Annotated in this window: 48 protein-coding genes and 1 tRNA gene (1 of these 49 only partly in view); 33 read left to right on the top strand and 16 right to left on the bottom strand. The window is 68.3% G+C overall.

The genetic code is table 11. From position 1 onward, the window contains the following. Positions 1-826: the 3' end of an SLC13 family permease gene (locus tag CEF10_RS14505; RefSeq protein ID WP_101068897.1), read on the top strand. Its footprint begins 953 nt before the window's first position; the window shows 826 of its 1,779 coding nt (coding positions 954-1,779); its start codon lies off the left edge, out of view; it ends in the stop codon at positions 824-826. 114 nt (positions 827-940) lie between these two features. Here the strand turns inward: CEF10_RS14505 and CEF10_RS14500 are convergent, their stop codons facing one another. Further along, a complete protein-coding gene (locus CEF10_RS14500; RefSeq protein ID WP_101068896.1) occupies positions 941-2,722 on the bottom strand; it encodes an SLC13 family permease in 1,782 nt (593 codons plus the stop codon). 147 nt (positions 2,723-2,869) lie between these two features. Between CEF10_RS14500 and CEF10_RS14495 the strand changes: the two genes are divergently transcribed. Then, the gene (locus tag CEF10_RS14495; protein ID WP_101068895.1) at positions 2,870-3,610 is read left to right on the top strand and encodes a YebC/PmpR family DNA-binding transcriptional regulator; all 741 of its coding nucleotides are present in this window, start codon (positions 2,870-2,872) and stop codon (positions 3,608-3,610) included. Between the two features lie 161 nt (positions 3,611-3,771). Here CEF10_RS14495 and CEF10_RS14490 read toward each other — a convergent pair whose 3' ends face one another. Further along, complete coding sequence (locus CEF10_RS14490) at positions 3,772-4,581, bottom strand: DeoR/GlpR family DNA-binding transcription regulator (RefSeq protein ID WP_101068894.1); 810 nt, start codon at positions 4,579-4,581, stop codon at positions 3,772-3,774. A 196-nt stretch (positions 4,582-4,777) separates the two neighbouring features. Here CEF10_RS14490 and glpD point away from each other — a divergent pair, with 196 nt between their 5' ends. From glpD to gap, 10 genes are all read left to right on the top strand, one after another. After that, entirely contained in the window at positions 4,778-6,430 is a 1,653-nt protein-coding gene (gene glpD, locus CEF10_RS14485) for a glycerol-3-phosphate dehydrogenase (RefSeq protein WP_101068893.1), read from the top strand. Positions 6,431-6,447: 17 nt separating this feature from the next. Continuing rightward, positions 6,448-7,536: an ABC transporter ATP-binding protein gene (locus CEF10_RS14480; RefSeq protein WP_101068892.1), complete on the top strand. Its 1,089-nt coding sequence runs from the start codon at positions 6,448-6,450 to the stop codon at positions 7,534-7,536. A 12-nt stretch (positions 7,537-7,548) separates the two neighbouring features. Beyond that, positions 7,549-8,628, top strand: a complete 1,080-nt coding sequence (locus tag CEF10_RS14475) for an ABC transporter ATP-binding protein (protein WP_101068891.1) — start codon at positions 7,549-7,551, stop codon at positions 8,626-8,628. Positions 8,629-8,653: 25 nt separating this feature from the next. Next, the gene (locus tag CEF10_RS14470; protein ID WP_101068890.1) at positions 8,654-9,529 is read left to right on the top strand and encodes a carbohydrate ABC transporter permease; all 876 of its coding nucleotides are present in this window, start codon (positions 8,654-8,656) and stop codon (positions 9,527-9,529) included. After that, positions 9,526-10,377 (top strand): carbohydrate ABC transporter permease, encoded by an 852-nt coding sequence (locus tag CEF10_RS14465; RefSeq protein ID WP_101068889.1) that lies wholly within the window; start codon positions 9,526-9,528, stop codon positions 10,375-10,377. Before CEF10_RS14470 ends, CEF10_RS14465 begins: the two co-directional genes overlap by 4 nt. An 11-nt stretch (positions 10,378-10,388) precedes the next feature. Then, positions 10,389-10,796, top strand: a complete 408-nt coding sequence (locus tag CEF10_RS14460) for a DUF2160 domain-containing protein (RefSeq protein ID WP_101068888.1) — start codon at positions 10,389-10,391, stop codon at positions 10,794-10,796. A gap of 77 nt (positions 10,797-10,873) precedes the next feature. Further along, complete coding sequence (locus tag CEF10_RS14455) at positions 10,874-12,583, top strand: ABC transporter substrate-binding protein (protein WP_101068887.1); 1,710 nt, start codon at positions 10,874-10,876, stop codon at positions 12,581-12,583. A 100-nt stretch (positions 12,584-12,683) separates the two neighbouring features. Further along, entirely contained in the window at positions 12,684-14,183 is a 1,500-nt protein-coding gene (gene glpK / locus CEF10_RS14450; RefSeq protein WP_101068886.1) for a glycerol kinase GlpK, read from the top strand. A gap of 19 nt (positions 14,184-14,202) precedes the next feature. Next, positions 14,203-15,348 (top strand): iron-containing alcohol dehydrogenase, encoded by a 1,146-nt coding sequence (locus tag CEF10_RS14445; RefSeq protein ID WP_408638485.1) that lies wholly within the window; start codon positions 14,203-14,205, stop codon positions 15,346-15,348. Positions 15,349-15,457: 109 nt separating this feature from the next. Beyond that, on the top strand, positions 15,458-16,465 hold the full coding sequence (gene gap / locus CEF10_RS14440; protein WP_101068884.1) for a type I glyceraldehyde-3-phosphate dehydrogenase: 1,008 nt from the start codon (positions 15,458-15,460) through the stop codon (positions 16,463-16,465). A 4-nt stretch (positions 16,466-16,469) separates the two neighbouring features. Here the strand turns inward: gap and CEF10_RS14435 are convergent, their stop codons facing one another. Beyond that, positions 16,470-17,234, bottom strand: coding sequence for a BKACE family enzyme (locus tag CEF10_RS14435; RefSeq protein ID WP_232796524.1), 765 nt, complete (start codon positions 17,232-17,234; stop codon positions 16,470-16,472). Further along, complete coding sequence (locus tag CEF10_RS14430; RefSeq protein ID WP_101068882.1) at positions 17,231-18,556, bottom strand: aspartate aminotransferase family protein; 1,326 nt, start codon at positions 18,554-18,556, stop codon at positions 17,231-17,233. The genes CEF10_RS14435 and CEF10_RS14430 overlap by 4 nt, the downstream gene beginning before the upstream one ends. 103 nt (positions 18,557-18,659) lie before the next feature. On the opposite strand from CEF10_RS14430, the gene CEF10_RS14425 reads away from it, so the two are divergent. The 4 genes from CEF10_RS14425 to CEF10_RS14410 all read left to right on the top strand — a co-directional run bounded on the left by CEF10_RS14425 (position 18,660) and on the right by CEF10_RS14410 (position 23,688). Further along, positions 18,660-19,523 carry a MurR/RpiR family transcriptional regulator gene (locus tag CEF10_RS14425; RefSeq protein ID WP_232796523.1) on the top strand — a complete coding sequence of 288 codons (864 nt, stop codon included), beginning with the start codon at positions 18,660-18,662 and terminating at the stop codon, positions 19,521-19,523. Positions 19,524-19,557: 34 nt separating this feature from the next. Next, positions 19,558-20,526: a TAXI family TRAP transporter solute-binding subunit gene (locus tag CEF10_RS14420; protein WP_101068901.1), complete on the top strand. Its 969-nt coding sequence runs from the start codon at positions 19,558-19,560 to the stop codon at positions 20,524-20,526. Positions 20,527-20,638: 112 nt separating this feature from the next. Then, complete coding sequence (locus CEF10_RS14415) at positions 20,639-23,254, top strand: TRAP transporter permease (RefSeq protein WP_101068881.1); 2,616 nt, start codon at positions 20,639-20,641, stop codon at positions 23,252-23,254. Next, complete coding sequence (locus CEF10_RS14410; protein WP_101068880.1) at positions 23,251-23,688, top strand: universal stress protein; 438 nt, start codon at positions 23,251-23,253, stop codon at positions 23,686-23,688. The genes CEF10_RS14415 and CEF10_RS14410 overlap by 4 nt, the downstream gene beginning before the upstream one ends. A 57-nt stretch (positions 23,689-23,745) precedes the next feature. On the opposite strand, the gene dnaE is transcribed toward CEF10_RS14410, so the two are convergent. Continuing rightward, complete coding sequence (gene dnaE / locus CEF10_RS14405) at positions 23,746-27,255, bottom strand: DNA polymerase III subunit alpha (protein WP_101068879.1); 3,510 nt, start codon at positions 27,253-27,255, stop codon at positions 23,746-23,748. 229 nt (positions 27,256-27,484) lie between these two features. On the opposite strand from dnaE, the gene CEF10_RS14400 reads away from it, so the two are divergent. The 11 genes from CEF10_RS14400 to CEF10_RS14350 all read left to right on the top strand — a co-directional run bounded on the left by CEF10_RS14400 (position 27,485) and on the right by CEF10_RS14350 (position 38,099). After that, positions 27,485-29,002 carry an ABC transporter ATP-binding protein gene (locus tag CEF10_RS14400; RefSeq protein ID WP_101068900.1) on the top strand — a complete coding sequence of 506 codons (1,518 nt, stop codon included), beginning with the start codon at positions 27,485-27,487 and terminating at the stop codon, positions 29,000-29,002. A gap of 135 nt (positions 29,003-29,137) precedes the next feature. Beyond that, on the top strand, positions 29,138-30,220 hold the full coding sequence (locus CEF10_RS14395) for an ABC transporter permease (RefSeq protein ID WP_101068878.1): 1,083 nt from the start codon (positions 29,138-29,140) through the stop codon (positions 30,218-30,220). After that, complete coding sequence (locus CEF10_RS14390; RefSeq protein WP_101068877.1) at positions 30,220-31,140, top strand: ABC transporter permease; 921 nt, start codon at positions 30,220-30,222, stop codon at positions 31,138-31,140. Before CEF10_RS14395 ends, CEF10_RS14390 begins: the two co-directional genes overlap by 1 nt. A gap of 31 nt (positions 31,141-31,171) precedes the next feature. Beyond that, positions 31,172-32,248, top strand: coding sequence for a BMP family ABC transporter substrate-binding protein (locus CEF10_RS14385; protein ID WP_101068876.1), 1,077 nt, complete (start codon positions 31,172-31,174; stop codon positions 32,246-32,248). Between the two features lie 823 nt (positions 32,249-33,071). Continuing rightward, positions 33,072-33,365: a hypothetical protein gene (locus tag CEF10_RS14380; RefSeq protein ID WP_101068875.1), complete on the top strand. Its 294-nt coding sequence runs from the start codon at positions 33,072-33,074 to the stop codon at positions 33,363-33,365. A 182-nt stretch (positions 33,366-33,547) separates the two neighbouring features. Then, a complete protein-coding gene (locus tag CEF10_RS14375) occupies positions 33,548-34,483 on the top strand; it encodes an aldo/keto reductase (protein ID WP_101068874.1) in 936 nt (311 codons plus the stop codon). After that, positions 34,480-35,556 carry an NAD(P)/FAD-dependent oxidoreductase gene (locus CEF10_RS14370; RefSeq protein WP_101068873.1) on the top strand — a complete coding sequence of 359 codons (1,077 nt, stop codon included), beginning with the start codon at positions 34,480-34,482 and terminating at the stop codon, positions 35,554-35,556. Before CEF10_RS14375 ends, CEF10_RS14370 begins: the two co-directional genes overlap by 4 nt. Then, entirely contained in the window at positions 35,556-36,215 is a 660-nt protein-coding gene (locus CEF10_RS14365) for a DUF938 domain-containing protein (protein WP_101068872.1), read from the top strand. Before CEF10_RS14370 ends, CEF10_RS14365 begins: the two co-directional genes overlap by 1 nt. A 75-nt stretch (positions 36,216-36,290) precedes the next feature. Next, positions 36,291-36,632: a carboxymuconolactone decarboxylase family protein gene (locus CEF10_RS14360; protein ID WP_101068871.1), complete on the top strand. Its 342-nt coding sequence runs from the start codon at positions 36,291-36,293 to the stop codon at positions 36,630-36,632. 102 nt (positions 36,633-36,734) lie between these two features. Further along, the gene (locus CEF10_RS14355) at positions 36,735-37,154 is read left to right on the top strand and encodes a c-type cytochrome (RefSeq protein WP_101068870.1); all 420 of its coding nucleotides are present in this window, start codon (positions 36,735-36,737) and stop codon (positions 37,152-37,154) included. Positions 37,155-37,217: 63 nt separating this feature from the next. After that, on the top strand, positions 37,218-38,099 hold the full coding sequence (locus tag CEF10_RS14350) for an SH3 domain-containing protein (protein ID WP_101068869.1): 882 nt from the start codon (positions 37,218-37,220) through the stop codon (positions 38,097-38,099). 8 nt (positions 38,100-38,107) lie between these two features. Here the strand turns inward: CEF10_RS14350 and ggt are convergent, their stop codons facing one another. The 3 genes from ggt to CEF10_RS14335 all read right to left on the bottom strand — a co-directional run bounded on the left by ggt (position 38,108) and on the right by CEF10_RS14335 (position 41,435). Continuing rightward, positions 38,108-39,889, bottom strand: coding sequence for a gamma-glutamyltransferase (gene ggt / locus CEF10_RS14345; RefSeq protein WP_101068868.1), 1,782 nt, complete (start codon positions 39,887-39,889; stop codon positions 38,108-38,110). Positions 39,890-39,926: 37 nt separating this feature from the next. Next, positions 39,927-40,355, bottom strand: a complete 429-nt coding sequence (locus CEF10_RS14340) for a hypothetical protein (protein ID WP_232796522.1) — start codon at positions 40,353-40,355, stop codon at positions 39,927-39,929. 93 nt (positions 40,356-40,448) lie between these two features. Then, a complete protein-coding gene (locus CEF10_RS14335) occupies positions 40,449-41,435 on the bottom strand; it encodes a 2-hydroxyacid dehydrogenase (RefSeq protein WP_101068866.1) in 987 nt (328 codons plus the stop codon). 110 nt (positions 41,436-41,545) lie between these two features. Here CEF10_RS14335 and CEF10_RS14330 point away from each other — a divergent pair, with 110 nt between their 5' ends. Next, on the top strand, positions 41,546-42,052 hold the full coding sequence (locus CEF10_RS14330; RefSeq protein ID WP_101068865.1) for an SH3 domain-containing protein: 507 nt from the start codon (positions 41,546-41,548) through the stop codon (positions 42,050-42,052). A gap of 91 nt (positions 42,053-42,143) precedes the next feature. Next, positions 42,144-42,218: transfer RNA gene (locus tag CEF10_RS14325), tRNA-Gln, on the top strand. A 212-nt stretch (positions 42,219-42,430) separates the two neighbouring features. Here the strand turns inward: CEF10_RS14325 and CEF10_RS14320 are convergent. From CEF10_RS14320 to CEF10_RS14310, 3 genes are all read right to left on the bottom strand, one after another. Continuing rightward, complete coding sequence (locus tag CEF10_RS14320; protein ID WP_101068864.1) at positions 42,431-43,288, bottom strand: universal stress protein; 858 nt, start codon at positions 43,286-43,288, stop codon at positions 42,431-42,433. Between the two features lie 15 nt (positions 43,289-43,303). Beyond that, positions 43,304-44,794 (bottom strand): SulP family inorganic anion transporter, encoded by a 1,491-nt coding sequence (locus tag CEF10_RS14315; RefSeq protein WP_101068863.1) that lies wholly within the window; start codon positions 44,792-44,794, stop codon positions 43,304-43,306. A gap of 223 nt (positions 44,795-45,017) precedes the next feature. Beyond that, positions 45,018-46,997 (bottom strand): tetratricopeptide repeat protein, encoded by a 1,980-nt coding sequence (locus tag CEF10_RS14310; protein ID WP_101068862.1) that lies wholly within the window; start codon positions 46,995-46,997, stop codon positions 45,018-45,020. 155 nt (positions 46,998-47,152) lie between these two features. On the opposite strand from CEF10_RS14310, the gene hisS reads away from it, so the two are divergent. The 3 genes from hisS to hisG are packed head-to-tail and all read left to right on the top strand — an operon-like array spanning position 47,153 to position 50,420. Then, on the top strand, positions 47,153-48,643 hold the full coding sequence (hisS, locus tag CEF10_RS14305) for a histidine--tRNA ligase (RefSeq protein ID WP_101068861.1): 1,491 nt from the start codon (positions 47,153-47,155) through the stop codon (positions 48,641-48,643). Beyond that, positions 48,640-49,728, top strand: a complete 1,089-nt coding sequence (locus CEF10_RS14300; protein ID WP_101068860.1) for an ATP phosphoribosyltransferase regulatory subunit — start codon at positions 48,640-48,642, stop codon at positions 49,726-49,728. Before hisS ends, CEF10_RS14300 begins: the two co-directional genes overlap by 4 nt. Further along, positions 49,725-50,420, top strand: coding sequence for an ATP phosphoribosyltransferase (gene hisG / locus CEF10_RS14295; RefSeq protein ID WP_101068859.1), 696 nt, complete (start codon positions 49,725-49,727; stop codon positions 50,418-50,420). Before CEF10_RS14300 ends, hisG begins: the two co-directional genes overlap by 4 nt. A 62-nt stretch (positions 50,421-50,482) precedes the next feature. Here the strand turns inward: hisG and CEF10_RS14290 are convergent, their stop codons facing one another. Both CEF10_RS14290 and CEF10_RS14285 read right to left on the bottom strand, forming a co-directional pair. Then, positions 50,483-51,073 (bottom strand): outer membrane protein, encoded by a 591-nt coding sequence (locus CEF10_RS14290; RefSeq protein WP_101068858.1) that lies wholly within the window; start codon positions 51,071-51,073, stop codon positions 50,483-50,485. Between the two features lie 259 nt (positions 51,074-51,332). Next, positions 51,333-51,761, bottom strand: coding sequence for a DUF1489 family protein (locus tag CEF10_RS14285; RefSeq protein WP_101068857.1), 429 nt, complete (start codon positions 51,759-51,761; stop codon positions 51,333-51,335). A gap of 91 nt (positions 51,762-51,852) precedes the next feature. Here CEF10_RS14285 and CEF10_RS14280 point away from each other — a divergent pair, with 91 nt between their 5' ends. Further along, complete coding sequence (locus tag CEF10_RS14280; RefSeq protein WP_101068856.1) at positions 51,853-54,129, top strand: adenosylcobalamin-dependent ribonucleoside-diphosphate reductase; 2,277 nt, start codon at positions 51,853-51,855, stop codon at positions 54,127-54,129. A gap of 405 nt (positions 54,130-54,534) precedes the next feature. On the opposite strand, the gene CEF10_RS14275 is transcribed toward CEF10_RS14280, so the two are convergent. The 3 genes from CEF10_RS14275 to CEF10_RS14265 all read right to left on the bottom strand — a co-directional run bounded on the left by CEF10_RS14275 (position 54,535) and on the right by CEF10_RS14265 (position 56,008). After that, positions 54,535-54,897 carry a hypothetical protein gene (locus CEF10_RS14275; RefSeq protein WP_101068855.1) on the bottom strand — a complete coding sequence of 121 codons (363 nt, stop codon included), beginning with the start codon at positions 54,895-54,897 and terminating at the stop codon, positions 54,535-54,537. A gap of 25 nt (positions 54,898-54,922) precedes the next feature. After that, entirely contained in the window at positions 54,923-55,273 is a 351-nt protein-coding gene (locus CEF10_RS14270) for a hypothetical protein (RefSeq protein ID WP_101068854.1), read from the bottom strand. A 321-nt stretch (positions 55,274-55,594) separates the two neighbouring features. Further along, a complete protein-coding gene (locus tag CEF10_RS14265) occupies positions 55,595-56,008 on the bottom strand; it encodes a hypothetical protein (RefSeq protein WP_101068853.1) in 414 nt (137 codons plus the stop codon). Between the last annotated feature and the right edge of the window lie 1,259 nt (positions 56,009-57,267).

The raw sequence follows: 57,267 nt of genomic DNA, 5'->3' as shown, positions 1-57,267 counted from the left end.
CCCCGGCTGCCGGATGGTGGGGCGCTCGCTCGGGGCTTTGCGGCTGCGGCGGCGCTACGGCGTCTATCCGCTGGCCGTCCACAGGCGCAACCAGAACATCGGCCGGCAGCTCGACGACCTGGTGGTCAAGGTGGGCGACACGCTGCTGCTGGAGGGGGCGCCGGAGGACATCAAGCGCCTGGCCCGCGAGATGGAGCTGGTGGACGTCTCCCATCCCTCGGCGCGCGCCTTCCGCCGGGGGCACGCGCCGCTTGCCATCGCCGCGCTGGGGGGCATCGTGACCCTGGCCGCGCTGGGGGTGGCGCCCATCCTGGCGCTTGCCGTGATCGCGGTGGCCGTGGTGCTGCTGTCGCGCTGCATCGACGCCGACGAGGCGTTTTCCTTCATCGAGGGGCGGTTGCTGGCGCTGATCTTCGCCATGCTGGCCGTGGGCGCGGCACTGGAAGCTTCCGGTGCCGTCGACCTGATCGTCGGCGCCGTCGCGCCGTTGCTTTCCGTCTTGCCCGGTGCCCTTGTCGTCTGGGCGGTCTACCTGCTGACCAGCGTGCTGACCGAGCTGGTCAGCAACAACGCGGTCGCCGTGGTGGTCACGCCCATTGCCATCGGGCTGGCCGATGCGATGGGAATCGATGCGCGGCCGCTGGTGGTGGCGGTGATGGTGGCCGCCAGCGCCAGCTTCGCGACGCCCATCGGCTACCAGACCAACACGCTGGTCTACGGCCCGGGTGGCTACAAGTTCACCGATTTCATGCGGGTGGGCATCCCGCTCAACCTGACGGTGGGGATGCTGGCCAGCGCACTCATCCCGTTCATCTGGCCGCTCTGAGCGGCCGGGGTCATGGCCGGGGCGGGGGGCGCTGCCCCCTCGGCCTTCGGCCTCACCCCCGGAGTATTTCGGGCAAGATGAAGGCGCGGGCGACACGGTGGCGGGAAGGTCCGGTCACAGCGGCCAGGCCACGAGGATCGCGGGCACCGAGACGGCCACGACGAGCACCTCCAGCGGCAGCCCCATGCGCCAGTAGTCCCCGAAGCGGTAGCCGCCGGGTCCGAGGATCAGCGTGTTGTTCTTGTGTCCGATCGGCGTGAGGAAGGCCGAGGAGGCGGCGACCGCCACGGCCATCAGGAACGGGTCGGGCGAGACCTGCAGCGTGCGGGCCATCTCGATGGCCACCGGCGCGGCAACGATGCTGGTGGCGGTGTTGTTGAGCACGTCCGACAGCGTCATCGTGACCGCCATCAGCAGCGCGAGCACCGCCCAGACCGGCAGGTTGCCCGCCAGCGCCGTCAGCTGCGTCGCCAGAAGCTGCGTGCCGCCGCTGTCCTCGAGGGCGGTGCCCAGCGGGATGAGCGAGCCCAGCAGCACGACCACCGGCCACTCGATCTTCTCGTAGAGGTCGCCCGCGGGCACGATCCCCGCAAGGACATAGGCGACCACCACGCAACCCAGACCGACGGGCAGGGCGACCAGCCCGGCGGTCGCCGCGCCGACGGCCGCGGCGAAAAGGCCGATGGCCAGCCAGGCCTTGTCCTGCCTGGTGATGACCAGTCCGCGTTCGGCCAGCGGCAGGCATCCCAGCCAGTCGGCGACCTGCTCGGTCGCGTCGGCAGGGGTCATAAGCAGCAGGATGTCACCCGGCTGGACCGTGGCACGGCGCAGGTGTTCGGTGATCCGCCGGCCCTGGCGCGAGATGCCGACGATGACGCTGCGCTGGCGCCAGTGCAGGCCGACCGCCTGCGCCGACTTGCCGGCGATGCGCGCGTCGCGGGGCACGACGACCTCGGTCAGGGCGAGCCCGCCGGCCTCCTGCTCGACGACCTCCTTGCGGTCCGCGTCGGTGTAGGTGAAGCCGTGCATCGAGCGGAACTCCTCCAGCGCGTCGGGCCGGGCCTCCAGCACGAGGATGTCATCGGCCTCGATCCGGGCCGTCTTCGAGCTGCCGTAACGCCGCTGCCCGCGCCGCACCAGCCCGAGGATGGTGACATCCGACGACGCCGCGTCGGGATACAGGTCGCCGAGCTGCCGGCCGATTGCCGTGTTGTCCCCGGGCACCGAAAGCTCCGCGATGAAGGCCGAGGTTTCGCGCAGGCGTTCGGGCGCGTCGCGCTCGGTCGCGTGTTTCGGGAGCAGGCGCCAGCCCACCAGGGTGACGAAGGCCACGCCGGCGAGCGCGGCGACGCCGCCGACGGGGGCATAGTCGAACATCTCGAACGAGGCGCCCAGTTCCTCTTCCCTGATGGAGGCGATGATGATGTTGGGTGGCGTGCCGATCAGCGTGAACATGCCGCCCAGGATGGTGGCGAACGACAGCGGCATGAGCGTCAGGGCCGGCGACCGGCCGGCCTTGCGGGCCGTGTGCACGTCCACCGGCATCAGCAGCGCCAGCGCGGCGACGTTGTTGATGAACCCCGACAGGACCGCGCCAACGCCGCCCATCATGGCGATGTGGCCCTGGAGACTGCGCCCGCTGCGGATGGTGACGCGGGTCAGCATCTGGACGGCCCCGGCGCGGACCAGCCCGGCCGACACCACCAGGACCAGCGCCACGATGATCGTTGCGTGATGGCCGAAACCGGCGAAGGCCTCCTCGGCGGGAACGACGCCCAGCAGCACGCCCAGCAGCAACGCCGAGAAGGCCACGAGGTCATAGCGGATGCGCCCCCAGATCAGCGCCGCGAAAAGCACGGTGAACAGGGCGAACAGGATCATCTGGTCGGTGGTCATCGGCAACCTCGCCTTTCGATGCGCGCGACGCGCATGTGATGCGAAATCCCGAGGCATGGCAACCGGCTTGCAGCTTGCCCCGGCCGTGCCCTATATCAGGCGCGACACGAGGAACACCCCCGCCGCGAGGGCAAACGGAGGCACGACATGGCCGGCCATTCCAAATGGGCAAACATCCAGCACCGCAAGGGGCGGCAGGACGCCGCGCGCTCCAAGCTCTTCTCCAAGCTGTCCAAGGAGATCACGGTCGCCGCCAAGCTCGGCGACCCGGACCCGGACAAGAACCCGCGGCTGCGCATGGCCATCAAGGAGGCGAAGAAGGAGTCGGTCCCGAAGGACGTGATCGAGCGCGCCGTCAAGAAGAGCCAGGCGGGCGACAGCGAGGACTACGAGGAGATCCGGTACGAGGGGTACGGGCCCGGCGGGGTCGCGGTGATCGTCGAGGCCATGACCGACAACCGCAACCGCACGGCGTCCACCGTGCGTTCCACCTTTTCCAAGAACGGCGGCAACATGGGCGAGACGGGCAGCGTCGGCTTCATGTTCGAACGCAAGGGCGAGGTCGTCTATCCCGCCGACGTGGGTGATTCCGAGACGGTGATGATGGCCGCGATCGAGGCAGGCGCCGAGGACGTGGAATCGGGTGAGGACGGCCATTTCATCTGGTGCGCCGATACCGACCTGAACGACGTGTCCACAGCGCTGGAAAAGGAGCTGGGCGAATCCGACTCCACCCGGCTGGTCTGGAAACCCACCACGACAACCGAGCTCGACCTCGAGGGCATGCAGAAGCTGATGAAGCTGGTCGAGGCGCTGGAGGACGACGACGACGTGCAGCGCGTCACCACCAACTTCGAGGCCTCCGACGAGGTCATGGCGCAGCTTTGAGTTAAAAAGTCCACGTTTTCAACGGGAAGCCGGATCACTCTCAACGTCTGCCGCAAGTTTCGGGGACGTATGATCGTGCGCGGTGCCTAGTGGACAGCAATTGCACGATCATGCCTTGGAGGCCGTCATTTTCCACTGGCATGACCCGCCGGCTTTCAGATTCAGGCGGTGGTCGCCGTTTCCCCACCGAGGCCGGCCGCGTTGCCATCCGATGCCGCGATGCAGACTTCCGTACCCCATGACCGGCAGCGTTGCGCCAGGGCCTCGGGCAGGGGAAGGTCGGTGAAAAGCCGGTTTACATCCCGCAGCGAGGCGATCCGAACGGGCGCGCCGCGCGTGAACTTGGAGTGATCGGCCACGAGGCAGGTTTCCCGCGCCCGCTGCAGGATCGTCTGGTTGACCGCGACCTCCTGGATATCGAAATCCAGCAGGTCGCCGTCGACGTCCAGCGCCGAGCAGCCGATCACCGCGTGGTCGAACTTGAAGTTCTCCAGCGTGCGGATCGTCAGGTTTCCGACCAGCCCGTTGTCGGCGCGTCGCAGGTTGCCGCCGGCGACGACGATCTCGCAGTCGGGGTTGGCCAGCATGATCTTGGCCACGTTCATGTTGTTGGTCACCACCATCAGGTTGCGGTGGCCCAGGAGCGCCCGCGCGACCGCCTCGGTGCTGGTGCCGATGTCGAGAAAGATCGAGGCATTGTCCGGGATCGCTGCTGCGCAGGCGCGGGCGATCGCGGCCTTGCTGTCCTCGTTGAGGTGGCGGCGTTCCTCGTAGAGGATGTTGGAAACCCCCGACGGCAGGATCGCGCCGCCATGAACGCGCTCCAGCTTGCCGGCGTTGGCCAGCTCGGTCAGATCGCGCCGGATCGTCTGGACCGTCACGTTGAAGCGCTCGGCGAGATCCTCGACCGTGACCTTGCCCTCCTGGCGCGCGATCTCGAGGATGTCGGGTTTGCGGAAACTCTGGGACACCTGTGCGTTTCCTTTCGGTGTGCCGACCTTTCGGGCTCTCGGTTTTCGTTTGTAACACCGGATTTTTCGCCGCGCGAGAATTTTGGTCGAAATCCGGCGATGTGCCGCCATGAAACGGGTGTGGTCGGGTGATCGATGCGGTTTCGGCGCTGAAAAGAGCAAAAACGAAAATTCGTTATTGACTGTAATGCCGCGAATGTGGTTCGTTTTACGCCGAAGCCAGAGGGAGGGGGACGTGCCGTCAGGAGGAGACAGCAGCCCGGTCGATCTGTTCGTGATCGGCGGCGGGATCAACGGTTGCGGTATCGCACGCGATGCAGCCGGCCGTGGCCTGACCGTCGAGCTGGCAGAGCGGTCGGACCTTGCGGCTGCGACCTCCTCGGCCTCGACCAAGCTGTTCCACGGCGGGCTGCGGTATCTCGAATACTTCGAGTTCCGCCTCGTGCGTGAGGCACTGATCGAGCGCGAGACCCTGCTGCGGGCCATGCCGCACATCAGCTGGCCGATGCGTTTCGTGCTGCCCTATCACCGCGACATGCGGTTCGAGGCGGACACGCCCACCTCGAAGCTGCTCAACACCGTCATGCCCTGGATGAAGGGGCGGCGCCCGGCGTGGCTGATCCGGCTGGGGCTGTTCATGTATGACCACCTGGGCGGCCGCCGGATCCTGCCGGGGACGCGCAGCCTCGACCTGCGCGCCGACCCCGCCGGCGCACCGCTGAAGGACCGGTTCGAGAAAGCGTTCGAGTATTCCGACTGCTGGATCGAGGATTCGCGGCTGGTGGTGCTGAATGCCCGCGATGCCGCCGAACGAGGCGCACGCATCCGCACCCGGACCGAGGTGACCTCGGCCCACGTCGAGGGCGGGTTGTGGCACGTCGAGACACGTGACCGCGAAACCGGCGAGACGCGGATGACCCCTGCGCGGATGCTGGTCAACGCCGGCGGCCCCTGGGTCGAGAACGTGATCCGCCACACCCTGCGCATCAACTCGGCCGAAGGTGTCCGCCTCGTCCGCGGCAGCCACATCGTCACGCGCCGGCTGTTCGATCACGACAAGTGCTATTTCTTCCAGGGCACGGACGGGCGGATCATCTTCGCCATCCCCTATGAAACGGATTTCACGCTGATCGGCACCACCGACGCCGACCACGACGACGTGTCGCGCCCGCCCGAGTGCACGCCGGAAGAGGCGCAATACCTTTGCGACTTCGCCTCGGACTACTTCAAGCGGCCGGTCACGCGCGACGACATCGTCTGGACGTTTTCGGGCGTGCGACCGCTTTACGACGACGGGGCGAAATCGGCCACCGCGGCGACGCGCGATTACGTGCTGTCGATGGACGACGGCGCCGGCGCGCCGCTACTCAACGTGTTCGGCGGCAAGATCACCACCTACCGCCGGCTGGCCGAGGCCGCGCTGGCGCGCATCGATGGCGCCATCGGCGGCGCGGGGGCGGCTTGGACAGCGGGGGTGCCGTTGCCCGGCGGCGATTTCGCGGTGGATGCCGTGGACCGAATGATCGACGATCTCAGGGGGTGCTACCCGTTCCTGACGGATTTCTGGGCACGGCGGCTGGTGCGGGCCTACGGTGCCGAGGCGCGGGAGATCCTGGGCGACGCGCAAAGCGCCGAGGACCTGGGAGACGCCTTCGGCGCGACGCTTACCGCGCGCGAGATCGCCTGGCTGATCGACCGCGAATTCGTGCGCACGGCCGAGGACGTGGTCTGGCGCCGGTCGCGGCTGGGCCTGCGCATGACCGACGAGGAGATCGCCGCGCTCGACACGTGGATAGGAAAGAACCGCGACGGGGAACCTGGCCGCACGGCAGCGGCCGCCGGCGCCTGAGCGGGGGAGGAGAGAAAATGACACTGACGCTCGAGTCCGTCTCGAAGGTCGTGAAGGGGGAGGTGCACATCCATCCCACCGACCTGACGCTTGAGAAAGGCACGATGAACGTGCTGCTGGGGCCCACGCTGGCGGGAAAGACATCGCTGATGCGCCTGATGGCGGGCCTCGACGCGCCGACGCAGGGGCGCGTGCTGTGGGAGGGCGAGGACGTCACCGGCAAGCGCGTGCAGGACCGGCAGGTCGCCATGGTCTACCAGCAGTTCATCAACTACCCCTCGATGAGCGTCTACGAGAACATCGCCTCTCCGCTGCGGTTGATGCGCCGCCCGGCGGACGAAATCGACCGGCGCGTGCACGAAACAGCCGAGCTGATGCAACTGGCGCCGATGCTCGACCGCAAGCCGCTGGAACTGTCGGGCGGGCAGCAGCAGCGGTGCGCGCTGGCCCGCGCGCTGGTCAAGGATGCCGGGCTGGTGCTGCTGGACGAGCCGCTGGCCAACCTCGACTACAAGCTGCGCGAGGAACTGCGGGCCGAAATCCCGCGCATCTTCGAGGAAGCCGGCAGCATCTTCGTCTACGCCACCACCGAGCCCGAGGAGGCGCTGCTGCTGGGCGGTGCCACCGCGACGCTGTGGGAAGGGGCCGTCACCCAGTTCGGGCCGACACCCCGCGTCTACCGGGAACCGGCGGATGCCACCACGGCGCGCGTGTTCTCCGACCCGCCGATGAACTTCCTTCATGTCACCAAGCAGGACGGGCGGCTGATGTTCGGCGACGGGCAGGCGGCGCCGGCGCTGGGCCCGCTCTCGGCGCTGGCCGACGGCCCCTACCTTGCGGGGTTCCGGCCCAACCACCTGGAGCTCGACCGGCCCGCGGGTGATTGCCTCGAATTCACGGCGACGCTGTCGGTGACCGAGATCACCGGGTCGGAGACCTTCGTGCACCTCGATCACCACGGCGAACGCTGGGTCGGGCTGGTGCACGGCGTGCGCCAGCTGGCGCTGGGCAGCCGGCTGCAGGTCTACCTGGATCCGGCGCATGTCTATGTTTTCGCCGAAAGCGGTGCGCTGGTCGCGCCCGCGGCCTACGCGCAGGCGGCCTGAGGGGAGGGGCGAATGGCAAAGATCACACTGGACAACCTGGCCCATTCCTACCTGCCCGAGCCGACGGGCGAGGAGGACTATGCGCTCAAGCAGCTCGATCACGTCTGGGCCGACGGCGAGGCCTATGCGCTGCTGGGGGCGTCGGGCTGCGGAAAGTCCACGTTGCTCAACATCATCTCGGGGCTGCTGACCCCCAGCCGTGGCCGCATCCTGTTCAATGACCGCGACGTCACCGAGGCCCCCACCGCCGAGCGCAACATCGCGCAGGTGTTCCAGTTCCCGGTCGTCTACGACACCATGAGCGTGCGCGACAACCTGGCCTTCCCGCTGCGCAACCGCGGGGCCAACGCCACGTACATCCGCGAGCGGGTCCAGAAGATCGGGGCGATGATCGGGATGGAACACGAACTCGATCGGAAGGCGCGCGGGCTGACGGCGGACGCCAAGCAGAAGATCAGCCTGGGCCGCGGGATGGTGCGCGAGGACGTCAACGCGCTGTTGTTCGACGAACCGCTGACGGTCATCGATCCGCACATGAAGTGGGAGCTGCGCACCCAGCTCAAGGCGCTGCACCACGAGTTCGGGCACACCATGATCTATGTCACCCACGACCAGACCGAGGCGCTGACCTTCGCCGACAAGGTCGTGGTGATGCACGACGGCCGCGTCGTGCAGATCGGCACCCCGCAGGAGCTGTTCGAGCGCCCCGGGCACACCTTCGTCGGCTATTTCATCGGCAGCCCCGGGATGAACCTGCTGGACGCCACGGTGAAGGGCGACACGGCCCTGATCGACAACACCGAGATCCCGCTCGGGCGGGACTATGGCCGGCCGGCGGGCCACGTCCAGATCGGCGTGCGCCCGGAGTTCACGCGGCTGGCCGCTGGCAACGATGGGCTGAAGGTGAAGGTGCGCCGCGTCGAGGACGTGGGCCGCCACAAGGTCGTGCGCACGGATTTCTTCGGATCGGAGATCAACGTGATCGCGGGAGAGAGCGAAGGCGTGGACACCGCCGCCGACCGGGTGACCTTCGATCCCGCCGGCATCAACGTCTACGTCGACGACTGGCGCATCGAGGGCACGGCGGCGTGAGGCGCCGCACAGGGGAGGAAACGTGATGGAAAAGACGGTCAACCAGAAGGCATGGCTGCTGGTGCTGCCGGTGCTGGTGCTCGTGGCCTTCTCGGCCATCGTGCCGCTGATGACTGTGGTCAACTACTCGGTGCAGGACAGTTTCGGACAAAACCAGTTCTTCTGGTCCGGGCTGGTGTGGTTCGAGGACATCCTGACCTCCGAACGCATGCACGACGCACTGGGGCGGCAGGCGCTGTTCACCGGGATCATCCTGGCCATACAGGTGCCGCTGGGCATCTTCGTGGCGCTGAACATGCCGAAACAGGGGTTCTGGGCCACGTTCTGCCTGGTCACGATGTCGCTTCCGCTGCTGATCCCCTGGAACGTGGTCGGGACCATCTGGCAGATCTTCGGGCGCGTCGACATCGGCCTTCTGGGCTACACGCTCGACCAGCTGGGCATCGACTACAATTACACGCAGGATGCGCTCGACGCCTGGGTGACGCTGATCGTCATGGACGTCTGGCACTGGACCTCGCTGGTGGCCCTGCTGGCGTATGCCGGGCTCAAGTCGATCCCGGACGCCTACTACCAGGCGGCCAAGATCGACCAGGCCAGCCGCTGGAAGGTGTTCCGCTACATCGAGCTGCCAAAGATGCGCGGCGTGCTGACGATCGCGATCCTGCTGCGCTTCATGGACAGTTTCAAGATCTACACAGAACCCTTCGTCGTCACCGGCGGCGGGCCGGGCAACGCCACCACCTTCCTGTCGATCGACCTGGTGAAGATGGCGCTGGGGCAGTTTGACCTCGGCCCGGCGGCGGCGTTCTCGATCGTCTACTTCCTGGTGATCCTCGCGATCAGCTGGGTGTTCTACACGGTGATGACGAATCTCGACAAGGAGGAGGCCGGGAAATGACCGATGCGGCCGCACCCAAGGCCCGGGCCGCCGGGCTGAGCCTGCCCCGCGTTCAGAGCAGCACGGTGGTCATGGTGCTTTACCTCGTGTTCTTGATGCTGCCGATCTACTGGCTGGTGAACATGAGCCTGAAGACCAACGACGAGATCCTGAGCACCTTCTCGCTCTGGCCGCAGGACCTGACGTTCGCCAATTACGCGACCATCGTGACGGATTCCAGCTGGTACATGGGTTACGTCAACTCGATCATCTACGTCACGCTGAACACGCTGATTTCGGTCGCTGTGGCGCTGCCGGCGGCCTATGCCTTCAGCCGCTACCAGTTCCTGGGCGACAAGCACCTGTTCTTCTGGTTGCTGACGAACCGGATGGCGCCGCCGGCGGTCTTCGCGTTGCCGTTCTTCCAGCTCTATTCGTCCGTGGGCCTGTTCGACACGCACATCGCCGTGGCGCTGGCGCACACCCTGTTCAACGTGCCTTTGGCCGTCTGGATCCTCGAGGGCTTCATGCGCGGCGTGCCCAAGGAAATCGACGAAACCGCCTACATCGACGGCTACAGTTTCGGGCGGTTCTTCGTGCGCATCTTCATGCCGCTGATCGCCAGCGGGATCGGGGTCGCGGCCTTCTTCTGCTTCATGTTCAGCTGGGTGGAACTTCTGCTGTCGCGCACGCTGACAAGCGTGGAGGCCAAGCCGATCGCGGCAACGATGACGCGCACGGTCTCGGCCTCGGGTCTCGACTGGGGCGTGCTGGCGGCGGCGGGCGTTCTGACGATCCTGCCCGGCGCGCTCGTGATCTACTTCGTTCGCAACTACATCGCCAAGGGCTTCGCCCTGGGCCGTGTCTGAGGGAGGGGACAATGACATCGACCCGCAAGCTCGACCTGACGTTCCTCGGCGTCGCCGTCCTCTGGCTGGCCATCGTGGCGTGGCTGTTCATCGTCACGCCGGAGAACCGCGACGGCGGCTTCGGCTGGACGCAGCCGCTCATCGCCCAGGGCTGGATGGCCTGGACCCTGCCCACGGCGCTGTTCTTCCACTTCATCGCGGGGCTGCTGCTGTTGTTCAGCTGGCTGGGCCTGCGGTTTCCCGAAACGCCGCGCCGCGGGATCCTGGGCATCGACACGACCCGCGGCGACCGGCTTTTCATGACGCTTCTGGGCTCGGCCTTCATCAACCTGATCTGGCTGGGCTTCGGGATCGGCCCGCAGCCGTGGGCGCTGCTGGCCTGTCTCGTCTACGCCGCGACGGTGTTCCGCTGGGTGTGACGACCCCTTCACCGGCCGGTCCGGGGCGCCGGGCCGGCCATTCCGAGACGACATCGTTCAACGAAAGGGAGGATACGATGAAACACGCATACCGATCGACAACGGCGCTGGGGCTTGCCCTCGCGCTGGTGGCCGGGCCGGCCATGGCCGACATGGAGGCCGCCAAGCAGTTCCTCGACGAGGAGATCGAGCGCTCGGCGCTGAGCCGCGCCGAACAGGAAGCCGAGATGGAATGGTTCATCGAGGCGGCCGAACCCTTCGCGGGCATGGACATTACGGTGGTCTCCGAGACGATCACCACGCATGAGTACGAGTCCAAGGTCCTGGCGCCGGCGTTCAGCGCGATCACCGGCATCAACGTCACCCACGACCTTATCGGCGAGGGCGACGTGGTCGAGAAGCTGCAGACGCAGATGCAGTCGGGCCAGAACATCTATGACGCCTACATCAACGATGCCGACCTGATCGGCACGCACTGGCGTTACAAGCAGGTGCGCAACCTGACCGACTGGATGGACGGCGAAGGCGCGGATGTCACGAACCCGAACCTGAACCTCGACGATTTCATCGGCACGCAGTTCACCACCGCGCCGGACGGCAAGCTCTACCAGCTGCCTGACCAGCAGTTCGCGAACCTCTACTGGTTCCGCTACGACTGGTTCAACGATCCCGAGATCCAGGCCGATTTCAAGGAGGAATACGGCTACGACCTGGGCGTGCCGCGCAACTGGTCGGCCTACGAGGACATCGCCGAGTTCTTCACCGGCCGCGAGATCGACGGCGAGGAAGTCTTCGGCAACATGGACTACGGCAAGAAGGATCCCAGCCTCGGCTGGCGCTTCACCGACGCGTGGATGTCGATGGCCGGCATGGGCTCGAAGGGCGAACCCAACGGCCTGCCGGTCGACGAATGGGGCATCCGCGTCAACGACAAGAGCCAGCCGGTGGGCTCCTGCGTTGACCGGGGCGGTGCGACGAACGCGCCCGCGGCGGTCTATGCCATCGAGAAGTACAAGTACTGGCTGGAAAACTTCACGCCGCCCGCGGCGGCCGGCATGACCTTCTCCGAGGCCGGGCCGGTGCCGGCGCAGGGCAACATCGCCCAGCAGATGTTCTGGTACACCGCCTTCACCGCCGACATGGTCAAGGAGGGCCTGCCGGTGATGAACGAGGACGGCACGCCCAAGTGGCGCATGGCCCCCAGCCCGCACGGCGCCTACTGGGAAGAGGGCATGAAGGTCGGCTACCAGGACGTTGGCTCCTGGACGCTGATGAAGTCCACGCCGGTGGACCGCGCCAAGGCCGCGTGGCTCTATGCGCAGTTCGTGACCTCGATGACCGTGGACGTGGAAAAATCCCACGAGGGGCTGACCTTCATCCGCGACTCCACGATCAACCACGACAGCTTCACCGAGCGCGCGCCCAAGCTGGGCGGGCTGGTCGAGTTCTACCGCTCACCCGCGCGCGTGCGCTGGTCGGACACCGGCACCAACGTGCCGGATTACCCGAAGCTCGCGCAGCTGTGGTGGCAGAACATCGGCGACGCCTCCTCGGGCGCCAAGACGGCCAAGGAGGCCCTGACCTCGCTGTGCGAGGCGCAGGAGCAGGTGCTTGCCCGGCTCGAACGTGCCGGCATCCAGGGTGAGCTGGGGCCGAACCTCAACGAGGAACGCGATCCCGGGTACTGGCTCGGCCAGCCGGGCGCGCCGAAGCCCGAGCTCGACAACGAGAAACCCGAGCCCGTCACCGTCAGCTACGACGAGCTGATCAAGTCCTGGCAGGAGTGACCCTCTCGCCACCGCCGGGGCCCGCCGGGCCCCGGCCATGACCCGCGCGTTGCGGCGCGCGGGATCCGCCACGACCGGCAGGACGAAAGGCTGTGACCGCATGACCCACATTCTGTCCATCGACCAGGGCACCACCTCGTCGCGCGCGATCCTGTTCGACGGCGCGATGCGCGTGAGCGCCGTCGCACAGGAGGAGTTCCCGCAGCACTACCCCGATAGCGGCTGGGTCGAGCACGACCCCGGCGACATCTGGGTGACCACCGCCGGCACCTGCCGCGAGGTGATCGAACGCGCCGGTATCGGCGCGGAGGAGATCGCCGCGATCGGCATCACGAACCAGCGTGAAACCACGCTCGTCTGGGACCGCGAGACCGGCCAGCCGATCCACAACGCGATCGTCTGGCAGGACCGGCGCACCGCCGCGCTGTGCCGCGACCTGCGCGAGGCCGGGCACGAACCGATGGTGACCGATCGCACCGGCCTTCTGCTCGACCCGTATTTCTCGGGTACCAAGGTGAAATGGCTGCTCGACACCGTCGACGGCGCCCGCGCGCGGGCGGACCGCGGCGAGTTGCTGTTCGGCACGGTCGATTGCTACCTGATCTGGAAACTCACCGGCGGCCAGGTGCACGCCACCGATGCCACCAACGCCGCGCGCACGCTGCTTTACGACATCCGCAAGGGCCGCTGGAGCCGGAGCATGTGCGAGTTGCTGGGCGTGCCGATGGCCATGCTGCCCGAGGTGCGCGACAGCGCCGCCGATTTCGGGCAGACCCGCGGCGATCTGTTCGGCCGCCGGATCCCGATCCGCGGCGTGGCCGGCGACCAGCAGGCCGCGACCGTGGGACAGGCCTGTTTCGCACCCGGCATGATGAAATCCACCTACGGGACGGGCTGCTTCGCGCTGCTCAACACCGGGGACACGCCAGTGGCATCGCAGAACCGGCTGCTGACCACCATCGCCTACCAGCTGGACGGCCAGCCCACCTACGCCCTCGAAGGCTCGATATTCATTGCGGGTGCCGTGGTGCAATGGCTGCGCGACGGGCTCAGAATCATCCGCGAGGCCGCCGAGACGCAGCCGCTGGCCGAAACCGCCGACCCGCATCAGAACGTGGTGCTGGTGCCCGCCTTCACAGGTCTTGGTGCCCCATACTGGAACCCCGAGTGCCGTGGCGCGGTTTTCGGGCTGTCACGGAATACGGGCCCGGCCGAGTTCGCCCGCGCGGCGCTGGAAAGCGTGGGCTACCAGACGCGCGACCTGCTGGATGCCATGCAGGCCGACTGGGCCGGCCACACCGATGCGGCCGGCGAGGTCGCCACGCTGCGCGTGGACGGCGGCATGAGCGCGTCGGACTGGGCGATGCAGTTTCTCGCCGACATCATCGGCGCGCCGGTGGATCGCCCCGAGGTGCGCGAGACCACCGCCCTTGGCGCCGCGTGGCTGGCCGGCATGCAGGCCGGCATCTACCCGGGGCAGGCGGAGTTTGCCGATACCTGGGCGCTGGAGCGCCGGTTCGATCCGCAGATGGCGCGGACCGACCGCGAAGCCGCCTATGCCGCATGGCAGCGGGCCGTGCAGGCCACGCTGGCGTTCTGAGGGCTTTATGGCCGCCGTTCTGCCACCCTTCGAGTTCCGCGCGCCGGCCCGGCTGGTCTTCGGCCGCGGAGAGGCGTCGCGCGCCGCCGCGCTGGGCCGCGCGCTGGGTCGGCGCGTCCTGCTGGTGCAGGGGGGCGGCCGGGCACGAACGGACTGGCTGGGCGATGCCCTGGCCGCGGAGGGGTGTGAAATCATCCGCGTGACCTGCCCGCATGAGCCCGACGTGCCCGCCCTCGAGGCCGCGCTCGAGGCCACCCGTGCGGCGCAGCCGCAGGCGGTCGTAGCCATTGGTGGCGGCGCGGTGATCGACATGGCCAAGGCGCTGGCGGCATTGTTGCCCGCGCCGGGCGGTTTGCACGACCACCTGGAAGTCGTGGGGGCGGGCAAGCCGCTGCGCGCCGATCCCCTGCCGATGCTGGCGCTGCCGACAACGGCCGGAACGGGGGCGGAGGTGACGCGCAACGCCGTGCTCGGCGTGCCCGAGGCGCGCCGCAAGGTCAGCCTGCGCGACGCGCGCGTGGTGCCTGATATCGCGCTGGTGGACCCCGCGCTGACCGACGGCGCACCGCGCGCCGTCACGCTCGCCTCCGGGCTGGACGCTGTCACGCAGGTGATCGAACCCTATGTCTGCACCAGACCCAACCCGATGACCGACGCGCTGTGCCGCGCGGCGATCCCCGAGGGCCTGACGGCGCTGAAAGCGCTGATGTCAGGAGAGGACGCCGCGTCGCGCGATCGGATGGCCTGGGTCAGCCTGTGCGGCGGGTTGGCGTTGTCGAACGCGGGGCTGGGCGCGGTGCACGGGCTGGCCGGCGTGATCGGCGGGGTCACCGACGCGCCGCACGGCGCGATCTGCGGGGCGCTGCTGCCGCACGTTTTGCGCATGAACGCCGCCCGTGTCGATGACGCGGGGCGGCGTGCCCGGCTCGACGCGGTGCTGGGGCTGATCGCTGGCACCTGGGGTGCCGAAAATGGCGATGCGGGGCTGGATGCCCTTGCCCTCTGGAGCCGCGACAACGGGCTTGCGGGGCTCTCCGAGATGGGCGTGACACCGCGGATGCACGAAACCCTGGCCGAAGGCGCGAAGGCCGCGTCCTCGATGAAGCCCAACCCGGCGGATCTGGGCACCGCCGATCTGACCGAGATCCTGTCCGCCGCCGCCTGAACACGGCGGCCACGCGCCCGGTGAGGGCGGGACGGCAGGCGAAGACGAACGGATGTTAGCGCTACCTGCCACGTCGCGGGGGCGCGCAACGAGAAAGGAGTGGAAGACCATGACGATCAAGGCAGCCATCAACGGGTTCGGCCGCATCGGCCGCTGCATCCTGCGCGCGCTGGTCGAGGACGGCCGCGACGACATCGAGATCGTGGCGATCAACGACCTCGGCTCGGTCGAGGCCAACGCGCATCTTCTGAAATACGACAGCAACCACGGCACGCTGACCGTGCCTGTCGAGACCGGCGAGGACCGGCTGACGGTGGACGGCCGCGGCATCCGGGTGACCGCCGAGCGCGACCCGGCGGCGCTGCCCTGGGGCGACGTGGACGTGGTGTTCGAATGCACCGGCGTGTTCACCACGCGCGAGGCCGCCGCCAAGCACCTGGAGAACGGCGCGGGCCGCGTGCTGGTCTCGGCGCCGGCGAAGGGCGCGGACCGCACGGTGGTCTTCGGCGTCAACGAGGACACGCTGACGAACGAGGACAGGGTCGTCTCCAACGGCTCCTGCACCACCAACTGCCTCGCGCCGGTGGCCCAGGTCCTTGACGACGCGTTCGGCATCGAAACCGGTTACATGACCACGATCCACAGCTACACCGGCGACCAGCCGACACTGGATGCCCTGCACAAGGATCTCTACCGCGCCCGCGCCGCGGGGATGAACATGATCCCCACCTCCACGGGTGCGGCGCGTGCCGTGGGCGAGGTTCTGCCGGGCCTCGCGGGCAAGCTCGACGGGTCGGCCATCCGGGTGCCCACGCCCAACGTGTCGGCGGTCGACCTGTGCTTCATGCCGTCCACGCCGGTGACGCCCGATGGCGTCAACGCGGCCGTGCGTGCCGCCGCCGACACCGGGCGGTTGAAGGGCATCCTGGGTGTCACGGACGACCCGCTGGTGTCCTGCGATTTCCGGCACGACGCGCGCTCGTCGATCTTCGCCACCGACCAGACCCGCGCGACCGAGGGCGGGATGATCCGCGTGCTCAGCTGGTACGACAACGAATGGGGGTTTTCCGCGCGGATGCTCGACGTGGGCGTCGCGATGGTGCGCGCGGCCCGCTGACGGCTCAGCCTTCCATAAGGCGCCGGATGTCGGCCACGCGCTGCGCGTTGTCGCGGGCGCGTGTGCCGTCCTCGCGCCAGACCGAGTTCTCGAAGCCCACGCGCACCTTGCCGCCCCTTTCGATGGCGTGGCGAAGGCAGGCTGTTTCGCCCCGTCCAAAGGCGCAGACCGCCCAGTCCGGGGCAAGGCCGCGGGCCGCGATGTCGTGCAGGAACGGGTCGAGATCTACCGGCGCGCTGTCCTGTGTTTCGGAATAGCGGCCCAGGACGAACAGGAGTTGCAGCCCCGGATCCGCCATTTGCGCCGGCGGCAACACGCGCGCCAGAAGGGCCGTGTCATCCGTGTCGTAAAGGATGTGCTGCACCGCGATGCCGGCCTCGGCGCAGCGTTCGAAGAACGCGGCAACCCGGGCGTCCGGCGTGTCGCGGCAGATTTCGCGGATCGAGACCGAGACCATGGCCGCCCCGCTGGTCAGCGCAACGTGGCGCTGGTGGCCGGGGCCGTAGCGGTCCACTGCTTCGGTGGTGACCTGGATGCGCATGTCCGGCACTGCCGCGTTCAGCTCCGAAAGCGCGGCGCGGTAACGGGCGGCGTCCAGAACGTGCCGGCCGGTGTCGTCGCGAAGGTGCAGGTGCAGCCCGTCGGCGCCGGCCGCGCGGCAGGCGCGCGCGCAGTCCAGGATCTCGGTCAGGGTGACGGGCAGGGCGGGGTGGTCCGCCTTGCCGCGCCGGCCGCCGTTGGGCGCGACCATCAATCGCGGCAGGCTCACTTGCCCAGCACCTCCGCCAGGGCCGCTTGCAGCTTGCTCACCAGTTCGTCGACCTGCGCCGCGTCGAGGATGAAGGGCGGCGCCAGAAGCACGTGATCGCCGCGGCGGCCATCGATCGTCCCGCCCATCGGGTAGCAGATCAGCCCGGCCTCGAAGCAGGCGCGCTTGATCTCGCGGTGCACCGCACGCTCGGGCGGGAAGGGCGCCTTGGTGGCACGATCGGCCACGATCTCGAGCCCGCGGAACATGCCGCGGCCGCGGATGTCGCCGACGTGCGGATGCTGGCCGAAGGCATCCTCGAGGGCAGCTGCCAGGGTCTCGCCCATGGTGGCGGCGCGGGCGGTCAGCCCGCCCTCGGTCAGCTTGTGCACAACGGTGTCGGCCGCGGCGCAGGCCGTGGGATGGCCCATGTAGGTGTGGCCGTGCTGGAACAGGCCCGACCCGGTCTCGACCGCGCCATAGATGTCGGCCGTGCACAGCATGGCGCCGATCGGCTGATAACCGGCGCCCAGCCCCTTTGCGATGGTCACGATATCGGGGCGCACACCGTCCTGTTCGCAGGCGAACAGCGTGCCGGTGCGGCCCATGCCGCACATCACCTCGTCGAGGATCAGCAGGATGTCGTGGCGGTCGCAGATCTCGCGGATCCGTTTGAAATAGCCCGGCACCGGCGGCACGGCGCCCGCGGTTGCACCGACCACGGGTTCGGCCACGAAGCCGATCACGCTGTCGGGGCCGATCCGCATGATCTCGGCCTCCAGCTCGTCGGCGACGCGCCGGCCGTATGCCTCGGGCGTCTCGCCGGCATCGCGGTCGCGGTATTCGTAGCACGGCGCGATGTGCGAGGTTTCGATCAGCATCGGCGCGAAGGGCGCGCGCCGCCATTCGTTGCCGCCGGTGGCCAGCGCGCCCAGCGTGTTGCCGTGATAGCTTTGCCGCCGCGCGATGAACCTGTGGCGCCCGGGCTGGCCGATCTCGAGGTAATACTGGCGCGCGAGTTTCAGCGCCGCCTCCATCGCCTCGGACCCGCCGGAGACGAAATAGACTTTCTCGAGCCCCCGGGGCGCGTGGGCGATGAGCCGATCTGCCAGCGATTCGGCCGGTGCGGACGTGAAGAAGCCCGTATGCGCGAACGGCATCTCGTCGACCTGCGCCTTGATCGCGGCGATCACGTCGGGGTCGGAATGGCCCAGGCAGGACACCGCCGCGCCGCCCGACCCGTCGAGGTAACGGTTGCCGTCCGCGTCGATGAGATAGGCCCCGTCGCCGCGCTGTGCCCGCGGCGGCGGCGATTTCGTGTGTCTTGGAAAAACGTGGCTCATGGTGTCCCCCGCGCTTGCGCAGTTGAAACAGAATACTCCAAAGTTGACAAGCCGTGAAACAAATGGAACGGTCAAGCGGGACGTCAACGGGGGGAGGCACGTCTTGCGGGGCTCGTTCGAGCACAGGCTGGCCGAGAAGTACGACGCGCTGAGCGCGCGCCTGCGCGAGGCAGGCGACTACGTGGCGCGCAACCCCGTGGACACGGCGACCCGCAGCCTGCGCTCGGTGGCCGAGGACAGCGGCCTGTCGCCGGCGACGTTCTCGCGGCTAGCGCGCACGCTTGAGTACGAGGGCTACGAGGAACTGCGCGAAGGCATGCGCGAAACGATCGGCCGGCGCGTGCACAGTTTCGCCGACCGCGCCGACCGGCTGCAGGGCGACGCGCGGGCCGGCGGGGCCGGATTTTTCGATGCCCACCGCACCGCGTGCCTGGCGAACCTTCAGGCGCTGTCCGACAGCGTCGACCGCGACCAGCTTTCGGCGGCCGTCGAACGCCTTGATCAGGCCCGACGCGTGGTGCTGGTGGGAGCGCTGGGATCGACCGGCGTGACCGAATACATGTCCTACATGGCCAGCTTCCTGACCGACAACTGGCAGATGGCCGGCCGCATGGGTGCCTCGATGGGCAGCGCGCTGGCCGGGCTTGACGACCGCGACGCGCTGGTGATCGTCACCAAGCCGCCGTTCGCGCGCAAGGCGCTTTCGGCCGCCGAGGCCGCGCGCGAGCAGGGGGCCTATGTCGTGGTTATCACCGACAGCTACGCCTGCCCGGCCCTGCGGCAGGCGCATGCGGGCTTCCTGGTTCCATCGGACAGCCCGCATTTCTTTTCGTCCTATGTGGCAACCCTTTTCCTGGTCGAGACGATCATCGGGATGCTGGCCCACCGGGCCGGGCCCGAGGCCACCGAGAGGATTGCCCAGGTCGAATACCGCAACCGCCGCCTGGAAGAAGTGGGCGACGGCTGACCTCAACCAAGCATCAACCAAGAGGGAGTGCATGATGTTTTCGAAACTCAAGTTCACGATCGCAGGGGCCGCCGCGGCGGCGCTGCTGGCGCCGGTGGCCTCCGCGCAGGAGTTCATCACCATCGGCACCGGTGGCGTGACCGGCGTCTACTACCCCACCGGTGGCGCGATCTGCCGGCTGGTCAACAAGAACCGCCAGGAGCACGGGATCCGTTGCTCGGCCGAGTCCACCGGCGGGTCGGTCTACAACCTCAAGACCATCCGCCAGGGCGAACTGGACTTCGGCGTCGTGCAGTCGGACTGGCAGTACCACGCCTACAACGGCACGTCGCGCTTCGAAGAGGACGGCCCCTTCGAGGAACTTCGCGCGGTGTTCTCGGTCCATCCCGAGCCGTTCAACGTGGTCGCCCGCGCCGATGCCGGCATCGAGACCTTCGACGACCTGAAGGGCAAGCGGGTCAACATCGGCAACCCCGGCTCGGGCCAGCGCGGCACGATGGAGGTGCTGATGGAGGCCAAGGGCTGGACCACCGACGACTTCGAGCTGGCCACCGAACTGAAGTCGGCCGAGCAGAGCCAGGCACTGTGCGACAACCAGATCGACGCCTTCGTGTTCACCGTGGGCCACCCCGCGGGTTCGCTCAAGGAGGCGACGACCGCCTGTGACGCCGTGCTGGTGGACGTGACCGGCCCGGCCGTCGACAAGCTGGTCGAGGAGAACTCCTATTACGGCAAGGCGACGGTGCCCGGCGGCATGTACCGCGGCACCGACGAGGACACGCAGACCTTCGGTGTCGGCGCGACCTTCGTGACCTCGACCGACACGTCGCAAGACGCGGTCTACACGGTCGTCAAGTCGGTTTTCGAGAACTTCGACGCCTTCCGCGGGTTCCACCCGGCGTTTTCCAACCTCGAACCCGAGACGATGATCTCGCGCAGCCTGTCGGCGCCGCTGCACGCCGGTGCCGAGACGTACTACAAGGAGCGTGGCTGGATCGAGTGATGCTGGCCGCGTAACCAACTCGCGCCGGGGCGGGCGGTGTCCGCCCCGGCGCTTTCCGTCCCGGCCATGGCGACGGGCGGCGTTTTTTGAAGGCAGATTCCGGAGGCCGAAGATGGCGCAGGACACCCCGGGCCGCGGCCCGCTCAGCGAAGAGGAGCTTCAGGACCTTGTCGCCTCCAGCGATGCCGGTGCGCGAAGCCCCTCGGGCCCCGTGGGCACGTTCCTGGCCGCGATCGCGATCGTGTGGTCGCTGTTCCAGGTTCTTCTGGCCTCGCCGCTGTCGAACTACGTTCTTCCGGCAGACATCGTGAACAATTCGCGCCAGGTGCACCTGGCCTTTGCCATTTTCCTGGCCTACACGGCCTATCCCGCGCTGAAGTCGAGCCCGCGCAGCTACATCCCCGTTCAGGACTGGGTTATGGCGGCTGTGGGCGCCTTCATCGCGCTTTACGGGCTGATCTTCTATGAAAAGATCGTCAGCAGCGGCGGGCTGGCCGACGACACCGACAAGTGGTTCGCGCTGGTCGGGCTGATCCTTCTGTTCGAGGGGGCGCGTCGCGCGCTGGGCCCGGCCATGGCCGTGATCGCCACGATTTTCCTGCTCTACGTCTTCTTCGGCGCCAGCGACTGGGTCCCCGACGTGATCCGCTGGAAGGGCGCATCGCTGCAGAAGGCGATGAGCCACATGTGGACGACCTCCGAGGGCGTGTTCGGCATCGCGCTGGGCGTGTCCACGAAGTTCGTGTTTCTCTTCGTGCTCTTCGGCGCGATGCTCGAGAAGGCCGGCGCCGGCAACTACTTCATCAAGATGGCCTTCGGCGCGCTGGGCCACCTGCGCGGCGGCCCCGCCAAGGCCGCGGTCGTCGGCTCGGCCGCGACGGGGCTGATCTCGGGGTCGAGCATCGCCAACGTGGTGACCACCGGCACCTTCACAATCCCGCTGATGAAGCGGGTGGGCTTTACCTCCGAAAAGGGCGGCGCCGTCGAGGTGGCCAGTTCCGTCAACGGCCAGATCATGCCACCCGTGATGGGCGCCGCGGCCTTCCTGATGGTCGAATACGTCGGCATATCGTATGTCGCGGTCATCACCCACGCCTTCCTGCCGGCGGCGATCAGCTATATCGCGCTGGTCTACATCGTCCACCTCGAGGCGGTGAAGAACAACATGCCCACCCTGGGCGACCGCGTGGTCAGCCTGGGCCGCACGATCGGCGGCATGGCGGCCTTCTTCGCGGGCTTCGCGCTGTTGTGCTACGCGGTGAAGTTCCCGGTGGGCTGGATCACGGCGCTGGTGCCCGAAGGGGCCGCCTGGATCTTCGCCGTTGTGCTGGGCATCGCATACCTCGGCCTTCTGTGGTTCGCCGCGCAGGTACCCGATCTCGAGCCCGACGACCCCATGGCCGAGGACGTGCGCCTGCCGGTCGTGGCAGAGATCTACCGCTGCGGTCTCTACTTCCTGCTGCCGATCATCGTGCTGGTCTACCTGCTGATGATCGAGCAGAAATCGCCGGGCCTCAGCGCCTTCTGGGCCTCGGCGCTGCTGTTCGTCATCCTGCTGACCCAGCGCCCGATCAAGGCGGCCTTCCGCGGCGAAAGCGATATCGTGATGGCCGCCCGCTTCGGCGTGATCGACTTCTTCGGCGGGCTGGTGGACGGCGCGCGCAACATGATCGGCATCGCGCTGGCCACCGCCACGGCCGGCGTCATCGTGGGCACGGTGACCCTGACCGGGGTGGGGCAGGTCATGGCCGGGCTGGTCGAGTTCATGTCGGGCGGCAACCTGGTGTTGATGCTGCTGATGGTCGGCCTTCTGAGCCTGGTGCTGGGCATGGGGCTGCCGACGACGGCCAACTACATCGTCGTCAGCTCGCTGATGGCGGGCGTGGTCGTGCAGCTGGGCGCCGAGGGCGGCCTGCTGGTGCCCCTGATCGCCGTGCACCTGTTCGTGTTCTACTTCGGGATCATGGCGGACGTCACGCCGCCGGTCGGATTGGCCAGTTTCGCCGCCGCGGCGGTGTCGGGGGGCGACGCGATCCGCACCGGCTTCACCGCCTTCTTCTATTCCCTGCGCACGGTGATCCTGCCCTTCATGTTCATCTTCAACACCGATCTTCTGCTGATCGACGTGGGCGTGTTGCAGGGCGTCTTCATCTTCGTCGTGGCCTCGATCGCGATCCTCGTTTTCACCGCCGGGTCGATGGGGTGGTTCCTGACGCGCAACCGCATCTACGAAAGCGTTCTGCTGATCCTCGTGGCGTTCTCGCTGTTCCGGCCGGATTTCTTCATGGACAGGATCCAGCCACCGTTCGAGACGGTCGAGCCGGCCAAGCTGGAACAGGCGCTGGACCGCGCCGAGGTGGGCGACGAGGTGCGCATGGTCGTCACCGGCCCCGATTTCCTGACCGGCGACACGAAGGAAACGACCCTGCTGCTGGCCGTCGAGGCAGAAGGCAGCGGCGCCGAACGCCTGGAGCGGACAGGGCTGACGATCCGCACGGAAGACGGGGTCGCGAAGCTCGAACAGCCGATGTTCGGCACGCCCTACGAGCAGCGGCTCAAGAGCTTCGATTTCTTTGCCGACACGCCGGTGACGGTGGAGTCCGTCAAGGCGCCCGCCGATCAGCCGCCGCAGGAACTGATCTTCATTCCCGCCTTTGTCCTGCTGGGCCTCATCGCCCTTCTGCAGCGCGCACGCATGACCAAACAGCCCGAGGGGGTGCCCGCATGACACGCGAAAAACCGGTGCTCTGCGCCGTGGACATCAGCAACGAGGACCGCGATGCCAAGGTGCTGGCCAGGGCGGCGCAATTGGCCGAGCTGGATGGCGTGCAGCTTGACGTCATAACGGTCGTGCCCGATTACGGCATGAGCGTCGTGGGCAGCTATTTCGACAGCAGCCACCACGACAAGGCGGTTGAGGAGGCGCGCCGGCGCCTGAACGAGCTGGTGGAGGAAACGCTGGGCGTGGAGGCCAACGAAAAGGTCCGCCACATCGTCGCCACCGGAAACGCCTATGACGAGATCCTGCACGTCGCCTCGGCCGACGGGGCCGGGCTGATCGTGATCGGCGCGCACAAGCCCGATTTCAAGGATTACCTGCTCGGGCCGAACGCGGCGCGGGTGGTGCGGCACTCGGATTGCTCGGTCTACGTCGTACGGTGATCGTGCCCGGTGCATCCGGCGCGGCGTGCCCGTGCCGGCCACCCGCGGCCCGCGTCGTCAGATCTCCTCGACCTCGCGCACGCCGCCGAGGCTCTTGATCGCGCCGCGGATCTGCGGGGTCACGGTGAAGTCGCGGCCGGCGTCGATCTCGATCTCGCCGGGCAGGTCGTCGCCCATCAACCGGAACACGATCGGCCCGCGCGCGGCCCGCCCGGGCCGGGCGGCCTGTTCGCCCTGTTCCAGCACCGACGCCACCGCCGCCGCCGCGCCCGCGTCCTCGAGGTAGATGCGCAGCCCTGCCGCGCCGGCATCGGCCACGACCCCGTCGGCGGGTGACACGCCGCGCCCCAGCAGCTTGAGCTGATCGGCCTCCATCGTCGCCTCGGCGGTGACGACCACCTGCGTGCCGGTTTCCAGGTGGTCGCGCGCGGCCTCGAGCGTTTCGGAAAACAGCGTGACCTCGTAGCCGCCGGTGGTGTCCGACAACTGCACGAAGGCGAAGCGATTGCCGCGGGCCGATTTGCGCTCCTTCCGGCCGGCGACCACGCCGGCAATCTTGACCACCGCCGCGCCGGTGCGTTCGACCATCTCGGTCACCTCGTCGAGCGTGCGCACGTCCTTGCGCCGCAGGGCGGCCATGTAATCGTCCAGCGGGTGACCCGACAGGTAGAACCCCACCGCCCTGAACTCCTCGGTCAGTCGTTCGGCGGGCAGCCAGTCGGCGACCGCCGCCAGCCGCGGTTCCGGCAGGTCGTCGCCCGCGTCGCCGAACAGCGACACCTGGTCGGAGTTCTTCTGGTCGTGCACGGCGGCCGAGTAGTTCATCAGCGCCTCCAGGCTGTCGAAGACGCGGCGCCGGTTCGGGTCGAGCTGGTCGAAGGCCCCGGCGCGGGCGAGCATCTCCAGCCCCCGCTTGCCGATGCCGCGCAGGTCGACCCGCCGGGCGAAATCGTAAATCGTGGCGAACGGCCGGTCGCCGCGCGCCTGCGCGATCAGCTTCATCGCGTCCACGCCCACGTTCTTGAGCGCGCCCAGGGCGTAGTGCAGCCGCCCGTCACGCACCACGAAGCTCGCCTCGGACCGGTTCACGCAGGGCGGCGCCCACGGCAGCCCCAGCCCCTTCTTCACTTCCTGGAAATACACTGCCAGCTTGTCGGTCAGGTGGATGTCGCAGTTCATGACCCCGGCCATGAATTCCACGGGGTGATTGGCCTTCAGCCATGCCGTCTGATAGCTGACGACGGCATAGGCGGCGGCATGGGACTTGTTGAAACCGTAGTTGGCGAACTTGTCGAGCAGGTTCCACACCTCCACGGCCTTCGCCTCGTCCACGCCGCCCGCCTTGGCGCCCTCGATGAACTTCGGGCGCTCGGCGTCCATCGCCTCCTGGATCTTCTTGCCCATTGCCCGGCGCAGCAGGTCCGCGCCGCCGAGGCTGTACCCCGCCATTTCCTGCGCGATCTGCATCACCTGTTCCTGGTAGACGATGATGCCCTGCGTTTCGTCGAGGATATGGTCGATCGAGGGATGGATGTGGTCGCGCTCGGACTGCCCGTTCTTGACCTCGCAATACTTCGGGATGTTCTCCATCGGGCCGGGACGGTAGAGCGCCACCAGCGCCACGATGTCCTCGATGCAGGTGGGTTTCATCCGCTTGAGCGCATCGCGCATGCCCTCGCTTTCCACCTGGAACACGGCGACGGTCCGGGCGCTGGCGTAAAGGTCATAGGTCGCCGGGTCGTCCAGCGGGATGGCCCCGATGTCGTTCTCGGCGCCCTCGGGCGGGTCGTAAAGTCGCGTGCCGTCGGCGGCCACATGCAGCGGGCGGCCACCCGCGCGGATCTGGTCCACCGCGTTCTGGATGACCGTCAGCGTCTTGAGCCCGAGGAAGTCGAACTTCACCAGCCCGGCCTGTTCAACCCACTTCATGTTGAACTGGGTGGCCGGCATCTCGGAGCGGGGATCCTGGTAGAGCGGCACCAGTTCGTCGAGCGGACGGTCGCCGATCACCACGCCCGCTGCGTGCGTGGAGGCGTTGCGCAGCAGCCCCTCGACCTGCTGGCCGTAGGTGAGCAGCCGGTCGACCACCTCCTCCTGGTCGGCGGCCTCGCGCAGGCGGGGCTCGTCGGCCAGCGCCTTCTCGATGCTCACGGGCTTCACGCCCTCGACGGGGATCAGCTTGGACAGCTTGTCGACCTGCCCGTAGGGCATTTGCAGCACCCGGCCCACGTCGCGTACCGCCGCCTTGGACAGCAGCGCGCCGAAGGTGATGATCTGTCCCACCTTGTCGCGGCCGTATTTCTCCTGGACGTAGGCGATGACCTCCTCGCGCCGTTCCATGCAGAAGTCGATGTCGAAATCCGGCATCGACACGCGCTCGGGGTTCAGGAAGCGTTCGAACAGCAGCGAATAACGCAGCGGGTCGAGGTCGGTGATCGTCAGCGCGTAGGCCACCAGGCTGCCCGCGCCCGAACCGCGCCCCGGCCCGACGGGAATGTCGCGCGCCTTGGCCCACTTGATGAAGTCGGCGACGATCAGGAAGTAGCCCGGAAACCCCATCCGCTCGATGATCCCCAGTTCCATCTCGAGGCGGGCCTCGTAATCCGCCACCGGCGCGGCGTGCGGGATCACCTCCAGCCGGCGTTTCAACCCCTCCTGGGCCTGCCGGCGCAACTCGTCGACCTCGTCCTCGGCGAAGCGGGGCAGGATCGGGTCGCGCCTGTAGGCGCCGAAGGCGCAGCGCCTGGCGATCTCCACGGTATTTTCCACCGCCTCGGGCAGGTCGGCGAAAAGCGCCGCCATCTCCTCGCCCGACTTGAAGTAGTGCTGCGCGGTCACGCGCCGGCGCGGCTCGTTCTGGTCGACATAGGCCCCGTCGGCGATGCACAGCATGGCGTCATGCGCCTCGTACATGTCGGCGGTGGGGAAATGGACGTTGTTCGTGGCCACCAGCGGCAGGCGCTTGGCATAGGCCATCTCGACGTGGCCGCGCTCGGTGGCACGCTCCGCCTGCGGCTGTCCCGCCTCGCCGGGGTGGCGCTGCAGCTCGACGTAAAGACGATCGCCGAAGGCGGCATGCAACTGGTCCAGCAGTGCCTCGGCCGCGGGGCGCTGGCCGCCCTGCAGCAGCCGGCCGACCGCCCCGTCCGGCCCGCCGGTCAGGCAGATCAGCCCGCCGGCGTGCGCGCACAGCTCCTTGGTCGTGACGTGACAGGGGTTGCCGTCGCCGCGCAGGTAGAGGAGGCTGTTGAGCTTCATCAGGTTGCGATAGCCCGTCTCGTCCTGTGCCAGCAGAACCACGGGCGCGGGCGGCCTGGGCCGCGCACCCGGTGGCGTCTCGAGGTAGGCCAGGTCGACCTGGCAGCCCATGATCGGCTGGATGCCCGCCCCCTGGGCGGTGACGGAGAATTCCAGCGCGCCGAACATGTTGTTGGTGTCGGTCACGGCCACGGCGGGCATCCCGGCGTCCTGGCACAGCGCGGGCAGCTGCTTGAGGCGCACCGCCCCTTCCAGCAGGGAATACTCGGTGTGCACGCGAAGGTGGATGAATCGGGGCTGGCTGCTCATGGGGCAACCCTAGCGCGCCCGGCGGCGCCGGGAAATCCCCGCCGAGCGCGCAGGATTTTCGCGCCAGCGGCGAAAAAACGGGCATTTGCCGGGAATCCTTGAAAGAGTTTCGCGGCCCCGCCCCGAATCCCGGCTTGCAAGCGGCCCCGGTTGCGCCTTTTGATTGACGCTGCCGCAGGGCGCGGGGCACCACGGCGGCGCTGCAACCGGGGCCGGAGGGGACGAGGCGTTGACGACCACCCTGCTCGAGATCGAGGGACTGACCAAGGGCTACCCCGGGGTGGTGGCCAACGACGACGTCTCCTTCTCGATCCGCGAGGGCGAGGTCCACGCGCTTCTGGGCGAGAACGGCGCGGGCAAGTCCACCCTCGTCAAGATGATCTACGGTCTCGTGCGCCCCGACGCGGGGCAGATGCACCTGCAAGGCAGCCCCTACCGGCCGGCGGAGCCGCGCGCGGCGCGGGCCGCGGGGGTTGCCATGGTGTTCCAGCACTTCTCGCTGTTCGAGGCGCTCAGCGTGGCCGAGAACGTGGCGCTGGGCATGGAGACCGCGCCGCCGCAGCGCCAGCTCGCCGCGCGGATCCGTGAGGTGTCCGAAACCTACGGGCTTCCGCTCGATCCCTTCCGCACGGTGGGTGACCTTTCGGCGGGCGAACGCCAGCGCGTCGAGATCGTGCGGTGCCTGCTGCAGGAGCCGCGGCTGCTGATCATGGACGAGCCGACGAGCGTGCTCACCCCGCAGGAGGTCGATATCCTGTTCCAGACCCTGCGCAAGCTGGCGGCGGAAGGCGTGGCGATCCTTTACATCAGCCACAAGCTCGACGAGATCCGCGCGCTGTGCGACCACGCCACGATCCTGCGGCAGGGGCGCAACGTGGGCACCTGCGTGCCGCGCGAGACCTCGGCGCGCGGCATGGCCGAGATGATGGTCGGCAGCGCCTTTGCCGCGCCCGAGGGGCGCGGCCGCGCCGCCGGCGAGGTCGCGCTCGACGTCAGCGGGCTTTCGCTGGCCTCGCCGCGCGCGTTCGGCACGCCGTTGCGCAACATCCATTTCACCGTGCGTGCGGGCGAGATCCTGGGCATCGGCGGGGTGGCCGGCAACGGCCAGGACGAATTGCTCGCCGCCCTGTCCGGCGAACTCGCGAGCCCGCCCGGCGCCGTGCGGCTGGCGGGTGTGCCCGTGGGCGCATCCGGTCCCGCGGCGCGGCGGCGCGCGGGGTTGCTGGCCGCGCCAGAGGAACGGCTGGGCCATGCCGCGGCCCCGGACATGAGCCTGACGGAAAACGCCCTTCTGACCGGCGCGCAGCGTGAGGGGCTGCTTTCGCGCGGGTTCGTGCGCTGGGGGGCGGCCCGCAGCTTCGCCCGGCGCGTCATCGACGCCTTCGACGTGCGCACGCCGGGGCCGGACACGGCCGCGCGCGCCTTGTCGGGGGGCAACCTGCAGAAATTCGTCATCGGCCGCGAGGTGCTGCAGCGTCCCACCGTCCTTGTCGCCAACCAGCCGACCTGGGGCGTCGACGCGGCGGCCGCGGCGGCCATCCGGCAGGCGCTGCTGGATCTCGCGGCCCAAGGCGCGGCCGTGGTCTGCATCAGCCAGGACCTCGACGAGCTCATGCAGGTCAGCGACCGTTTCTGCGCCCTCAACGAGGGCCGGCTGTCCGACATCCGCCCGGCCTCGGAGATGAGCGTGGAGGAAATCGGCCTGATGATGGGCGGCGCCCACGGCATGGAGGTGGCCCATGTCTGACGCAGCGCGCCGTGCCCCGGCGGCCCGTCCACCCGTTTCATCTTGCCCGAAATACTCCGGGGGTGAGGCCGCAGGCCGAGGGGGCGGCGCCCCCTTCGCCCGCGCCGGCCACGGGACACGGCGGCGGGGCGCGCCATGCTGAGGCTGGAAAGGCGCCCGCAGCCGTCGCGCCTGTGGACGTGGCTTGCCCCGCTGCTGGCGGTGCTGGCCACCATGGTCGCCGGCGGGCTGCTGTTCGCACTTCTGGGCAAGAATCCCTACGAGGCCGTCGCGACGATCTTCTGGGAACCGCTGTTCGGCGAGTTCGCCAGCTATTACCGCCCGCAGCTCCTGGTCAAGGGCGCGCCGCTGGTCCTGATCGGGATCGGGCTGGGCCTCGGCTTCCGGGCCGGCATATGGAACATCGGCGCCGAGGGCCAGTACATCGTGGGCGCGCTCACCGGCGCGGGTGTCGGGCTGGCCGTCTACCCGCTGGATGCCTGGTTCGTCTTCCCGCTGATGGTGATCGCCGGGGCGCTCGGCGGCTGGGCCTGGGCGATGATTCCCGCGCTTCTGAAGGTCCGTTTCGGCACCAACGAGATCCTGGTCTCGCTGATGCTCGTCTATGTCGCCGAGGAGCTGCTGGCGGCGATGGCGCTGGGGCCGATGAAGAACCCCGAGGGCATGGGCTTCCCCGGCAGCCGCAACCTGCAGCAGTATCCCGCCGCCCACAACGCCGAGATCCTCACGGGCACGGGCATGCACTGGGGTGTCGTGGCGGCCCTGATCGCGGTGATCTTCGCCTACGTGCTGCTGGGTCGGCACATCCTGGGGTACCACATCCGGCTGAGCGGGCAGGCGCCGCGCGCGGCGCGGTTCGCCGGAGTGCGGCCCGCCCGGCTCGTCCTGACGTGCCTGGGGATATCCGGCGCGCTGGCCGGGCTGGCGGGCATGTTCGAGGTCTCCGGCCCCGCCGGGCAGGTCAGCATCGATTTCAACGTGGGCTACGGCTTCACCGCGATCATCGTGGCCTTCCTCGGCCGCCTGCACCCGGCGGGCATCGCGCTGGCGGGCCTGCTGATGGCGCTGACGTACATCGGCGGCGAGATCGCGCAATCGAACCTCGGGCTGCCCGCCGCCGCCATCCAGATGTTCCAGGGCATGCTGCTGTTCTTCCTGCTGGCGGTGGATCTGTTCACCAACTTCCGGGTTCGCCTGCGCAAGACGGAGGTCGCCTGATGGACCTTTCCTCGATCAACCCGGTGCTGTTGCTGGCCTCGCTGATCGTGGCGGCCACCCCGATCCTGGTCGCCGCCATCGGCGAACTCGTGGTCGAACGCGCCGGCGTGCTCAACCTCGGGGTCGAGGGGATGATGATCACCGGGGCGATCTGCGGCTTCGCCGTGGCGGTCGAGACGGGGTCGCCCGCGCTGGGCTTTCTCGCGGCCGCGGCCGGGGGCGCCGCCCTGTCGGGGCTCTTTGCCGCGCTCACGCAGTTCGCACTGGCCAACCAGGTCGCCAGCGGCCTGGCGCTGACGCTCTTCGGGCTGGGGCTGTCATCGCTGATGGGGCAGGGCTATGTCGGCGTCAAACCGCCCGCCACGCCGCGGCTCGACATCCCGCTGCTGGGCGACATCCCCGTGCTGGGCCGGGTCGTCTTCGGCCACGACCTGGTGGTCTACCTCGGGCTCGCGCTGGTCGTCGTCGTCTGGGCATGGCTGAAATTCACCCGCGCGGGGCTGGTGCTGCGCGCGGTCGGCGAGAACCACGACGCCGCCCATGCGCTGGGCTACAAGGTGGTGCGCCTGCGGTTGCTCGCGATCGGGTTCGGCGGGGCCTGCGCGGGGCTGGGCGGCGCCTATATCAGCCTCGTGCGCGTGCCGCAGTGGACGGAAGGGATGACCGCCGGCGCCGGCTGGATCGCGCTGGCGCTTGTGGTCTTCGCCAGCTGGAAGCCGGGGCGCGTGCTGCTGGGGGCGTGGCTGTTCGGGGGCGTCACGGTGCTGCAGCTCAACCTTCAGGCGGCGGGCATCGCGATCCCGGTGGAGTATCTTTCGATGTCGCCCTACTTGATCACGATCCTCGTGCTGGTCATCATGTCGGCCGACCGAAGCCGTGCGCCGGCGTCGCTGGGCCGCATCTTCCATGCCTCGGGCTGAGGCCGAACTCACGTCAACAGGGAGACTTGCCATGAACATCAAAGGATTGCTCGCCGCGGCGGGGCTGGCCACCGGCCTTGCCACCGCCGCCGCGGCACAGGACGACCCCACCAAGGTGGGCTTCATCTACGTCGGGCCCATCGGTGACGGCGGCTGGACCTACGAACACGACAAGGCCCGCCTGGCTGTCGAGGAGCATTTCGGCGACAAGGTCGAGACGGTCTACCAGGAAAGCGTGCCCGAGGGCGCGGATGCCGAGCGCGCGATCACGCAGATGGCGCTGCAGGGCGCCGACCTGATCTTCACGACCTCCTTCGGCTTCATGGAACCCACGCTGACGGTGGCCAGGAAATTCCCGGACGTGAAGTTCGAACACGCCACCGGATACAAGACGCTGCCCAACGTCTCGACCTACTCCGCGCGCTTCTACGAGGGCCGCGCGGTGCAGGGCCATATCGCCGGCAAGATGACCGAGTCCGACATCATCGGCTACATCGCCTCCTACCCGATTCCCGAAGTCATCCGCGGCATAAACTCGGCCTTCGTCCACGCGCGCGAGGCCAACCCGGACGTGGAGTTCAAGATCATCTGGGCCTACACTTGGTTCGACCCGGCCAAGGAGGCCGACGCGGCCACCGCGCTGATCGAGCAGGGCGCGGACGTGATCCTGCAGCACACCGATTCCACCGCGCCGCACGCGGCCGCCGAGAAGGCGGGCGACGTGGTCACCTTCGGGCAGGCCTCGGACATGGCCGAGTACAAGCCGTTCCCGCGCGTGAGTTCCATCATCGACAACTGGGCGCCTTACTACATCGACCGGGTGCAGGCGGTGATGGACGGCACCTGGGAAAGCCAGCAGGTCTGGCACGGCATCGACGAGGGGATGGTCGAGATCGGCGAGATCACCGACGCCGTTCCCGACGAGGTGAAGCAGGAAGCCTTGGCGCTGAAGGAGTCGATGGCCAGCGGAGAGTACCACCCCTTCACGGGACCGCTGAAGAAGAAGGATGGCTCGGCGTGGCTGGCCGAGGGCGAGACGGCCTCGGACGAGACGCTTCTGGGCATGGATTTCTACGTCGAGGGGCTGGAGGCCGACATCCCGCAATAAGGCCGTCCGCCTGCCGACGTTGCAGCCCCGGGCGGCCAACGCCCGGGGCATTTGTCTGCCTGAACGCCGGGCGCGCGACAGTAACCTGTGGGCGATGTTGGCGCTTTGCGCCCCGTGGCCGCGGCACGCGGGCGCGGTGGCCCCGTGATCCGTCGTTCGGCGTCACTTCGCGCAGGGTGAATTCCGTCGCCACTTCCGGCGCGGGGGCATCGGCGGGGCGGACGAATTTCTGCCAGGGGCGGGCGCGCGAAAGCCCCGCCGCCCCGGCCAGTGGGGCACGTCGGCTTCGGGGGTGGCGGGATCGGGCTGCACGAGGTGCCGTCCGCCCCCGGCCTCGCGGTATCGCGCGCAATTGCGGGCGCGGTGCCCAGGGCGGCCAGCACGATCCCGGTTGGCGTGATCCGTCTCCTTGCTCAACCTCCTATGCGCGCGATGGCCGCGATGCGGCGGGTGTCGGTGCCGCAACGGCCGCCTAAAACGCTCAGCGCCGGCATGCACCGGGTAGCAGGCGTCGAGCCGCATGCGCCCCTCGGCCGTTTCGAACAGTTCGAAAGCCGCGAAATCGCGCAACTCCACGCCCTGGAGGAATACCGGTGTCGTCTCGATACCGCCGCCCATCAGGAACGGTTGGCCTGCAGCTGCGGTCGCATGTCGACCCTTCTGTGCGGTAGCTTGGGCGTGGCCCGCAGACGGCCGCAGCGGTCCGCCCGCGGGCGACAGCTTTCGGAAGATCCGGTGCACGGTTCCCTGATCGTGCTCAAGCTGCTTGCCGAGACCATGGCGGAGCTGCCCGGCGGGCATCCCGGTTGCCTCGTGGCCACTTGTGGCCACTTATTGTTACCCGGAGCGGCTGTTCGACCGGGGCGTGCGTGCGCTCAACCACGAGATCGTCCGGCTGTGGCGCCGCCGGTTCGGTGCGATTCCCGGCGAGATCCGCACCTGCTTCCCGCCGAAAAGCGACGTCGACCCGGAGGCGCAGGCCGACATGGCCTCGACCGTCATCGAGGGCGCGCTGGTGCCGGGACGCGCCACCGGCGAAAGCCGGATCCTGCCCGCGCAGATCATGCTTTACCGCCATTGCACCCGGCATCTCTTCCTGCCCGGGCCGCGCGCCTGACCGCGCGGCGGGCCCGACCCGGCGGAGCGCGCGTGCCGCGCGCGCATCATGTCTCGTCCACGGCCTGCGGCCGCGTCCTCGGGGCGCCTCCGGCGGGAGTATTTCGGCCAAGGTGAAGCCGGCGGGCGTTTCGGCATGCCGGGGGCTTTAACCCGGGGGCGGGGCGTGCCAATCATGTGGTCATGAGCCGGAACGTCCTCAGCCCCGACGGCACACAGATGAGCCGCTTCGCCTTCGGCACGATGCAGTTCGGCGGCCGGGCCGACGCGGCGGCCAGCCGCGAGATGTTCGAGGCCTGCCTGGCGGCGGGGATCAATCATTTCGACACCGCCCATGTCTACAACGACGGCGCGGCGGAGCGTCTGTTGGGCCGGTTCGCGGCGCCGCATCGCGCGGGGCTGATCGTCGCGACGAAGGCGGGCTACACCGGCGGCGCGGGCCGTGAGAACCTGCTGGCGCAGTTCGACGAGTCGCGCCGGCGGCTGGACATGGACGTGGTCGACATCCTGTACCTGCATCGGTTCGACCCCGGGACGCCGCTGCGCGAGTCCGTCGAGGCGCTCGCCGAATTGCACGTGGCGGGGCGCATCCGCTACGCGGGCGTGTCGAATTTCGCGGCCTGGCAGGCGATGAAGGCGCTTGGGCTCGCGCGCGAGGTCGGCCTGCCGCTGGCGGTCGCCCAGCCGATGTACAACCTCGTCAAGCGCCAGGCCGAGGTGGAAATCCTGCCGATGGCCCGGTCCGAGGGGCTGGCCGTTGCGCCGTATTCGCCGCTGGCGGGGGGGCTGCTGACGGGCAAATACGCGCGCGGCGAGGCGGGGCGTCTGACCGAGGACACGCGATATGCCGCGCGCTACGGCCCCGGCTGGATGCACGAGGCGGCCGGGAAGCTGGCGGGGATCGCCGGGGACGTGGGAACGCGGGCGGCGACCCTGGCCGCCGCCTGGGTGGCCCGGCACCCTGCGCGTCCGGCGCCGATCCTCTCGGCGCGGTCGGCCGAGCAGCTTGCGCCGTCGCTGGCCGCTGCGGATTTCGCGATGGACGACACCCTTTACGCGCGGCTGTCGGCGTTGACGCCGGCGCCGCCGCCCGCGACCGACCGGCTGGAGGAAGCATGAGCGACGTCATCGTCATCGGCGGCGGGATCGCCGGGATCTCGGCGGCGGCGCGGTTGGCGCCCGACGCCCGCGTCACGTTGCTCGAGGCCGAGGCGGCGCTGGGGTTTCACGCGTCCGGCCGGTCGGCCGCGCTGTTCGAGGCCAACTACGGCCTGCCGTCCACCGTGGCGCTGTCGCGCGCCAGCGCCGCCTACCATCACGCGGCCAACGGCGGTTACCTGACGCCCCGCGGGTTCATGGTGGTGGCGCGCACGGGCGACGAGGCGGCGCTGGCCGCCGACATGGCGGCGCTGCAGCTCCGCGCGATCACGCCGGCCGAGGCCATCGAGCGGCTGCCGATACTGGACCCGGACAAACTCGGGGCGGCTGCCTTTCACGAAGAGGCCTGGGACGTGGACACCGACCGCATGATCCAGGATTTCGCGCGTTCGTTGCGCGCGCACGGCGGCGCGGTGCAGCTGTCGGCCCCGGTGACCGCGATTTCGCGCACGGGCGGTCGCTGGCGGGTGGACACGCCGCAGGGCGCGCATGAGGCCGACGTGGTGGTGAACGCGGCCGGTGCATGGGTGGACCGTATCGCGGAGATGGCGGGCGTGGCGCCGTTGGGCTTCACGCCCAGGCGACGCTCGATGGCGCGCCTGAGGGCGCCGGGCGGGCATGACGTCAGCGGCTGGCCGATGACCCTCGGCGTGGCCGAATCGTGGTATTGCAAGCCCGATGCCGGCGCGTTGCTGGTGTCGCCCGCCGATGCCGACCCGGCCGAACCGCACGATGCCTGGGCCGACGACATGGTGCTGGCCGAGGGTCTGGCGCGCTACGAGGCGATGGTGACCGAACCCGTCACGCGCCCGCTGGCCGACTGGGCGGGCCTGCGCACGTTTTCGCCCGACGGGGCGCTTGTGATCGGCTGCGACCCGGAGATGCCGCAGTTCTTCTGGTGCGCGGGGCAGGGGGGCTACGGTTTCCAGACCGCGCCGGCGGCCAGCCGGCTGGCCGCGGATCTTGTCACCGGGCGCGCGCCGGAGATGGACGCTGATGCCGTCGCCGCCCTCGACCCAAAAAGGTTTGCCTGATGTCCCGACGCCTGAACCTGCCCGATTCCGCCTCCGTCGCGAAGCCCGGAGACGACGGGCGCCTGCACGCGCCCTCGGCGGAGCGCAACGCCGGCCCGCTTACAGCGTTGTTGCGTCATCACGCACCCGCCACGGGCCGCGCGCTGGAACTGGCCAGCGGCACGGGTCAGCACGCGGTGGCCTTCGCGCGTGCGCTGCCCGATCTCGACTGGCAGCCCAGCGAGGTGGATGCCGAGCGCCGCGCCAGCATCGACGCCTGGGCGGCGCGGGACGGCCTGCCGAACCTGCATCCGGCGATCCACCTTGATGCCACCGCCCCCGGCTGGGGGGCGGCGCACGCGGGCCAGGCCCTGGTGCTTCTGGTCAACCTGTTCCACCTGATCGGCGAGGCGGAGGCGCGCACCATCGTGGCCGAGGCCGCGCAGGCGCTGGCGCCCGGGGGGCGGTTCATCGTCTATGGCCCCTTCCTTCGCGACGGCGAGGCCACCTCGGACGGCGATGCGCGTTTCGACGCCAGCCTGCGCGCGCAGGACCCCGGGATCGGCTACAAGGATGATTTCGACGTGGTGGACTGGGTTCACGAGGCGGGGCTGGTGCTGGTGGACGTGGTGGAAATGCCAGCCAACAATCTGTCCATCGTGGCCCGGCGGCCCGGCTGATCGAAATCAAGGACCGGGGCGGCGCGGCATGCTCTGAGGCGGGCGATAGCCAAGCAATCGCGAAAGGATGCCCGCATGGACTGGACCGAGAAATTCGCCGACACGAAGTCGGAGGTGCGCAACCTCAACACTGCCTTGCCGGAAACGACCCGCGCCTTCGGCGCGCTGGGCAAGACGGTGAAGGACGCCGGCGCCGTCGATTACAAGGCCAAGGAATACGTGGCGCTGGGGATCGCGGTGGCCACCAAGTGCGAGGCCTGCATCATGTTCCACGTCGAGACGCTGATCAAATGCGGTGCCACGCGCGAAGAGGTTGCCGAGGTCCTGGGCATGACGATCCAGATGGGCGGGGGGCCGTCGATGATGTACGCCGCCAAGGCCCTCGCCTGCTACGACGCGCTCGCCGAAACGGGCTGAGGCGTGCGGACGCGATACGTCCCTTCCTTGATCCGGGTTAATGCCCGGGGCCGGGAATGCCGCGTACCCTTGGTCCGTGCATACACCTGAGGGAGGGACGAAATGGTCATCAAGCCGATTGCCGCCGTGGCGGCCGTGGCCGTTGCCGCCGGCAGCGCCAGTGCCGAGGAGGTCACGCTCGGAGAGGCGGAATACATGAACAGCTGCGCCCAGTGCCACGGCGAGGCCGGCGACGGCAACGGCGTGATGGCGGCCTTCATGACCACCGCGCCGCCCGATTTGCGCATGCTTCAAAAGGAAAACGGCGGTGTCTTTCCCGTCGAGCGGGTGCGTGACGTGATCCGCAACTCGGTCGACGTGGGTCCCCACGGGACCTCGGAGATGCCCGCATGGGGGCAACGTTATACCGGTCGTGCAATTCAGGAATTCGGCCCGCTGCACCTAGGGTCGAAGAACAGGGCCTACGTCGAGACGCGCATCCTCGCGCTGGTCGAATACCTGTCCACGCTTCAAGAGAACTGACGCGGCCCGCCGGTTCGCCGGTGACGCCGCGGGCGCGGCCGGGACGGTCCGAAGGAGATCAGGATGACCCTTCCGAAACTCGCCGCCGCTGTCGTGGTCGCGCTGCTGGCGACCTTGTGGTTCGCCGGCAGCGCCGCGGCGACCGAGGCGCGTGCCACCGTCGCGCTGAACGTTCGCGCGGGGCCGGGCACGGAATACAGCGTGATCGACACGCTTCGTGCCGGCGAAGTCGTCGACATGCAGGATTGTCGCGCCAGCGGGTGGTGCTTTGTCCAACATCCCGGACCGGACGGATGGGTGTCCGCGCGCTACCTGACGGCGGCGCCGGGCATCCCGCTGCCGGGGGACGACTGCAGTTTCCAGCTTGTCATCGGCCCCGACGGGCCGCGTTTTTCGATCACCTGCGGCGACCGGCGGTTCCCCGGACCCGGCCGCGACCGCGCGTGTTTCTACGACGGGCCAGACTACACCGGTGAACACTACTGCCGCGGCGTGGGAACGCAAAACGTTCTGGGCCCGCGCAAGAACGACAGGATCACCTCGGTGCGGCTGTTCGGCGATGCCAGGGTGCGGCTGTGCGCCGACCGGCACATGGGCGCCTTCTGCCGTGACCTGACCACGAGCGAGGCGCGCCTCGGTCCGTTCCTGAACAACAACGTCTCCTCGCTGCGGGTCTACACCGGCAGCCTGCCCGAATTCCGGCAGGCGTGTTTCTACGACGGGCCCGGCTATAGCGGGGAATACTTCTGCCGGCGGGAAGGCACGGTCAACGTTCTGCCGCCGCGCGCGGACGATCGGATCACCTCGGTACGGTTGCGCGGCGGCGCGCGGGTGCGGCTGTGTACCGACACTTACATGCGCGCCTTCTGCCGGACGCTCACCGCCGACACATGGCGGCTTGGTCCGGGGCTGAACAACCGCGCGTCGTCGCTGCGGGTGGACTGACGGCGCGCCTATTGGCCCAGCGCCACGCCCTCGCGGCGGGGATCGGCCCCGCCGGTGAGCGCGTCACCCAGCGCGATGGCGTGCAGCCCCGACACCATGGCGCGCCGGCGCACCTCGTAGCCCTTGTCGGCCAGCGCCGCGGCCAGCGCGTTGGCTGCCGGTCCAGCCTCGACATCGAAGGGCCCGAAGCGGTTGACGAGGTTGGGCGTGGCGGTGGCCTGCTGCACGTCCATCTCCCAGTCGAGATGCGCCACCAGCGCCTTGACCACGTAGCCGATGATCCGGCTGCCCCCGGGGCTGCCCACGGCCAGAACCGGTTTTCCGTCCCTCAGCACGATGGTGGGCGCCATGGACGAGCGCGGCCGCTTGCCCGGTTCCACGCGGTTGGCCACCGGTCGGCCGTCGCGGTGCGAGCGGAACGAGAAATCAGTCAGTTCGTTGTTGAGCAGGAAGCCGCGGACCATCAGCCGCGAACCGAAGGCGTTCTCGATCGTCGTGGTCATCGACAGCACGTTGCCGTCGCCGTCCACGATCGAGACGTGAGAGGTCGAGGGGCGCGCCATCGAGGCGTTGTCGGCCCAGTTCAGCGCGTGGTCGAATTCCGGCTCGCCCGGCGCCACGCTCTCGAGACGGGCGCCGCTTTCCAGCCGCCGAGCGCGCTTGCGCAGGTAGGCGGGATCGAGAAGCCCCTCCACCGGCACCGGCACGTAGTCGCTGTCGGCCATGTAGCGGGCGCGGTCGGCGAAGGCCAATCGGCTGGCATCCCCGATCAGCCGCCAGGCGCGGGGGCTGTCGGGGCCCAGCTTGGCAAGGTCGAAGGGTTCGAGCATTCCCATGATCTGCCCCACCGTCAGCCCGCCGGAACTCGGCGGGCCCATGCCGCAGATCTCGTAGGCGCGGTAGGCGGCGCAGACCGGCGCGCGTTCCCTGACCTTGTAAAGCGCGAGGTCGGCTTCGGTCAGCAGGCCGGGATTTCCCGGCGCGCCACGCACCGTTTCCACGATGTCGCGGGCGATGGGGCCGGCGTAGATCGCTTGCGGCCCTTCCGCGGCGAGCCGTTCCAGCGTGTCGGCGTAGGCGGGGTTGCGCAGCGTATCGCCCACCTCGAGCAGCGAACCATCCGGCAGGAAATAGTCGCGCGTTGGCGCGAACCGTGACAGCCGCAGGGCGTCCATCGCCACCATGCCCGAGAGCCGCGGGCTGACCGTGAAGCCATCCTCGGCCAGCCCGATCGCGTCGTCGAACAGCCCCGCCCAGTCGGTGCGCCCCCAGCGGTCATGCGCGGCCTTCATCAGCGCGGGCGTGCCCGGCACGCCCACCGACCGGCCGCCGACCACGGCCTCGAAGAAGTCGAGCGGTTCGCCCGCGTCGTCCTGGAACAGCCGCGGCGTGGCCGCCAGCGGCGCGGTTTCACGGCCATCCAGCGTCGTCATCTCGCCGGTTTCGCCGTCATGCCAGACCAGGAAGGCGCCGCCGCCCAGCCCGGAGCTTTGCGGTTCCACCAGGCCCAGCACCGCCTGCACCGCCACCATCGCGTCGGCGGCCGTGCCGCCGTTGCGCAGCACCCGCGCGCCTGCGGCCACCGCGTGCGGGTTCGCCGCCGAAACCATCCAGTCGTCGGCACGCGCCGGCCGGCCCGCGGCCTTGGCCGCCTGCGCGGCGTCCACCGCGGCCGAGGTGGCGACCCGGCCCGCGCCGGGGCCCTCGGGCGCGTGCGTGTCGGCGGCCTGTTGGGCGTTGCAGGGCAGCGCCACCAGCGCCGCCGTGACGAAGGCAAGCCAGGTTTTCATCGCGAACCTCTCCTTCCGGTCGGGCGCGCGGCGCCCGTCAGCAATCGTGGGAATAGACAAAGACCAGTTCGTCGGTGGTCACGCGCCCGGTGTTCACGCAGTTGCGGTGCACCTCCCGCGTGCCTCGCATGACGATGCGCAACGGGTTCCGCCGCACCGGCCCCTCGACGTGGTATTCCAGCGGGTTGCCCGGGCAGGCGCTGGAAAACACCCGCGCCAGACCGGAATACCAGTCGCCGGTGTTGCGTCCGTTGAACAGCAGCGTGCCGCGCCCCACCCCGGCGCTCCACAGTGCCTGCCGGGGCGCCTCGTAGACCAGCCAGCGGTTCTGCCCTTGCGCCTGCAGCCGCATCATCGAGCCGTTGTGCGTCCAGCAGCTGTCGGCCCGTGCCCCTTGCGGGACGGCCAGCAGGCAAAGCGCCATAAGCCCCCCGAGGGCAAGTCCCAGTGTTCCAGATCGTCCCATCGCGCATCCCCCTGCGTGGCGCCTGATCACGAGTTTGCACAGGCTTTGCCCGTTTCGGCAATCACGATCAGGTGAAGGATCCGCGGAAAGACGTCAGAGCATTGACGGCACCACCTGGTCGGGCGGGCGGTGGCCGTCCTGGAACGTCTTGATGTTCAGGATCACCTTTTCGCCCATCTCGATGCGGCCCTCGGTCGTGGCCGAGGCCATGTGCGGCAGCAGCACGACGTTCGTCAGTTCCCGCAGGCGCGGGTTCACCTCGGTCCCGCGCTCATAGACGTCCAGACCCGCGCCCGCGATCTCGCCCGAGCGCAGCATCCGGGTCAGCGCGTTCTCGTCGATCACCTCGCCGCGAGAGGTGTTCACGATCACCGCCTCGGGCTTCATCAGCTTGAGTCGCCGTGCGTTCATCAGATGGAAGGTCGAGGGCGTGTGCGGACAGTTGATGCTGAGCACGTCCATGCGCGCCACCATCTGGTCGAGGCTTTCCCAGTAGGTCGCCCCGAACTCCTCCTCGATCTCGGGGCGCAGGCGCCGCCGGTTGTGATAGTGGATCTGCATCCCGAAGGCCTGTGCGCGCCGCGCCACCGCCTGCCCGATCCGGCCCATGCCGAGAATGCCCAGGCGCCGCCCGGCCACGCGCCCGCCCAGCAACGCGGTTGGCGACCAGCCGCGCCACGCGCCCGACTGCATCATGGCTAGTCCTTCGGGGATGCGCCGGGTCACGGCAAGAACCAGCGCCATCGCCATGTCGGCGGTATCCTCGGCCGTCACGCCGGGTGTGCTCGAGACAAGGATGCCATGCTGGCGCGCGGTGGCCATGTCGATGTGGTCCACGCCCGCGCCGTAGTTGGCGATCAGCCTCAGACGCTCGCCCGCCTGGCCGATGAGACCGGCGTCGATGGTGTCGTTCAGCGTCGGCACGAGGACATCGGCGGATTTGATCGCCTCGACCAGTTCCTCGCGGCTCATCGGCGTGTCATCCTCGCGCAGGGTGACGTCGAACAGCTCGGTCAGCCGGGTTTCGACCGGCTCGGGCAAGCGTCGCGTAACGACAACACTCAGGCGTTCCGATGACATCCAGGCCCTCCTTGTGCTTTGCAATCCCGCGCGTCGCTGGCACAGTGGCGCATGTGACAGCGGGGCACAAGAACCCCGGCGCGTTCTTGGGCAGAATTCGGATAGAGACAATGAAACCGGCGGCCATCCCGCTTTCCGCGATCTTGTGTGCGGGTTTGATCGTGCTGTGCGGCCCGGCCCGCGCGGCCGATCGCGGCCCCGTGACCAACCTGCCGCTGCCCCGCTACGTCTCGATGAAGGCCGGCGAGGGCAACGTGCGCCGCGGACCCAGCCTGACACACCGGATAGACTGGGTGTTCAAGCGATCGGGCGTGCCGCTGAAGATCACCGCCGAACACGGGCACTGGCGCCGCGTGCGCGACCGCGACGGGGCAGGGGGCTGGGTGCACTACTCGCTTCTGTCGGGCACACGCACCGTGATCGCCGAACGCGACATGCTCGCGCTGCGCAGTCGTCCCGCGCCGGATGCGCGACCCGTGGTGCGGCTCGAACTGGGGGTCATCGCGCAGCTGGGGGCGTGCCAACGTGACTGGTGTTCGCTGAGTGCGGCCGGTTACGACGGTTGGGCGCCGAAGGCGGATCTCTGGGGCGTGGACCCCGACGAACTGCGTGACTGATGGCGCGGCCGCAGCGGCGGAGGGGCGGCAAATTTTTCGACATTCCGCCCTTGAAACGCCCGCACGACCGGAGTAATCAGCGCGGCACCGTTGGGGTGTAGCCAAGTGGTAAGGCAGCGGTTTTTGGTACCGTGTATCGTAGGTTCGAATCCTACCACCCCAGCCACGCTTTCCCGAACGAACATCACATTCACGGGCCGGCACCGCCCGAAGGTGACGCGGCCCCGACGGTGAAGCACCGTGCCCGGGCCGGGTTCCGCACGGCCAGGGTGCCGCGGCAGCGGTGGCGCGGGTTGCGACATGCCGCCGGGTCGCGGTCGATGCCCTCGACCGGGGCCCTTCGTCGGATCCAAGGGGCGGGCCGGCGCGGGTCCTCGCTCACCGCATGATCAGGACGGGCACGCGGCAGGACCGGACCATTTCGGTCGTCGTCGAGCCGATGATCAGCGACCGCACGCGTGAATGGCCGTAAGCGCCCATGACCAGAAGTTCGTGTTCGTCCAGCGCCGTGATCTGCGCCAGCACCTTTTCCGGTTCGCCGTCGCGGATGGCGGTATCGGCCGTGAAACCGCCCGACCTCAGGGTCGCCATGGCCCCGTCGAGCGCCTTGCGTATCTCCGGCGTTTCCTTGCCCGCGAAGACCAGGGTCACGTCAAGGCCCGCGAACAACGGGCTGCGGGCGATGTAATCGACCGCCTTGAGCGACGAGGCCCCGCCGTCGAAGGCCACCAGCACCTTCTCGATGGGCCGGTATGCGCGGTTGGCGATGAACACCGGCTTGTGGCTGGCCCGCACGATGCGTTCGAGGTTGGAGCCCAGATGCTCCATCGCCAGCCCGGCGGCCTCGCCGCGCTTTCCGATCACGATCATGTCGCCGCGGTCTTCCTTCTCGATCACCGTTTCGACAAGGTCGCCATGGCGCAGACGGCTTTCCACCTCGATCTCGCCGTGCCCGGCGATGATTGACTTGGCGTCCTCAAGGATCGCGCGTCCGTGCTCGTGTGCCAGCTTCGAGCGTTCCGCGTCCAGTTCCGACAGCTGCTCGAGCAGCCGCGAGCGCGCGCCGAGGCGGATCGCCCCGCTCAGGTCCTGCTTGTCGGCGCCCTCGCGGCGGCCCATGACGTGGTAGACCTTCGCCTTCCAGCCGTTCTTCCCCGCGATCCAGGCGGCGTGGTGGCACACGCTTTCGGAATAGGCCGAGCCGTCGACCAGGGCGATGAGTGTGTTCGTTGTCATTTTCCGGTGTTCCCTTCAGTGGCCCAGCAGCCGGTCCATGGCGCCGGGCTTGTCGTGTATCGCCAGCCGGTCGACGATGGTTTCGGAGGCCGCGTTCATTCCCACGATCTCGACGTCCGCGCCCTCGCGCCGGAACTTGAGCACGGCCATGTCCACCGCGGCGACCGACGAGATGTCCCAGATGTGCGCCTGGCTGACATCGATGGTGACCTTCTCGGGGGCTTCCTTGAAATCGAAGGCGTTCATGAAATCCTCGGACGAGGCGAAGAAAAGCTGGCCCTCCACGAAATAGGTGCGGTGGCTGCCGTCGGGCGTGATCTCGGTGCGCACGCGGAACAGCTGCGCGATCTTCCAGGCGAAGAAGATGCCCGACAGAAGCACGCCCACCAGCACGCCGATGGCCAGGTTGTGCGTGTAGACCACGAAGACCACCGTGGCCAGCATCACGATCGAGGACGAGCGCGGATGGTCGCGCAGGTTCCTGATCGAGGACCACGAGAAGGTGCCGATCGACACCATGATCATGATCGCCACCAGCGCGGCCATCGGGATGATCGCCACGATGTCGCCAAGCGCCACCACCATGATCAGCAGGCAGACGCCCGCGGCGAAGCTCGACAGCCGGCCGCGGCCGCCCGACTTCACGTTGATCATCGACTGGCCGATCATGGCGCAGCCGGCCATGCCGCCGATGAAACCGGTGGCGGTGTTGGCCAGGCCCTGGCCGATGCATTCCTGGTTGCGGTCGCTGCCGGTGTCGGTCAGGTCGTCGACGATCTGCTGGGTCATCAGGCTTTCCAGCAGCCCCACCACGGCCACCGCCAGCGCATAGGGAAAGATGATCCGCAGCGTCTCGAACGTCAGCGGGATGTCGGGGACCAGGAAGACGGGCAGCGTGTCGGGCAACTGCCCCATGTCGCCGACGGTGCGCACCTCCCATCCCATGACGACGGTCAGGGCGGTCAGCACGACGATGGTGACCAGCGGCGAGGGCACGGCGGTGGTCAGCCGCGGGAACAGATAGATGATGGCCAGCCCCCCGGCGACCAGCGCATAGGTCAGAGGCGGCACGCGCGACGGGTCGAGTTCGGGCAGCTGCGCCATGAAGATCAGGATCGCCAGCGCGTTGACGAACCCCGTCATGACCGAGCGCGACACGAAGCGCATGACGTAGCCCAGCTTCAGCGCGCCCGCGCCGATCTGCATCAGCCCCGCCAGCACCGTGGCCGCCAGCAGGTATTGCAGCCCGTGATCCTTCACCAGCGTGATCATCAGCACCGCCGTCGCGGCGGTGGCCGCCGAGATCATGCCGGCCCGCCCGCCGGTGATGGCGGTGATGACGGCGATGGAGAAGCTGGCGTAAAGGCCGACCTTGGGGTCGACCCCGGCGATGATCGAAAAGGCGATGGCCTCCGGAATCAGGGCCAGCGCGACGACGAGCCCGGAAAGGAGGTCGCCGCGGATGTTGTCGGTCCACTGGCGGCGGTAGCGTGAAATTGAAAACATGAAAGCGCGGTATCCATGGGCCGCAAGGCGATGCCCGCGGTCTTGTTCTTGACGTCGGTTGTGGGTTGTCCGGTCGAGATGCGGCCGGGCGCCCGCCGGTCCGGGGTCTGTGCCGGCGCGAGGAGCTTCGGGCAGGCGTATAGACGCGCAGGCGAACAATGCCAACCGTCCGGTTGTGCACGGGCGCGGCGCACCTGCGGCGTGGTGCCGCGTCGGGCCGCGTTCACCGCGGCAGGCGGGCGGCGTGCGCGGCGGCCTCGGCGTCGCGGCCTGCGCCGCGCAGGGCGCGCACCGTCCGCTGCCGGATGCGGTGGGCGGCGGGTTCGATTTCGAGCGCCGTCAGATACGCCTCGATCGCGCGCGTGTGCTCGCCCCTGCGCTGGGCCAGAGCAGCGATCAGGTTCCACGCCTGCAGGTGGTTGGGGCGCAACGCGACGACCCGGTCAAGATGGGCAGAGGCCTCGTCGAGCCGTCCCTGCGCGGCCAGAAGGCGCGCAAGGGTCACCCGTGGATAGACATCGCGCGGCCGCTGGCCGAGCAGGTCCGTCAACATGCCGATCGCCTTGTCGCGCGTGCCGGTCGCGAAAAGCGCGACGGCAGCACCCGTGACCACCTGAGGGTTTCCGGGCGCCAGCGAAAGCGCGGGCTCCGCGACTTGCCGCGCCTTGCCGTATTCCCGCTGCTGGATATACGCCTGCAGCAGGGTGAGCCACGGTTCGTAATCGCGGCTGCCCGTTTGGCGCAGGACCCGGGCGAGATCGTCGCTGGCATAGTCCGCCCGGCCCTGGGTGAACCTCAGGATGGCCTTCAGGGTGAGGATCAGCGCCTCGCGTTCGGGCACCACGTCGGCGGCGATGTCGGCCAGGTGCACGCCCGCGACATCCACGGGCTTGCTGTCCAGCGGGGCCAGCCGGTCCGCCGCGGGCGGCGGCGCGCGCTGGATCATGTGATCGGTCATGGTAACCTCGACGACGTCCTGCGTGCGCCGCTTCGGCATGTGGCAGGTCGTGCAATCGGCGCTGTCGGCGATCTCGGGGTGGCGCGCGCCGGCGGCCTGCATCAGCGGCAGGCCTTCATCGTCGAGGGTGTGGCAGCTCAGGCAGGCGTCGCGATAGTGTTCGGCACGCTCGTCCGGCCGGATCTTGACGTGGGGGTCGTGGCAGGTCAGGCAGCCCAGCTGCCCGTCGCTTTGCGTGAAGCACGCGCTTTGTTCCATGCGGTAGGGATGGTGGTTGATCTCGAACCGCTCGTGCTGCGCGCGGTCGGCATCGGCGATGTCGACGTGCGCGATGAAGTCCTGCACCTTCTCGCCCGGACGGAACGAATAATGCCCGCGCCCCAGCCGCAACTGGGAGCTGACGGTGACATTGGGCTGCATGTGACAGCCGTAGCAGATGCTGTGGAGTTCCTCGCGCGGCAGCTTGCCGGGGTGCACGATGGCGTCGCGCACCGGCTCGATCCCGTCCCTTGCTGTCAGCGCGGCAGCCACATGCGCGGCGCCGGGGCCGTGGCAGCGCTGGCAGCCGATGCCCTCGGGCAGTTCGGCGGGATAGACGGCCGGCATGCCCATCCGGCCCGCCTCCTCGGGCACCTCAGGGTAGGCGTTGTGGCAGGCCATGCAGCGCCGGTCGATGGTGCGTTGCACGCCCGGGTGCTGCTTGAACTCGAACCCCGGCGACATCGCCCAGACGCCCTCCTGCGAATACCACGCCAGCGGGATCTGGAAGAGCGCGCCGTCGGGCGTCTGGTAAAGGTAGATGCGCGAATGGTTGCCGGAACCGAGGATCCAGTCGACCCTTTCCTCGAAGACGTCGGTCTTTCCACCGTCGGGCGCGCGGGTGTAGCGCGAGAACCAGTAGGCCCCGTCGCGCAGCTCCATCGTGTAGTATCGGTCGCTTTCGGCATGGTGATACGGGAGCGCCGAGAAATCCTCGATCACCTTGTCCGGCGACGGCCGGTAGAAGCTCTTGGCCATCCCGATCTCGGAAAAGCTCTCGGCCTTGTCGGCGTGGCACTGCGCGCAGGTTTCATCGGGCACGTAGCCTGCCGCCGCCCCCCGCGTGATGTCGATGTCATGGCTGGCAAGGATCTCGGCGGTTCGCGGGTCCGGCTCTGCAAAGACCGGTGCCGCGGCAATACCCAGCGTGGCCAGAACCGTACACAGCCGCCCCGCCGCCGCCCAAACGTTCCGTGGTTCCGTCATTCCTCGCCCCGCGCGCTGCCCCGTGTCGGGTGGGCATAGCGGCCGTATTTGAAACACCTGTGACAGCGCCCGGCACGGACCCGCCGCTGCCTTGCCCCCGTGGGCGGGCTCGGATACACGGGGCGCGCGTACAGCATCCGGACGGACCAGACCGCATGGCCAAACAGAAAAAGACGCCACGTCCCAGGGCCGAGACGCCCAAGGGCTTCCGCGACTACTTCGGCGCCGAGGTGACCGAGCGCGCCGAGATGCTCGACGCCATCGCGCGCGTCTACCGTCACTACGGGTTCGAGGCGCTGGAAAGCAGCGCGATCGAGACCGTCGAGGCGCTGGGCAAGTTCCTGCCCGACGTGGACCGCCCGCACGACGGCGTCTTCGCCTTCCAGGAAGAGGGAGAGGATGGCAAGACGGGCGAGTGGCTGGCGCTGCGCTACGACCTGACGGCGCCGCTGGCCCGGGTCTATGCCCAGCACCGCAACGACCTGCCCACGCCCTACCGCCGCTATGCCATGGGCCCGGTGTGGCGCAACGAGAAGCCGGGGCCGGGCCGGTACCGCCAGTTCTACCAGTGCGACGCGGACACCGTGGGCGCCCCCAGCGTGGCCGCCGACGCCGAGATCTGCGCCATGCTGGCCGAGACGCTGGAGGCCGTGGGCATCCCCCGCGGGGATTACATCATCCGGGTGAACAACCGGAAGGTTCTCAACGGCGTGCTGGAGGCGATGGGCCTGGCCGGCGACGAGGACCGCAGCGCCGCCGTCATGCGCACCATCGACAAGTTCGACAAGGTCGGAGAGGCCGGTGTGCGCCAGCTTCTGGGCGAGGGCCGCAAGGACGCCTCGGGCGCCTTCATCGAGGGCGTGGGCCTGCCCCCCGAAAAGGCAGACCCGGTGGTCGCCTTCCTGACGTCCAAGGGCACCACGGCAGGGGAGACCCTGGCCAATCTGCGCGCCGCCGTGGGCGACAGCGCGGTCGGCGCCGAAGGGGTGGACGAACTTGAACGGATCGCCGCGCTGCTGGAGGCACAGGGCCTCGGCCCCGGCCGCGCCGAGATCGACCCTTCCGTCGTGCGCGGGCTGGGGTATTACACCGGCCCGGTGTTCGAGGCCGAGCTGACATTCGAGATCTTCGACGACAAGGGGCGCAAGCGCCAGTTCGGCTCGGTCGCGGGGGGCGGGCGCTACGACGACCTGGTCAAGCGCTTCACCGGGCAGGCGGTGCCGGCGACCGGCATCTCGGTGGGGGTGGACCGGTTGCTGGCCGCGCTGCGCGAGAAGGGTCGCGTGGGCGGCACCGCACGGGGCCCCGTGGTCGTCACCGTGATGGACCGCGACCGCATGGCCGACTACCAGGCGATGGCGGCCGAGCTGCGCGCGGCGGGCATCCGCGCCGAGGTCTACCTCGGCAACCCTAAGAACTTCGGCAACCAGATGAAATATGCCGACAAGCGCGGCGCGCCGGTGGCCGTCATCGAGGGGGGCGAGGAAAAGGACCGCGGGGTCGTGCAGCTCAAGGACCTGATCCTTGGCGCGCGCCTCGCCGAGACCGCGACGCTGGAGGAGTGGAAGGAACGCCCCAGCCAGATCGAGGTGCCGCGCGCCGAGTTGGCCCAGCGCGTGCGCGCGATGCTGGATTCGCAGCAATGAGTGCCACGCGCGCCGCCGCCCGGGGCGAGGCCGCGCGCCTGATGGCCCGGTTCGAGGCCGCCGGCGCGCAGCCCGTGGAAACGACCATCCTGCAACCCGCCGAGGTTCTTCTGGACCTTTACGGCGAGGATATCCGCGCGCGGGCCTACGTCACCTCGGACACGCTGCGTGGCGAGCAGATGCTGCGCCCGGATTTCACCGTGCCGGTGGTGCAGATGCACATGGCCGAGGGCGCCGAGCCCGCCCGCTATACCTATTCGGGCGAGGTCTTCCGCCGGCAGGAGGACGACCCCGAGCGTGCCAACGAGTACCTTCAGGTGGGCTTCGAGGTCTTCGAGCGCGACGCGCCAGAAGCCGCCGATGCCGAGGTGTTTGCGCTGATCCACGACACGCTGGCGCCGCTGGGGCTGCGGGCGGCCACCGGTGACATCGGTATCCTGGCGGCGGCGGTCGAGGGGCTGCGCACGACCGAGCGGCGCAAGGCCGCCCTGCGCCGGCACATCTGGCGGCCGCGCCGCTTCCGCGCGCTGATGGACCGGTTCGCGGGCCGGGCGCCGGTGCCCGAAAGCCGCCGCGCGGTGCTGGCTGCCGCGGATCCATTTGCCGATGCCGGCCCCGTGATCGGCCTGCGCGGCCGCGACGAGATCGCGGGACGGATCGAGGCGCTGCGCGCGGACGCCGAAACGCCGCCCGTCTCCGACGGCGAGCTCGCTTTGATCGACGCCATCCTCGCCGTGCGCGAGACCAGCGACAACGCGCTGGAACGGCTGCGCGACATCGCCGTGGACATGGCAGCGATCGGCCCGGCGGTGGATCGGCTGGCCGCGCGGCTGGATGCACTGGCGGCCCGCGGGATCGCGCCGGAATCGCTGGAGTTCGAGGCCAGCTACGGCCGCGCGCAGATGGAATACTACGACGGCTTCGTCTTCGGCTTCACCGCCGAGGGGCGGCCCGACCTGCCCCCGGTGGCCAGTGGCGGGCGCTACGACGCGCTGACCCGCCGGCTGGGGCAGGGCCGCGAGATCCCGGCCGTGGGCGGCGTCATCCGCCCCGGGCTGGTGCTGGATCTGGGGGGCGCGGGATGAGCGTGAAGCTGGGCGTGCCCTCGAAGGGGCGGCTGATGGAAAAGACCTTCGACTGGTTCGGTGCGCGCGGCATCCGGCTGGGCCGCGCCGGGTCGGAGCGCGAGTACGCCGGCGTGGTGGAGGGCATCGAGGGTGTCGACCTGGTGCTTCTGTCGGCGGGCGAGATCCCGCGCGAGCTGGCCGCGGGCCGCATCCACCTCGGCGTGACCGGCACCGACCTCGTGCGCGAAAAGCTGGGCCGGTGGGACACGCGCGTCGTCGAACTGGCGGAACTTGGCTTCGGTCATGCGGACCTTGTTCTGGCGGTGCCCAGGGCCTGGGTCGACGTGTCCACGCTGGACGATCTCGACGGCGCCGCGGCCGCCTTTCGCGCGCGCCACGGCTTTCGCTTGCGCATCGCGACCAAGTATCACCGCCTGACGCGCGATTTCCTGCGCGAGGGAGGCGTTGCCGACTACCGCCTCGTCGACAGCCAGGGTGCGACCGAGGGAACGGTCAAGAACGAAACGGCCGAGGCCATCGCGGACATCACCTCGTCCGGGGACACGCTGCGCGCCAATCATCTGAAGGTGCTCGACGACGGGCTGATCCTGAAATCGCAGGCCACGCTGTTCCGGTCGCGGGAAGCGCCCTTGTCCGAGGCGGACCGCGCGACCATCACGCGGCTGCTGGTGCAGTTGCAGGTGGATTGATGGCCGGCTGAGGATGGGCCGGCCGCGGGCGCGTCACCGCGCGGCCGGCCGGGCGATCGAGTTCAGAAGCGCAGCAGGCCGCGCATCTGCACGGTCGTCGCCTCGACGTCTGTTGGCGTGCCGGCGAAGTTGTCGACCTCGTGATAGAGCACCTCGCCGCCGAGGCTGAACCGGTCGGTGATCATGTGCTCGTAGCCGCCGCCGATGAAATAGCCGTCGTCGTCGCCGACGGTGTCGACGTCGATGTTGGCGAAACCGCCGGTGCCGTAGATCAGCCCGCTGCCGACCTTGTAACCGCCGCGCAGCTTGGCCCGCCAGATGTTGTCGACGTCCGTCCCGGGCGCGATCGTGATGTCCGTGACGTCGTAGTCGACGCCGCCGCCGAACACCCAGTTGCCGAAGTCATGGTCGTAGCCGAAGGTGATGCCGCCCAGCGCGCCATCGCCGGACACGCCGGGGGCGCTGGTGTCGACGTCGCCGAACCCGATCTGGCCGCCCACGTAGGGGCCGGTCCAGTCTGTCGATGTCATCGCCGGGGCCGGCGTCTGGATTTCGGGCTGCGGCGCGGGCTTTTCCATCGTGCCGGCAAGGGCGGGCGCCGCGGCGAGCGCCCCGGCTGCTGCGGCGAATGTCACGCGGCTGAAGTGGGTCATCGGTTTCCTCGTTTGTCCTGTATGCGTTCGCGATCACGGGCGCATTCTTGGCGGGGCCGGTTGCCCCGCGGTCTCGTCCCGCTCGGGGCTGGACATAGGCACGTTGCCCGGCGATCTCAAACCGACGCGGCCCCCGTCTCGTTCACGACTTGCTGAGCAAGGCCGTGATGCCCCCCGTTCCGGCGCGATCCCGCTCACGGCCGGGCAGGATTGCGCGGCGGTCTGCCGACTGCACCCGGCGCGCCGGCAATCAGACCGATCAGACGACGCCGATCTCGGCCAGCGCGGCCGAAAGTTCGGGCGGCAGGTGATCCTCTTCCTGCCGGTGGCGGGGCAGGTCGGCCGGGGCATCCTGCGGCTTGAGGTATCGCCACCCCTGGAACGGGCGGCGCGGGGCGTTGACGGTGCGCACGATTTCCGGGTCCAGAACGATGGCGCAGCGGCGGATGCCGTCGCCGCCCGTCACCTCGTCGAGGCGCCGAATGCGCTGGCGGCACTGCACCAGCCCCTTGACAACCCAGTAGATCGACCCGCCGTCGAGCAGGTCCGCGGCGCGCTTGGGCCACATCCGGGTGACGTGACGTGGCAGCCCGTCCGGCCCCTTGGCCCGTGCCCCCGCCTGCCAGGCGGTCAGGCTTTCGACACTGTCACTGCCGGCGCTGAGCTTGATCAGATGCAGCGGTGCCATGCGATTCTCCCGGTCATTGCCAGATAGGGTAGTGGAAATGAGTCCGTCTTCAAGCTATTGTGGTTGCCCTGCCGGATACAGGAATCGCGCCATGACCCGTTTCGCCGCCCCGATCGCCGAGTCCATCTGGGACATGAAGTACCGCTTCAAGGATCTCGACGGCACGGTCCACGACAAGACCGTCGAGGACACGTGGCGGCGCATCGCGCGCGCGCTCGCCGCGCCCGAAGCCGACCCGGACACCTGGGAGGACGCCTTCTACGCGGCGCTGGAGGATTTCCGCTTCCTGCCTGCCGGCCGGATCACCGCGGGCGCCGGAACGGGCCGGCAGGTGACGCTGTTCAACTGCTTCGTCATGGGCACGATCCCCGACGACATGGGCGGCATTTTCGACAACCTGCGCGAGGCGGCGCTGACCATGCAGCAGGGCGGCGGCATCGGCTATGACTTCAGCACGATCCGCCCCAAGGGGGCCGAGGTCAGAAGCGTGGCCGCCGACGCCAGCGGGCCGCTGTCCTTCATGGACGTCTGGGACGCGATGTGCCGCACGATCATGTCGGCCGGCAGCCGCCGTGGCGCGATGATGGCCACCATGCGCTGCGACCACCCCGACATCGAGGATTTCATCGCCGCCAAGGCCGATTCCGCGCGGTTGCGCATGTTCAACCTGTCCGTCCTGGTCACCGACGCCTTCATGGAGGCCGTGAAGGCCGACGGCGCGTGGGAGCTGACCTTCGGCGAAAGGGTCTATCACACGGTGCAGGCACGCGACCTGTGGAACCGCATCATGCAGGCGACCTACGATTACGCCGAACCGGGCGTCATCTTCATCGATCGCGTCAACGCCGCCAACAACCTGCACTACTGCGAAGAGATCGCCGCGACGAACCCGTGCGGCGAACAGCCACTGCCGCCCTACGGCGCGTGCCTGCTGGGCTCGATCAACCTTGCGCGCCTGGTGCGCGCGCCCTTCGAGGACACGGCGGCAGTGGACCCGGACGAACTGGATGCGCTGGTGCGGACCGCGGTGCGGATGATGGACAACGTGGTGGACGTGTCCGGGTTCCCGCTGGAGGCGCAGGCGCGCGAGGCACGGGCCAAGCGGCGCATCGGCCTCGGCGTGACGGGGCTGGCCGACGCGCTGCTGATGCTCGGGTTGCGTTACGGCTCGGACGCGGCGGCGCGGCAGACGGCGGACTGGCTGCACGCGATCCAGCGGGCGGCCTACCTTGCCTCGGTGGATCTGGCCAGGGAAAAGGGGGCCTTCCCCCTGTTCGACGCCGAGCCGTTCCTTGCCTCCGACACCATGCGGCGGATGGACGAGGACGTGCGCGAGGCCGTGCGCGGCAGCGGCATCCGCAACGCGCTGCTCACCTCGATCGCCCCGACGGGCACGATCAGCCTTTATGCCGGCAACGTCAGTTCGGGAATCGAGCCCGTGTTCGCCTATGGCTACACCCGGAAGGTGCTGCAGAACGACGGCTCGCGCACCGAGGAGGAGGTCGAGGATTACGCCGTGCAGGTCTGGCGCGAAAAGTTCGGCGACGCGCCTTTGCCCGAGCATTTCGTCAACGCCCAGACGCTCGCGCCAGAGGCGCACGTCATGATGCAGGCGGCCGCGCAGCCCTGGGTGGATTCCTCGATCTCCAAGACGATCAACGTGCCCGCGGACATCTCGTTCGCCGATTTCAAGGATGTCTACCTCCAGGCCTACGAGACGGGCTGCAAGGGGTGCACCACCTACAGGCCCAACGAGGTGACGGGCAGCGTGCTGAGCGTGGAGGAAGACGACGAGGCGCTGCCGGGCGAGACCGGCGCGCCCCCCGAGGAAGGCGGCGATGTCGTCTACATGTCCGAGCCGCTGGAACGGCCCACGGAACTGGAGGGCGCGACCTACAAGCTCAAGTGGCCCGACAGCAACCACGCGATCTACATCACCGTCAACGATATCGTCCTGGGCGGTCGGCGGCGCCCGTTCGAGGTCTTCATCAACTCCAAGAACATGGAGCATTTCGCGTGGACGGTGGCGCTGACGCGGATGATCTCGGCGGTGTTCAGGCGCGGCGGCGACGTGAGCTTCGTGGTCGAGGAACTCAAGGCGGTGTTCGACCCGCGCGGCGGCGCGTGGATGAACGGCAAATACGTCCCCTCGATCCTCGCGGCGATCGGCGGGATACTCGAGCAGCACATGATCTCCATCGGCTTCCTAGAGGGCGAGGGCCTGGGCCTGAAAACCGACCCCAGGGCCCAGGTCGTGAACCTGGAGGGGCCCAAGGGCCCGGCCTGTCCCGCCTGCGGCCAATACGACATGCGCATGATCGAGGGCTGCATGACCTGCGCAAGCTGCGGCCACTCGAAATGTAGCTGACCTGTCGTTGCGGAGAAGTATGCCCACTACCAGTTAGTGGCCACCGGCGGGGTTGAAATGTCCATTTCGCAAGCAAATGAGGTCCATCGGGCGTACAGGCTCGATTTTCCAATATTTCTGCTGTTTTTGGCGTGAACGCAGGTTTGCCTCTGTCCAGGGAGTATTGGGAGCCGGAAAACAGGTGACAGAAACGCTTTTCGAGATTGTTCTTGGGTTTGGTTATGGCCGGTAGCACTGCTCGGCTTGTACGCACCCGTTGCGGTTTGCCAGTTCGCCATGATGAGTGCGTCAGCCACCGTTTCGAGGTCTGATCATGAAGTTGAAGCTCAATATCGGGTAGGCATTTAATTACAAATGAAAAAAGGGCGGCTTTCGCCGCCCTTCGTCGATGATTTCATTTATCCCTTACGGTGATCGCCAACTGCCCAACGCGCCCTCAATGCGCGCACAGGCCTGCAAGGCTTCGTGCCGCGAATGATAGCCGTCACAGAATTGATGTCCGTAGGTATCTGCTCCGGTGTTTTCGATCTCGTAGCCCAGCGCCAGGAATGCCTCGTGTGCCGCTCGGGTCAGTCGAGCCGGATTTCTGGGCGATGTCATGACGGTGACACCCGCGATCTGTCGCCCACATTTCGTGTAGTGCCGATCAACCCAGACGAGCACCGACCGAAGGCGAAAATTCTCGATGAGCCAGAGCGTGCTGTCGCAGATGTCCTGCTCCATGCCGAATTCATCGGGAAAGACGCTCAGGCGGTGCGCCCGCGCCATCTGGAGGGCACAGCGTGCCCCGGCCTCACTCCGCATGGTGGAACCGTGCGAGAAGCTCGCTGACGCGTGCGCCATGCCAGAGGGTCATGTCTGAGGCCGGCAGGCCCCGTTCATGACCGATCCGGTCGAGCGACGATGGCATCTGATCGGCCAGCACGCGCAGGATGTCGCGCAGCGCCGCCTCGACGGCATCGACCTTCGGAACCGGCTGCCCAAAGGCGCCATGCAGGTCGCAGAACGCCGCGAACCCGCTGGAATCGTCGAGCGCGTCGAGCAGGTCGCAAAGACTTGCACCGTGGCGGCGCAGGTGCTGCTCCACCGCGTAGGCGGCGCCGAGGCGAACCTCAGCAGGATCCAGGGTGGTGGTGTTGAGCATGATAATCTCCCTTTCATGCGGTGCGGAAACGGTGCTGGTGTGCCTGTTTCATCGGCGTCATGTTCCGTCGCGGGAGATGGGCGGGGTTCGGCAGGTTCCTTTGCGTTGGTCCCAAAGGCTGGTCTTGGCTGCTGGTGAAAAGAACATTGGTCGTTCTTGTGGACGACGAAGAAGAAATTTGCCGGGCGCATGATTTTTTCTCAGGCCCCGCCCCGCACCGCAGCACAAGTCGTGCGTCGGTGCGGAGACAGGCTTCAGGCTTCGCGTTCGCCCCGAGTCATGACGCCGGCCGCACAGATCGAGCATGGCCGGCCTTGCGTTTCAGGCCACGACTTGCTCCCGGAAGGCGAGCGCCAGCGCATCCCGCTCTTCGTCCAGTTCTCCGATCTCGACCAAGAGGTCATAGAGCCGATCGGTGAGCAGGCAGAGCTCTTCCACTTCGGGGCTGGCGGGGTCGAGGAGAACCCAGGACGACAGGTAGGGTTCGAGATCATCGCCAACCGGATCGAGGGACAGGAGCCGATGCAGGTCGACCAATCTGCGCCGCGTCGCCCGGTCGAGGCGGGACGCTTCGCGCAACGCGGACATGAGGCGCAGAACGCGGGCTGTTCCGGCATCCCCGTCGATCAGCCCCGTGGCGTTGCACAGGGCGGTTCCGTGCTCAGCGAAATGCGCGCGGACGGTAGCGAGTTGCTGGTCTGCGGACAGAGTCGTTGTAGGTAGCTTGCGCAGCATGGTGGGTCCTCCTGTTTGTTGCGCATCTGCCGATCGTGGCAGTGTCAAGCCTGTCCGCATGGCGTTTCTCGGGATGTCGCTCCTTCTTCTGGCCCGGGCTGAATGGCCGTTGTGTCCGCCCCCCCGATATGGAGATTGGCCAAGAGCCGATGGCACGAAGAAAAAACTTTGGCCCTAATCGGCAAGGATGAGAATTCCTCTGCCAAGGTCGTCAATCGGCCCCATAACGCCGAATGACGACCTTGCCCCGGACACCCGGGCGTCCCTCACCCGAAGGATGTCACCTGCGTCCTTATCGGACGCCGCCTCCGGAACACAAACAGGGATCATGAGGGCCGTCTCAGCGAAGTCCGGACCGGTATTCGTGGCTTTCCGGCGAGAAAATGTTTCTGACTAAACTTGATCGTTCCATGTCCTCTGCATGACGGACGGGCATGAGGATGCCATACAGGACCGTACGATGAGCCAAGAGAAAGGAGGCAGCGCGACATCCAGCACGACTGGACGCTCGTGAACATTGTTGTGCATCACCGAAAACGCAGCGCGCTGCGGGGAGCTGATCATTCCCCAAAGGTGGTGGCATCCGCATGAGCGGAGGCGACAACGTGCATCCGAGACGAATTCCCATCTCGTCTGTCAGAGAAGGCTGCCTCGGCTGTCTTCGAAGTCCCGGCCACCGACGGGAGACGACCACGAGCGCGGTGGCGCTCGTTTCTTACTCTGAGGAAACGCCCCGACGCCGACATCGGCAACCGAAAATTCCAACATGGCAGGTTGGCGCCCGCCGGAGGCGACGCTCCGGGCGCGTCGGCGCGCGCAGTGCCGCAAAAGGTTTGCCCGCATAGTTCCCCCGCCGCCCGCGGCGGGTGGCTTGGCTTAGCGTGCTATTTCGGTAGCTGCCGCTGTCCAACCGTTTCGTCGTCGCCATCGGATTTCATGGCGTCTGCGGTGAGGTGTTCCACCGTCTCGTCAGATGGGCAGTCACGTCACGGTAGGCTTTGAAGCCTCCCCTTTCGACATCGACGACGCGGTCGCCCACCTTATCACAGCCACCCGGCAGGTCGACCGAGCCTCATGGGCTTTGGAACAGTTGCACAGAGCCGCCGGCGACCGAAGTGAACCGCCCCGGGTTTCCGAGAGGGTAAAACTCTCAGAGGATGACCGTTATGGAATCGAAGAAGAAGCACACCCCGACATACACGGCCGAGTTCCGCGAGCGCGGCGTTCGTCTGTATCGCGAACACCGGTCCGATTACAGC

Origin of the sequence: Roseovarius salinarum (assembly GCF_002834145.1) — a bacterium.
GTDB lineage: Bacteria > Pseudomonadota > Alphaproteobacteria > Rhodobacterales > Rhodobacteraceae > Roseovarius > Roseovarius salinarum.
The sequence above is the reverse complement of the archived record's forward strand: the minus strand, read 5'-3'. Positions and strand labels throughout refer to the sequence as shown.

What these genes read in the sequence shown, in the direction of transcription:
- CEF10_RS14460 (WP_101068888.1), top strand. Translation starts at nt 10,389, where the DNA reads ATGACATCGACCCGCAAGCTCGACCTGACGTTCCTCGGCGTCGCCGTC.
- CEF10_RS14430 (WP_101068882.1), bottom strand. Translation starts at nt 18,556, where the DNA reads ATGAGCCACGTTTTTCCAAGACACACGAAATCGCCGCCGCCGCGGGCA.
- CEF10_RS14375 (WP_101068874.1), top strand. Translation starts at nt 33,548, where the DNA reads ATGAGCCGGAACGTCCTCAGCCCCGACGGCACACAGATGAGCCGCTTC.
- CEF10_RS14355 (WP_101068870.1), top strand. Translation starts at nt 36,735, where the DNA reads ATGGTCATCAAGCCGATTGCCGCCGTGGCGGCCGTGGCCGTTGCCGCC.
- CEF10_RS14330 (WP_101068865.1), top strand. Translation starts at nt 41,546, where the DNA reads ATGAAACCGGCGGCCATCCCGCTTTCCGCGATCTTGTGTGCGGGTTTG.
- CEF10_RS14310 (WP_101068862.1), bottom strand. Translation starts at nt 46,997, where the DNA reads ATGACGGAACCACGGAACGTTTGGGCGGCGGCGGGGCGGCTGTGTACG.
- CEF10_RS14265 (WP_101068853.1), bottom strand. Translation starts at nt 56,008, where the DNA reads ATGCTGCGCAAGCTACCTACAACGACTCTGTCCGCAGACCAGCAACTC.
- hisG (WP_101068859.1), top strand. Translation starts at nt 49,725, where the DNA reads ATGAGCGTGAAGCTGGGCGTGCCCTCGAAGGGGCGGCTGATGGAAAAG.
- CEF10_RS14480 (WP_101068892.1), top strand. Translation starts at nt 6,448, where the DNA reads ATGACACTGACGCTCGAGTCCGTCTCGAAGGTCGTGAAGGGGGAGGTG.
- CEF10_RS14365 (WP_101068872.1), top strand. Translation starts at nt 35,556, where the DNA reads ATGTCCCGACGCCTGAACCTGCCCGATTCCGCCTCCGTCGCGAAGCCC.
- CEF10_RS14280 (WP_101068856.1), top strand. Translation starts at nt 51,853, where the DNA reads ATGACCCGTTTCGCCGCCCCGATCGCCGAGTCCATCTGGGACATGAAG.
- CEF10_RS14500 (WP_101068896.1), bottom strand. Translation starts at nt 2,722, where the DNA reads ATGACCACCGACCAGATGATCCTGTTCGCCCTGTTCACCGTGCTTTTC.
- CEF10_RS14315 (WP_101068863.1), bottom strand. Translation starts at nt 44,794, where the DNA reads ATGTTTTCAATTTCACGCTACCGCCGCCAGTGGACCGACAACATCCGC.
- ggt (WP_101068868.1), bottom strand. Translation starts at nt 39,889, where the DNA reads ATGAAAACCTGGCTTGCCTTCGTCACGGCGGCGCTGGTGGCGCTGCCC.
- CEF10_RS14275 (WP_101068855.1), bottom strand. Translation starts at nt 54,897, where the DNA reads ATGGCGCGGGCGCACCGCCTGAGCGTCTTTCCCGATGAATTCGGCATG.
- CEF10_RS14300 (WP_101068860.1), top strand. Translation starts at nt 48,640, where the DNA reads ATGAGTGCCACGCGCGCCGCCGCCCGGGGCGAGGCCGCGCGCCTGATG.
- CEF10_RS14350 (WP_101068869.1), top strand. Translation starts at nt 37,218, where the DNA reads ATGACCCTTCCGAAACTCGCCGCCGCTGTCGTGGTCGCGCTGCTGGCG.
- CEF10_RS14270 (WP_101068854.1), bottom strand. Translation starts at nt 55,273, where the DNA reads ATGCTCAACACCACCACCCTGGATCCTGCTGAGGTTCGCCTCGGCGCC.
- CEF10_RS14290 (WP_101068858.1), bottom strand. Translation starts at nt 51,073, where the DNA reads ATGACCCACTTCAGCCGCGTGACATTCGCCGCAGCAGCCGGGGCGCTC.
- glpD (WP_101068893.1), top strand. Translation starts at nt 4,778, where the DNA reads ATGTGGTTCGTTTTACGCCGAAGCCAGAGGGAGGGGGACGTGCCGTCA.
- CEF10_RS14320 (WP_101068864.1), bottom strand. Translation starts at nt 43,288, where the DNA reads ATGACAACGAACACACTCATCGCCCTGGTCGACGGCTCGGCCTATTCC.
- CEF10_RS14420 (WP_101068901.1), top strand. Translation starts at nt 19,558, where the DNA reads ATGTTTTCGAAACTCAAGTTCACGATCGCAGGGGCCGCCGCGGCGGCG.
- CEF10_RS14340 (WP_232796522.1), bottom strand. Translation starts at nt 40,355, where the DNA reads ATGGGACGATCTGGAACACTGGGACTTGCCCTCGGGGGGCTTATGGCG.
- dnaE (WP_101068879.1), bottom strand. Translation starts at nt 27,255, where the DNA reads ATGAGCAGCCAGCCCCGATTCATCCACCTTCGCGTGCACACCGAGTAT.
- CEF10_RS14455 (WP_101068887.1), top strand. Translation starts at nt 10,874, where the DNA reads ATGAAACACGCATACCGATCGACAACGGCGCTGGGGCTTGCCCTCGCG.
- CEF10_RS14410 (WP_101068880.1), top strand. Translation starts at nt 23,251, where the DNA reads ATGACACGCGAAAAACCGGTGCTCTGCGCCGTGGACATCAGCAACGAG.
- CEF10_RS14390 (WP_101068877.1), top strand. Translation starts at nt 30,220, where the DNA reads ATGGACCTTTCCTCGATCAACCCGGTGCTGTTGCTGGCCTCGCTGATC.
- hisS (WP_101068861.1), top strand. Translation starts at nt 47,153, where the DNA reads ATGGCCAAACAGAAAAAGACGCCACGTCCCAGGGCCGAGACGCCCAAG.
- CEF10_RS14385 (WP_101068876.1), top strand. Translation starts at nt 31,172, where the DNA reads ATGAACATCAAAGGATTGCTCGCCGCGGCGGGGCTGGCCACCGGCCTT.
- CEF10_RS14470 (WP_101068890.1), top strand. Translation starts at nt 8,654, where the DNA reads ATGGAAAAGACGGTCAACCAGAAGGCATGGCTGCTGGTGCTGCCGGTG.
- CEF10_RS14415 (WP_101068881.1), top strand. Translation starts at nt 20,639, where the DNA reads ATGGCGCAGGACACCCCGGGCCGCGGCCCGCTCAGCGAAGAGGAGCTT.
- CEF10_RS14495 (WP_101068895.1), top strand. Translation starts at nt 2,870, where the DNA reads ATGGCCGGCCATTCCAAATGGGCAAACATCCAGCACCGCAAGGGGCGG.
- CEF10_RS14370 (WP_101068873.1), top strand. Translation starts at nt 34,480, where the DNA reads ATGAGCGACGTCATCGTCATCGGCGGCGGGATCGCCGGGATCTCGGCG.
- CEF10_RS14360 (WP_101068871.1), top strand. Translation starts at nt 36,291, where the DNA reads ATGGACTGGACCGAGAAATTCGCCGACACGAAGTCGGAGGTGCGCAAC.
- glpK (WP_101068886.1), top strand. Translation starts at nt 12,684, where the DNA reads ATGACCCACATTCTGTCCATCGACCAGGGCACCACCTCGTCGCGCGCG.
- CEF10_RS14475 (WP_101068891.1), top strand. Translation starts at nt 7,549, where the DNA reads ATGGCAAAGATCACACTGGACAACCTGGCCCATTCCTACCTGCCCGAG.
- CEF10_RS14285 (WP_101068857.1), bottom strand. Translation starts at nt 51,761, where the DNA reads ATGGCACCGCTGCATCTGATCAAGCTCAGCGCCGGCAGTGACAGTGTC.
- CEF10_RS14465 (WP_101068889.1), top strand. Translation starts at nt 9,526, where the DNA reads ATGACCGATGCGGCCGCACCCAAGGCCCGGGCCGCCGGGCTGAGCCTG.
- CEF10_RS14335 (WP_101068866.1), bottom strand. Translation starts at nt 41,435, where the DNA reads ATGTCATCGGAACGCCTGAGTGTTGTCGTTACGCGACGCTTGCCCGAG.
- CEF10_RS14395 (WP_101068878.1), top strand. Translation starts at nt 29,138, where the DNA reads ATGCTGAGGCTGGAAAGGCGCCCGCAGCCGTCGCGCCTGTGGACGTGG.
- gap (WP_101068884.1), top strand. Translation starts at nt 15,458, where the DNA reads ATGACGATCAAGGCAGCCATCAACGGGTTCGGCCGCATCGGCCGCTGC.